The sequence below is a fragment of the Hydrogenophaga atypica genome (assembly GCF_042665215.1).
In the GTDB taxonomy this organism is placed as follows: Bacteria; Pseudomonadota; Gammaproteobacteria; order Burkholderiales; family Burkholderiaceae_C; genus Hydrogenophaga; species Hydrogenophaga defluvii_A.
In genome coordinates, this window is the sequence record NZ_JBHTCA010000008.1 from 54,999 (window position 1) to 109,471 (window position 54,473).

57 protein-coding genes (2 of these 57 cut by a window edge) are annotated in these 54,473 nt (G+C 66.0%); 25 read left to right on the forward strand and 32 right to left on the reverse strand.

Annotated elements, in window-relative coordinates; translation table 11 throughout:
• The 4 genes from ACFQPB_RS12755 to ACFQPB_RS12770 form a co-directional block, all read right to left on the reverse strand.
• A protein-coding gene (locus ACFQPB_RS12755) for an AAA family ATPase (RefSeq protein WP_382223815.1) crosses the window boundary here: on the reverse strand, positions 1 to 686 show its 5' portion. It extends 322 nt beyond the left edge of the window; 686 of the gene's 1,008 nt are visible here — the first part of the coding sequence; its start codon is at positions 684 to 686; its stop codon lies off the left edge, out of view.
• Positions 687 to 704: 18 nt separating this feature from the next.
• Positions 705 to 1,661 carry a S1C family serine protease gene (locus ACFQPB_RS12760; protein ID WP_382223818.1) on the reverse strand — a complete coding sequence of 319 codons (957 nt, stop codon included), beginning with the start codon at positions 1,659 to 1,661 and terminating at the stop codon, positions 705 to 707.
• Positions 1,662 to 1,805: 144 nt separating this feature from the next.
• Positions 1,806 to 2,798 carry a S49 family peptidase gene (locus ACFQPB_RS12765; protein WP_382201055.1) on the reverse strand — a complete coding sequence of 331 codons (993 nt, stop codon included), beginning with the start codon at positions 2,796 to 2,798 and terminating at the stop codon, positions 1,806 to 1,808.
• Positions 2,799 to 2,828: 30 nt separating this feature from the next.
• Complete coding sequence (locus ACFQPB_RS12770) at positions 2,829 to 3,221, reverse strand: Rieske (2Fe-2S) protein (protein ID WP_382201053.1); 393 nt, start codon at positions 3,219 to 3,221, stop codon at positions 2,829 to 2,831.
• A gap of 80 nt (positions 3,222 to 3,301) precedes the next feature.
• Between ACFQPB_RS12770 and ACFQPB_RS12775 the strand changes: the two genes are divergently transcribed.
• Together ACFQPB_RS12775 and bktB are read left to right on the forward strand one after the other, a co-directional pair.
• On the forward strand, positions 3,302 to 3,880 hold the full coding sequence (locus tag ACFQPB_RS12775; protein WP_382223821.1) for a histidine phosphatase family protein: 579 nt from the start codon (positions 3,302 to 3,304) through the stop codon (positions 3,878 to 3,880).
• A gap of 96 nt (positions 3,881 to 3,976) precedes the next feature.
• Complete coding sequence (bktB, locus tag ACFQPB_RS12780) at positions 3,977 to 5,161, forward strand: beta-ketothiolase BktB (RefSeq protein ID WP_382223824.1); 1,185 nt, start codon at positions 3,977 to 3,979, stop codon at positions 5,159 to 5,161.
• 30 nt (positions 5,162 to 5,191) lie between these two features.
• Here the strand turns inward: bktB and ACFQPB_RS12785 are convergent, their stop codons facing one another.
• Positions 5,192 to 5,641: an OsmC family protein gene (locus tag ACFQPB_RS12785; RefSeq protein WP_382201047.1), complete on the reverse strand. Its 450-nt coding sequence runs from the start codon at positions 5,639 to 5,641 to the stop codon at positions 5,192 to 5,194.
• Positions 5,642 to 5,923: 282 nt separating this feature from the next.
• On the opposite strand from ACFQPB_RS12785, the gene ilvA reads away from it, so the two are divergent.
• Positions 5,924 to 7,498: a threonine ammonia-lyase, biosynthetic gene (ilvA, locus tag ACFQPB_RS12790; protein WP_382223826.1), complete on the forward strand. Its 1,575-nt coding sequence runs from the start codon at positions 5,924 to 5,926 to the stop codon at positions 7,496 to 7,498.
• Here ilvA and ACFQPB_RS12795 read toward each other — a convergent pair.
• A complete protein-coding gene (locus tag ACFQPB_RS12795; RefSeq protein WP_382223829.1) occupies positions 7,488 to 8,030 on the reverse strand; it encodes a type II secretion system protein N in 543 nt (180 codons plus the stop codon). The two genes, ilvA and ACFQPB_RS12795, sit on opposite strands and share 11 nt — an antisense overlap.
• Positions 8,031 to 8,113: 83 nt before the next feature.
• Here ACFQPB_RS12795 and gspG point away from each other — a divergent pair, with 83 nt between their 5' ends.
• From gspG to ACFQPB_RS12860, 13 genes are read left to right on the forward strand one after another with little or no spacing between them, the layout of a single operon-like run.
• Positions 8,114 to 8,554, forward strand: a complete 441-nt coding sequence (gene gspG, locus ACFQPB_RS12800; protein ID WP_382223949.1) for a type II secretion system major pseudopilin GspG — start codon at positions 8,114 to 8,116, stop codon at positions 8,552 to 8,554.
• Between the two features lie 4 nt (positions 8,555 to 8,558).
• Positions 8,559 to 9,197 carry a prepilin-type N-terminal cleavage/methylation domain-containing protein gene (locus ACFQPB_RS12805; protein WP_382223831.1) on the forward strand — a complete coding sequence of 213 codons (639 nt, stop codon included), beginning with the start codon at positions 8,559 to 8,561 and terminating at the stop codon, positions 9,195 to 9,197.
• 5 nt (positions 9,198 to 9,202) lie between these two features.
• Positions 9,203 to 9,577, forward strand: coding sequence for a type II secretion system minor pseudopilin GspI (gene gspI / locus ACFQPB_RS12810; protein ID WP_382223834.1), 375 nt, complete (start codon positions 9,203 to 9,205; stop codon positions 9,575 to 9,577).
• A gap of 2 nt (positions 9,578 to 9,579) precedes the next feature.
• Positions 9,580 to 10,269, forward strand: a complete 690-nt coding sequence (locus tag ACFQPB_RS12815) for a PulJ/GspJ family protein (protein WP_382223836.1) — start codon at positions 9,580 to 9,582, stop codon at positions 10,267 to 10,269.
• Positions 10,266 to 11,291 carry a type II secretion system minor pseudopilin GspK gene (gene gspK, locus ACFQPB_RS12820; protein WP_382201035.1) on the forward strand — a complete coding sequence of 342 codons (1,026 nt, stop codon included), beginning with the start codon at positions 10,266 to 10,268 and terminating at the stop codon, positions 11,289 to 11,291. Before ACFQPB_RS12815 ends, gspK begins: the two co-directional genes overlap by 4 nt.
• 28 nt (positions 11,292 to 11,319) lie before the next feature.
• On the forward strand, positions 11,320 to 12,528 hold the full coding sequence (gene gspL / locus ACFQPB_RS12825; protein ID WP_382223839.1) for a type II secretion system protein GspL: 1,209 nt from the start codon (positions 11,320 to 11,322) through the stop codon (positions 12,526 to 12,528).
• Positions 12,528 to 13,055 carry a type II secretion system protein GspM gene (gene gspM, locus ACFQPB_RS12830; protein WP_382223842.1) on the forward strand — a complete coding sequence of 176 codons (528 nt, stop codon included), beginning with the start codon at positions 12,528 to 12,530 and terminating at the stop codon, positions 13,053 to 13,055. The genes gspL and gspM overlap by 1 nt, the downstream gene beginning before the upstream one ends.
• The gene (gspN, locus tag ACFQPB_RS12835; RefSeq protein ID WP_382223845.1) at positions 13,052 to 13,861 is read left to right on the forward strand and encodes a type II secretion system protein N; all 810 of its coding nucleotides are present in this window, start codon (positions 13,052 to 13,054) and stop codon (positions 13,859 to 13,861) included. Before gspM ends, gspN begins: the two co-directional genes overlap by 4 nt.
• Before the next feature lie 5 nt (positions 13,862 to 13,866).
• Positions 13,867 to 16,065 carry a type II secretion system secretin GspD gene (gspD, locus tag ACFQPB_RS12840; protein WP_382223848.1) on the forward strand — a complete coding sequence of 733 codons (2,199 nt, stop codon included), beginning with the start codon at positions 13,867 to 13,869 and terminating at the stop codon, positions 16,063 to 16,065.
• Positions 16,066 to 16,075: 10 nt separating this feature from the next.
• Entirely contained in the window at positions 16,076 to 17,479 is a 1,404-nt protein-coding gene (locus ACFQPB_RS12845; RefSeq protein WP_382223851.1) for a GspE/PulE family protein, read from the forward strand.
• Between the two features lie 13 nt (positions 17,480 to 17,492).
• Positions 17,493 to 18,716 (forward strand): type II secretion system inner membrane protein GspF, encoded by a 1,224-nt coding sequence (gene gspF, locus ACFQPB_RS12850; RefSeq protein WP_382223854.1) that lies wholly within the window; start codon positions 17,493 to 17,495, stop codon positions 18,714 to 18,716.
• Positions 18,717 to 18,724: 8 nt separating this feature from the next.
• Positions 18,725 to 19,621: a 5'-nucleotidase gene (locus ACFQPB_RS12855; protein WP_382201022.1), complete on the forward strand. Its 897-nt coding sequence runs from the start codon at positions 18,725 to 18,727 to the stop codon at positions 19,619 to 19,621.
• On the forward strand, positions 19,618 to 21,348 hold the full coding sequence (locus ACFQPB_RS12860; RefSeq protein ID WP_382223857.1) for an ABC transporter ATP-binding protein/permease: 1,731 nt from the start codon (positions 19,618 to 19,620) through the stop codon (positions 21,346 to 21,348). The genes ACFQPB_RS12855 and ACFQPB_RS12860 overlap by 4 nt, the downstream gene beginning before the upstream one ends.
• Before the next feature lie 27 nt (positions 21,349 to 21,375).
• Here the strand turns inward: ACFQPB_RS12860 and ACFQPB_RS12865 are convergent, their stop codons facing one another.
• A complete protein-coding gene (locus tag ACFQPB_RS12865) occupies positions 21,376 to 21,774 on the reverse strand; it encodes a hypothetical protein (protein WP_382223859.1) in 399 nt (132 codons plus the stop codon).
• Positions 21,764 to 23,404: a S8 family serine peptidase gene (locus tag ACFQPB_RS12870; protein ID WP_382223862.1), complete on the reverse strand. Its 1,641-nt coding sequence runs from the start codon at positions 23,402 to 23,404 to the stop codon at positions 21,764 to 21,766. The genes ACFQPB_RS12865 and ACFQPB_RS12870 overlap by 11 nt, the downstream gene beginning before the upstream one ends.
• Positions 23,405 to 23,531: 127 nt before the next feature.
• Between ACFQPB_RS12870 and ACFQPB_RS12875 the strand changes: the two genes are divergently transcribed.
• The 6 genes from ACFQPB_RS12875 to arsC all read left to right on the forward strand — a co-directional run bounded on the left by ACFQPB_RS12875 (position 23,532) and on the right by arsC (position 28,145).
• Positions 23,532 to 24,575, forward strand: a complete 1,044-nt coding sequence (locus tag ACFQPB_RS12875) for an ArsJ-associated glyceraldehyde-3-phosphate dehydrogenase (RefSeq protein WP_382223865.1) — start codon at positions 23,532 to 23,534, stop codon at positions 24,573 to 24,575.
• A gap of 13 nt (positions 24,576 to 24,588) precedes the next feature.
• On the forward strand, positions 24,589 to 25,809 hold the full coding sequence (gene arsJ, locus ACFQPB_RS12880) for an organoarsenical effux MFS transporter ArsJ (protein WP_382223868.1): 1,221 nt from the start codon (positions 24,589 to 24,591) through the stop codon (positions 25,807 to 25,809).
• Positions 25,806 to 26,132, forward strand: a complete 327-nt coding sequence (locus tag ACFQPB_RS12885; protein ID WP_382201012.1) for an ArsR/SmtB family transcription factor — start codon at positions 25,806 to 25,808, stop codon at positions 26,130 to 26,132. Before arsJ ends, ACFQPB_RS12885 begins: the two co-directional genes overlap by 4 nt.
• Positions 26,133 to 26,160: 28 nt before the next feature.
• On the forward strand, positions 26,161 to 26,661 hold the full coding sequence (locus ACFQPB_RS12890) for an arsenate reductase ArsC (RefSeq protein ID WP_382223871.1): 501 nt from the start codon (positions 26,161 to 26,163) through the stop codon (positions 26,659 to 26,661).
• Between the two features lie 97 nt (positions 26,662 to 26,758).
• Positions 26,759 to 27,763, forward strand: coding sequence for an ACR3 family arsenite efflux transporter (arsB, locus tag ACFQPB_RS12895; protein WP_382223874.1), 1,005 nt, complete (start codon positions 26,759 to 26,761; stop codon positions 27,761 to 27,763).
• 4 nt (positions 27,764 to 27,767) lie between these two features.
• On the forward strand, positions 27,768 to 28,145 hold the full coding sequence (arsC, locus tag ACFQPB_RS12900; protein WP_382223876.1) for an arsenate reductase (glutaredoxin): 378 nt from the start codon (positions 27,768 to 27,770) through the stop codon (positions 28,143 to 28,145).
• 56 nt (positions 28,146 to 28,201) lie between these two features.
• Here the strand turns inward: arsC and ACFQPB_RS12905 are convergent, their stop codons facing one another.
• The 14 genes from ACFQPB_RS12905 to flgB all read right to left on the reverse strand — a co-directional run bounded on the left by ACFQPB_RS12905 (position 28,202) and on the right by flgB (position 42,945).
• Complete coding sequence (locus ACFQPB_RS12905; protein ID WP_382223879.1) at positions 28,202 to 30,268, reverse strand: PhoX family protein; 2,067 nt, start codon at positions 30,266 to 30,268, stop codon at positions 28,202 to 28,204.
• A 96-nt stretch (positions 30,269 to 30,364) separates the two neighbouring features.
• The gene (gene queC, locus ACFQPB_RS12910) at positions 30,365 to 31,093 is read right to left on the reverse strand and encodes a 7-cyano-7-deazaguanine synthase QueC (RefSeq protein WP_382223952.1); all 729 of its coding nucleotides are present in this window, start codon (positions 31,091 to 31,093) and stop codon (positions 30,365 to 30,367) included.
• Positions 31,094 to 31,155: 62 nt separating this feature from the next.
• Positions 31,156 to 32,394 carry an HDOD domain-containing protein gene (locus ACFQPB_RS12915; protein WP_382223882.1) on the reverse strand — a complete coding sequence of 413 codons (1,239 nt, stop codon included), beginning with the start codon at positions 32,392 to 32,394 and terminating at the stop codon, positions 31,156 to 31,158.
• Between the two features lie 45 nt (positions 32,395 to 32,439).
• Positions 32,440 to 33,744, reverse strand: a complete 1,305-nt coding sequence (gene flgL / locus ACFQPB_RS12920; RefSeq protein ID WP_382223885.1) for a flagellar hook-associated protein FlgL — start codon at positions 33,742 to 33,744, stop codon at positions 32,440 to 32,442.
• A 20-nt stretch (positions 33,745 to 33,764) separates the two neighbouring features.
• The gene (gene flgK, locus ACFQPB_RS12925; protein ID WP_382223888.1) at positions 33,765 to 35,693 is read right to left on the reverse strand and encodes a flagellar hook-associated protein FlgK; all 1,929 of its coding nucleotides are present in this window, start codon (positions 35,691 to 35,693) and stop codon (positions 33,765 to 33,767) included.
• A 26-nt stretch (positions 35,694 to 35,719) separates the two neighbouring features.
• The gene (flgJ, locus tag ACFQPB_RS12930; RefSeq protein ID WP_382223890.1) at positions 35,720 to 36,610 is read right to left on the reverse strand and encodes a flagellar assembly peptidoglycan hydrolase FlgJ; all 891 of its coding nucleotides are present in this window, start codon (positions 36,608 to 36,610) and stop codon (positions 35,720 to 35,722) included.
• A complete protein-coding gene (locus ACFQPB_RS12935; RefSeq protein WP_382223892.1) occupies positions 36,610 to 37,731 on the reverse strand; it encodes a flagellar basal body P-ring protein FlgI in 1,122 nt (373 codons plus the stop codon). The genes flgJ and ACFQPB_RS12935 overlap by 1 nt, the downstream gene beginning before the upstream one ends.
• Before the next feature lie 69 nt (positions 37,732 to 37,800).
• Positions 37,801 to 38,514, reverse strand: coding sequence for a flagellar basal body L-ring protein FlgH (locus ACFQPB_RS12940; protein ID WP_382223895.1), 714 nt, complete (start codon positions 38,512 to 38,514; stop codon positions 37,801 to 37,803).
• Between the two features lie 23 nt (positions 38,515 to 38,537).
• Positions 38,538 to 39,323 carry a flagellar basal-body rod protein FlgG gene (gene flgG / locus ACFQPB_RS12945; RefSeq protein ID WP_382200991.1) on the reverse strand — a complete coding sequence of 262 codons (786 nt, stop codon included), beginning with the start codon at positions 39,321 to 39,323 and terminating at the stop codon, positions 38,538 to 38,540.
• 15 nt (positions 39,324 to 39,338) lie between these two features.
• Positions 39,339 to 40,079, reverse strand: coding sequence for a flagellar basal-body rod protein FlgF (gene flgF / locus ACFQPB_RS12950; RefSeq protein ID WP_382223897.1), 741 nt, complete (start codon positions 40,077 to 40,079; stop codon positions 39,339 to 39,341).
• Positions 40,080 to 40,116: 37 nt separating this feature from the next.
• On the reverse strand, positions 40,117 to 41,409 hold the full coding sequence (gene flgE / locus ACFQPB_RS12955; RefSeq protein ID WP_382223900.1) for a flagellar hook protein FlgE: 1,293 nt from the start codon (positions 41,407 to 41,409) through the stop codon (positions 40,117 to 40,119).
• Between the two features lie 21 nt (positions 41,410 to 41,430).
• Complete coding sequence (locus tag ACFQPB_RS12960; protein ID WP_382223903.1) at positions 41,431 to 42,090, reverse strand: flagellar hook assembly protein FlgD; 660 nt, start codon at positions 42,088 to 42,090, stop codon at positions 41,431 to 41,433.
• A gap of 14 nt (positions 42,091 to 42,104) precedes the next feature.
• On the reverse strand, positions 42,105 to 42,509 hold the full coding sequence (gene flgC / locus ACFQPB_RS12965) for a flagellar basal body rod protein FlgC (protein WP_382200986.1): 405 nt from the start codon (positions 42,507 to 42,509) through the stop codon (positions 42,105 to 42,107).
• A gap of 28 nt (positions 42,510 to 42,537) precedes the next feature.
• Entirely contained in the window at positions 42,538 to 42,945 is a 408-nt protein-coding gene (gene flgB / locus ACFQPB_RS12970) for a flagellar basal body rod protein FlgB (RefSeq protein ID WP_382200984.1), read from the reverse strand.
• 208 nt (positions 42,946 to 43,153) lie between these two features.
• Here flgB and flgA point away from each other — a divergent pair, with 208 nt between their 5' ends.
• From flgA to ACFQPB_RS12985, 3 genes are all read left to right on the forward strand, one after another.
• A complete protein-coding gene (gene flgA / locus ACFQPB_RS12975; protein WP_382223906.1) occupies positions 43,154 to 43,933 on the forward strand; it encodes a flagellar basal body P-ring formation chaperone FlgA in 780 nt (259 codons plus the stop codon).
• A gap of 91 nt (positions 43,934 to 44,024) precedes the next feature.
• Entirely contained in the window at positions 44,025 to 44,339 is a 315-nt protein-coding gene (flgM, locus tag ACFQPB_RS12980; protein ID WP_382223909.1) for a flagellar biosynthesis anti-sigma factor FlgM, read from the forward strand.
• 74 nt (positions 44,340 to 44,413) lie between these two features.
• The gene (locus ACFQPB_RS12985; protein WP_382200978.1) at positions 44,414 to 44,803 is read left to right on the forward strand and encodes a hypothetical protein; all 390 of its coding nucleotides are present in this window, start codon (positions 44,414 to 44,416) and stop codon (positions 44,801 to 44,803) included.
• Positions 44,804 to 44,817: 14 nt separating this feature from the next.
• On the opposite strand, the gene ACFQPB_RS12990 is transcribed toward ACFQPB_RS12985, so the two are convergent.
• The 10 genes from ACFQPB_RS12990 to flhC form a co-directional block, all read right to left on the reverse strand.
• On the reverse strand, positions 44,818 to 45,537 hold the full coding sequence (locus ACFQPB_RS12990) for an RNA polymerase sigma factor FliA (RefSeq protein ID WP_382200976.1): 720 nt from the start codon (positions 45,535 to 45,537) through the stop codon (positions 44,818 to 44,820).
• Positions 45,537 to 46,367 (reverse strand): hypothetical protein, encoded by an 831-nt coding sequence (locus ACFQPB_RS12995; protein ID WP_382223911.1) that lies wholly within the window; start codon positions 46,365 to 46,367, stop codon positions 45,537 to 45,539. Before ACFQPB_RS12995 ends, ACFQPB_RS12990 begins: the two co-directional genes overlap by 1 nt.
• Positions 46,360 to 47,829, reverse strand: coding sequence for a flagellar biosynthesis protein FlhF (gene flhF / locus ACFQPB_RS13000; RefSeq protein WP_382223913.1), 1,470 nt, complete (start codon positions 47,827 to 47,829; stop codon positions 46,360 to 46,362). The genes ACFQPB_RS12995 and flhF overlap by 8 nt, the downstream gene beginning before the upstream one ends.
• Before the next feature lie 50 nt (positions 47,830 to 47,879).
• Entirely contained in the window at positions 47,880 to 49,910 is a 2,031-nt protein-coding gene (flhA, locus tag ACFQPB_RS13005; RefSeq protein ID WP_382223955.1) for a flagellar biosynthesis protein FlhA, read from the reverse strand.
• A 59-nt stretch (positions 49,911 to 49,969) separates the two neighbouring features.
• On the reverse strand, positions 49,970 to 51,124 hold the full coding sequence (gene flhB, locus ACFQPB_RS13010; protein WP_382223915.1) for a flagellar biosynthesis protein FlhB: 1,155 nt from the start codon (positions 51,122 to 51,124) through the stop codon (positions 49,970 to 49,972).
• A 130-nt stretch (positions 51,125 to 51,254) separates the two neighbouring features.
• A complete protein-coding gene (locus ACFQPB_RS13015; RefSeq protein ID WP_382223918.1) occupies positions 51,255 to 51,899 on the reverse strand; it encodes a protein phosphatase CheZ in 645 nt (214 codons plus the stop codon).
• Positions 51,900 to 51,925: 26 nt separating this feature from the next.
• Complete coding sequence (gene cheY / locus ACFQPB_RS13020) at positions 51,926 to 52,312, reverse strand: chemotaxis response regulator CheY (protein ID WP_382200967.1); 387 nt, start codon at positions 52,310 to 52,312, stop codon at positions 51,926 to 51,928.
• Positions 52,313 to 52,368: 56 nt separating this feature from the next.
• Positions 52,369 to 53,394, reverse strand: coding sequence for a flagellar motor protein MotB (gene motB / locus ACFQPB_RS13025; RefSeq protein WP_382200965.1), 1,026 nt, complete (start codon positions 53,392 to 53,394; stop codon positions 52,369 to 52,371).
• Between the two features lie 65 nt (positions 53,395 to 53,459).
• Entirely contained in the window at positions 53,460 to 54,317 is an 858-nt protein-coding gene (motA, locus tag ACFQPB_RS13030) for a flagellar motor stator protein MotA (protein WP_382200964.1), read from the reverse strand.
• Positions 54,318 to 54,392: 75 nt separating this feature from the next.
• Positions 54,393 to 54,473, reverse strand: partial view of a flagellar transcriptional regulator FlhC gene (gene flhC, locus ACFQPB_RS13035; RefSeq protein WP_382223920.1) — the end only. Its footprint extends 450 nt past the window's final position; 81 of the gene's 531 nt are visible here — the last part of the coding sequence; its start codon lies off the right edge, out of view; its stop codon occupies positions 54,393 to 54,395.

A 54,473-nucleotide genomic window follows, 5' to 3' on the forward strand; every position in this document is an offset into this window, starting at 1 on the left:
TACTGCACCAGCGACGGATCGACATACACCTGCCGACATTGCGCTTGCAGCGCGGCCAACTGTTCTGTGCTGGCCACGGGTGCCACGTCGATGCGCGGGCCGGTCACGCGCTCGACGATGACGTACTCCTCCTCGTCGGTCGGGTAGTCCACCAACACCTTCATCATGAAGCGGTCCACCTGGGCCTCAGGCAGCGGGTAAGTGCCCTCGGTTTCGATGGGGTTCTGGGTGGCCATCACGAGGAAAGGCTCAGGCACCTTGTGCGACTCGCCCGCGATGGTGACCTGGCGCTCCTGCATCACCTCCAGCAACGCGCTCTGCACCTTGGCGGGCGCGCGGTTGATTTCGTCGGCCAGCAGCAGGTTGGCAAACACCGGGCCCAGCGTGGTGCTGAACTCGGCCGTTTTCTGGTTGTACATGCGCGTGCCCACCAGGTCGGCCGGCACGAGGTCGGGCGTGAACTGGATGCGTTTGAACTGCCCACGCACCGCCTGCGCCAGCGTCTTGACGGTCAGCGTTTTGGCCAGCCCCGGCACGCCTTCCACCAGCAAGTGGCCCTGGGCCAGCATGGCCACCATCACCCGCTCCAGAAAACGGTCCTGCCCGACCACCACGCGTTTGACTTCATAGAGGATGCGCTCCATCAACTGGGCGGTGGCGGGGTCTTGTTGGCGGACATCGCTCATGTGAGTTCCTTGTGTGGGTCAGAACGGGGGCAAGCCGGCGGCCGAAGCGGCGTTTTCGATAGGCACCGCAAAACCGATGCCCACAAAGGTGCGGGCCGAGGTGGGGTTGAGGATGGCGGTGACGATGCCCACCACTTCGCCGTCCATGGTGACCAGCGGCCCCCCCGAGTTGCCGGGGTTGGCAGCGGCATCAAACTGGATCAGGTTGGTCATGGTCTGCTTGCCTTCAGGCGAGCGGAAGGAGCGGCCCAGGCCCGATACCACGCCGGCCGACACCGAAGGCCCGATGCCAAAGGGAAAGCCCACCGCCACCACCTGATCACCCGGTTGCAGGTCGCCGGTGGAGCGCATGGTGGCGGCATACAGGTCATCGGGAATTTCGTGGGCCTGCAGCACGGCCAGGTCGTTTTCGGGCTGCGCGCCGGTCATGCTCGCGTCGGCCTCCAGCCCATCTGCAAAAGCCACGCGGATTTTTTTGGCGCCGCCCACCACATGCAGGTTGGTCAGGATCACGCCTTTGTCCACGATGACCACCCCGGTGCCTACGCCCATTTCCACCTCTTCACCGGTTTTGGGGTGTTTGCCATAGGCCATGACACGCACCACCGAACCCGCCACCGCTTCTTGCGCGCGGGCCGCAGCCGACGGCAGCACCTGGGTTTCCAGCGTTTTGAGCACCGCGGCATCGATGGTCTTCTGGGTGAGTGGCCTGCTGGCAGGCCCGGTGCGCCACAGGTTGAGCAGCAGCAACGTGGCCAACACGCCCATGCCCAACCAAAGGGCGGCGGGGTGGGCAGGCCAGCGCTGCCAGCGCGGTGCGGCGGCTGCAACCGTTGCCGTCGAAGGGGTGGCGGCAAGCGCCGTTGAGACCGGTGGTGTGTGTGGTGAGGACGCTGCAGCGCCCCCAACCGCGTCAGTCGTTGCCGGGGGCAAGGACGCGGGGCGCCGTGAGCTGTACAAGGGCCTGCGCTTCATGGCCGGCCCCCGCCCACCCGTGCTGTGCTCGAACCTGCCGCCATGCCCCACCTCGCTGCTGTGTTGCTACGAGGCCATTGTGGCAGCAGGTGGCGAATTTGTCAGAGCCTCGGCGGCGAAAACCCACCCGCGGTTGCGGGCCTCTCAACGCAGCGACAGCCCGCCGTGTTGCAAGGCCTTGACGGCGCCCTCCCCCACGGCCGCGCCAAACCGGCGCGCCAGGCGCGACGCCACGTTTTCGCGCTGGGTGTAGTCCACGATGTCTTCTGCCTTGACCACATCGCGGGCCACCTGGTCCAGGCTACCCAGACCGTCGGCCAGGCCCAGGGCCACCGCCTTCTCGCCGCTCCAGACCAGGCCACTGAACATCTCCGGGGTTTCCTTGAGGCGGTCACCACGCCCCTTGCGCACCACGGCAATGAACTGGTTGTGAATTTCGCTCAGCATGGACTGCGCGTAAGCACGCTGCACCTCGCTTTGGGGGCTGAAGGGGTCGAGAAAACCTTTGTTTTCACCCGCTGTGAGCAAGCGCCGCTCCACGCCCAGTTTGTCCATCAAACCGGTGAAGCCAAACCCGTCCATCAACACACCTATGCTGCCCACCAGGCTGGCCTTGTCCACGTAGATGTTGTCCGCTGCGGCGGCGATGTAATAGGCCGCCGAGGCGCAGGTTTCCTCCACCACCGCATACACCGGCTTGTTGTGCAAAGCCTTGAGGCGGTGGATTTCGTCGTTGATCATGCCGGCCTGCACCGGGCTGCCACCGGGCGAATTGATCAGCAGCACCACGCCCTGCGAGCCGCTGTCCTCGAAGGCCTGGCGCAAGGCCACCACCACCTGGTCAGCACCGGCTTCGGTGCCGTCCGCAATTTCACCCTGCACCTCGATCAAGGCCGTGTGCGGTGTGCTGACGCTGGTCGTGGTGGGCACTTGCGCGAACAACAGCCACGCCACCGTGCCCAGAAATCCCAGCCACAGCAGGCGCAGGGCCACCCGCCAGCGCCTCGCGGCACGTTGCTCCTTGAGCTGGGCCATCAACAGCCGCTCCAGCGCTGCGCGCTCCCAACCGGGGGTGGCGGACGTGGGGGTGGCCGGTGTGGCGGCGCTGGGGGCATCGGAAACGCGAAAGTCTTCCATGGGGCTGATAAAAAAAGTGGCGCCGCGCGCTCAGAACTGCACCGGCTTGAGGTGGTATTGTGACCGCCAGAACACAACACCGTCGCGCTCCTCGGTCTCGATTTTCATCAGACCACCCCGCCCCGGCCCGCCCACACACTGCCCGCTGTCGGGCCGAAACATGGCGCCATGGGCGGCGCACACGATGTAGTGGCCGGTGAGGTCAAAAAAACGGTCGGGCTGCCAGTCCATCTCCATGGCCACGTGGCTACAACGGTTGAGGTAGGCGTGCACTTGGCCGGCATACCGCACGGCAAAGGCGCGGCAGGTTTGGCCGGCGTAGTTCACATCAAACGAACACGCCAGCCCGCTGTTGACCAGCTCGCTGGCCTGGCACACAGGATGCCAGTCGTCTCCGGTGGGGTCGCTTTGGGGGGTCTGCATGTCCCTGCTTGGGCAACGGTTGGCCGCGTTCATCAGAATGGGAAGCTCCATTGTGTGCGAGTTGCCCCAGGACGCCGACGATGAACCCCGATTCCCCTGCACGCCGAACCCTGTTGCTGGCCGGCGCCACCCTGTTGTGTGTGCCACAGGCACGCTCCCAAGCTGGCCTGGTGGCTTTCTGGCACGCGGCCAAACAGACCAGCACGGTGATTTTGATGCGCCATGCCCAGACCGAGCCCGGTGTGGGCGACCCGCCGGGCTTCCGGCTGGACCAGTGCAGCAGCCAGCGCAACCTCAGCGACGCCGGCCGGGCCCAGGCGGCCCGCGTGAAAGTGGCTTTTGCCGATCAGGGCATCACACCGGCTGAGGTGCGCAGCAGCGCCTGGTGCCGCTGCCTTGACACCGCACGCCTGGCATTTGGCCCAGCCACCATTTGGCCGGCCATCAACTCCACCTTCCAGGGCCAGGGCGACCCCGAACAGAGCAAAACTCAGGTGCTGGCCGCCGCGCGCGCCTGGCGCGGTCCCGGCCCGCTGGTGCTGGTGACCCACCAGGTCAACATCAGCCACATCACCGGGGCGTTCACCGCCATGGGCGAAATGCTCGCAACCCGCCACGTCGACGGCCGGCTGCAGGTGCTGGCCCGCTGGCTGGTCTGAACCCGCGTCAGGCTGGCATCAGCCCCAGGGCTAAGATGTTGGGTTGAGCCCACGCCACACGTGCGGGGCCGCCCATCCATTTCGCAGGAGTTTCACATGAGCCGAGAAGTTGTTGTTGTCAGCGCAGTGCGCACCGCCATTGGCACCTTTGGTGGCAGCCTCAAGGACATCCCCCCCACCGAGCTGGGCGCCACCGTGGTGCGCGAATCGCTGGCCCGCGCGGGCGTAGATGGAAAAGACGTCGGCCACGTGGTGTTCGGCCACGTCGTCAACACCGAGCCCAAGGACATGTACCTCTCGCGTGTGGCCGCCATCAACGGCGGTGTGGGCGAAGGCACGCCGGCCTTCAACGTCAACCGCCTGTGCGGCTCGGGCCTGCAGGCCATCGTCAACGCCAGCCAGAGCATCCTGCTGGGCGACTGCGACATCGCCATCGGCGGCGGCGCCGAGAACATGAGCCGTGCGCCCTTTGCCAGCCTGAACATGCGCTGGGGCTCGCGCATGGGCGACACCAAGATGGTGGACATGATGATCGGCGCCCTGCACGACCCTTTCCACAACATCCACATGGGTGTGACGGCCGAGAACGTGGCCGCCAAATATGGCATCACCCGCGAGATGCAGGACGCGCTGGCGGTGGAAAGCCACAACCGCGCCCAGCGCGCCACCGAAGCCGGTTACTTCAAAGACCAGATCGTGCCCATCATGCTCAAAAGCAAGAAGGGCGAGGTGGCCTGGGCCACCGACGAACACTTCCGCCCCGACTGCACGCTGGCCGACATGACCAAGTTGAAACCGGTGTTCGTGAAAGAAAACGGCACGGTAACGGCTGGCAACGCCTCGGGCATCAACGACGCGGCCGCTGCCGTGGTGCTGATGGACGCTGCTGCCGCCAAGGCGCGCGGCGCCAAGCCGCTGGCCCGCTTGGTGGGTTATGCCCACACCGGCCTGGACCCCAAGATCATGGGCGTGGGCCCGATCTCGGCCACGCAGGCGGTGCTCAAGCGCACCGGTCTGAGCGTGAACGACCTGGACGTGATCGAAGCCAACGAAGCCTTTGCCGCCCAGGCCTGCGCCGTGACCAAGGAACTGGGCCTGGACCCGGCCAAGGTCAACCCCAACGGCTCGGGCATCTCGCTGGGCCACCCCATTGGCGCCACCGGCGCGCTGATCACCGTCAAGGCGCTGCACGAGCTGCAACGCATCAACGGCCGCTACGCGCTGGTGACGATGTGCATCGGCGGTGGTCAGGGCATTGCCGCGATTTTTGAGCGGGTGTGACCCCCACCCAGCCGCAGATGCGGTTGGGTGTTACGCCTCCACCACCTCAAACGAGGTGGTAATCTCTGCCGTTTTGCCCAGCATGATGCTGGCCGAGCAGTACTTGTCGTGGCTCATGGCAATGGCGCGCTCCACGGCAGCAGCGGGGATGCCTTTGCCGGTCACGGTGAAGTGCATGTTGATCCGGGTGAACACCTTGGGATCGACCTCGGCACGCTCGCTGGTCAGTTGCACGCTGCAACCGCGCACGTCGTGGCGCCCACGCTTGAGGATGAGCACCACGTCGTAGGCGGTGCAGCCACCCGTGCCGGCCAGCAGCAGTTCCATGGGGCGGGCGGCCAGGTTGGCACCGCCGTTCTCAGGCTTGGCCGCGTCGGGCGCGCCGTCCATGTTGATGATGTGGCCCGTGCCGGTTTCGGCCACAAAGCCCATGTGCGAGCGGGTGCCGCTGTGGCCAGTCCAGGTGACGGTGCAATCCATTGGGGAGCCTTCTCTAAAATATTCGGGTAAACCCGCAAATTTCTGTTGCGACGCAACATTATTTCGATATACTGGCGGCATTGTATGCAAGGCTCCGGTGCTCACCGAACCAAGCACACACCTGCTGCCAGTCAGCAGGCTCCAGTTGTCTCCTCTGCCCTCAACGGGGTGGATTCAAACCCGGACCGAAACGTCCGGGTTTTTTTTCGCCTGTGCACAGCAGGGCGCCACCAAGCGGTTTCGTATGATGACGGGTTACCCCGTTGCCTGAAACCGCCCGCCATGCCCGCCAAGAAGCCCCCCGTCACCAGTCCCGTCACCCAGTTCACACCGGCCGACTACCTGACCCGCATCCTGAACGCCAAGGTCTACGACGTGGCCAAGGAATCGGCGCTGGAGCCGGCGAAGAACCTGAGCCGGCGCCTGCACAACAAGGTGCTGCTCAAGCGCGAGGACCAGCAGCCGGTGTTCAGCTTCAAGCTGCGGGGTGCCTACAACAAGATGGCCCACCTTTCGGCCGATCAGCTCAAACGCGGCGTCATTTGCGCCTCGGCGGGCAACCACGCACAGGGGGTGGCACTGAGCGCCCACAAGCTGGGCGCGCGCGCGGTCATCGTCATGCCCACCACCACTCCCCAGGTCAAGGTCGATGCGGTCAAGGCGCTGGGTGGCGAGGTGGTCCTGTTCGGCGACAGCTATTCCGACGCCTACGGCCACTCGGTCAAGCTGGAAAAGGACCAGGGCCTGACCTTTGTCCATCCCTTTGACGACCCGGACGTGATCGCAGGCCAAGGCACGGTGGCCATGGAAATTCTGCGCCAGCACCAGGGCCCGCTGGACGCGGTGTTTGTCGCCATCGGCGGTGGTGGCCTCATCAGCGGCGTGGCCAACTACATCAAGGCGGTGCGCCCCGAGGTGAAGGTGATTGGCGTGCAGATGAACGACTCGGACGCCATGATGCGCTCGGTCGAGTCGGGCCAGCGCGTGACCTTGCCCGACGTGGGCCTGTTCTCCGACGGCACGGCCGTCAAGCTGGTGGGCGAGGAAACCTTCCGCGTGGCCCGCTCGCTGGTGGACGAGTTCGTCACGGTGGACACCGATGCCGTGTGCGCGGCCATCAAGGACATCTTTGTCGACACGCGCAGCATCGTCGAGCCCTCGGGCGCGCTGGCGGTGGCAGCCATCAAACAGTATGTGGCCACAAATAAGACCAAGGGCGAGACCTACGCCGCCATTTTGTGTGGTGCCAACATGAACTTCGACCGCCTGCGCTTCGTCGCCGAGCGCGCCGAGGTGGGCGAAGAGCGCGAAGCCCTGTTTGCCGTCACCATCCCCGAGGAGCGCGGCAGCTTCCGCCGCTTTTGTGAGCTGATCGGCACCCTGCCCGGCGGGCCACGCAACGTCACCGAATTCAACTACCGCATCAGCGACAGCCAGCAGGCCCACGTGTTTGTGGGCCTGACCACCCACACCAAAGGCGAAAGCGCCAAGATCACGGCCAACTTCGGCAAACACGGCTTTGCCACGCTGGACCTGACCCACGACGAACTGGCCAAGGAACACGTGCGCCACATGGTAGGCGGGCATTCACCCCTGGCCCAGGAGGAACGCCTGCTGCGCTTCGTGTTCCCGGAGCGGCCGGGTGCGCTGCTCAAATTCCTCAGCCTGATGCGCCCAGGTTGGAACATCAGCCTGTTCCACTACCGCAACCAGGGCGCCGACTACGGGCGCATCCTGGTGGGCCTGCAGGTGCCTGCCAAAGACGACAAGGCCTTCGCCAAATTCCTCGACACCCTGGGCTACCCCTATGTGGAGGAAACGCTGAATCCGGTTTACCGGCTCTTCCTCAAGGCCTGATCACACCTGCCCCGATGACCTTGGCGGCGACGGTGGGCGTCGCCTCGATGGCTGGCAGCGCCAAACGCGTTCGCCCAGCATCGTCCCCCACCTCGGCATGGCGTGCGCCCAGAGACAGCAGACGCACACCCTCCACCACCACACCACCCCGTCGGACGGGTTTGGCGGGCTGCCCATCCACCGAAATCAGCGCCGCACCCAGACCGTCTCGGCCGGCCACCACACCCAGCAGCCGCAGGCGAGCGCTCAGCCCCGCCACGGGCGCACGGGCAGCTGGCACGTCGCTCGCGGCACGCGCACCCAATGCCGCGGCCACCCGGCCGGTGTCGATGTTCAGCGCGGCGGTTGGCGGTGGTGGCAGTGGCCGGCTGGGCGCTTCGCCCCACCAGCGCAAGCCCCAGTACCCTGCCGACATGGCCAGCGCCCCCCACACCAGCGCTGTGCCCAACACCGGTGGCCAGGCACGCACGCGCGCCGAAGTGGCGCCTGAAGCCGGGGCGGGAGCAAGAGGGCGGTGTCGCGCGAAGGTCATGGACGACGATTATCATTGACCACAGCCCGCTGCCAACGCGGGACACCACCGCCACTTTGCACCGGGAGACCCGTTTGACTGCCATGCCTCGCCGCCACCTGCCCGACACCTTGCGCGCGCTGCGCGGATTCACCCTGATCGAGCTCATGGTGGTGCTGGTGATCATTGGTGTGCTGGCGGCCCTCATCGTCCCCAACGTGCTCGACCGCACGGACGATGCCCGCAGCACGGCAGCGCGCACCGACGTCAACAACCTGACGCAGGCACTCAAGCTTTACAAGCTCGACAACCAGCGGTTCCCCAGCACCGAGCAGGGATTGAACGCCCTCACCGCGCGCCCCAGCACCGCCCCGGTGCCGCCCAACTGGCGACGCTACCTCGACAAACTGCCCACCGACCCCTGGGGCCGCCCTTACCAGTACCTCAACCCGGGCCTGCACGGTGAGGTAGATGTGCTATCCCTGGGCGCCGATGGCCAGCCCGGCGGTGAAGGCAAGGATGCGGATATCGGCAGTTGGCAGTGAGGGCATGAGGCCCCCACACGCCGCCGCTGCGCGGGTCGTTGCCCCCCGAGGGGGCTGTTTCGCCTTGGGGCGGCCCGGCGGCGAAACCTGGCCCCCACACTCCGCCGCTGCGCGGGTCGTTGCCCCCCGAGGGGGCTGTTTCGCCTTGGGGCGGCCCGGCGGCGAAACCTGGCCCCCACACGCCACCGCTGCGCGGGGCTTCACGCTGCTGGAACTGATGGTGGTGGTGGCCCTGGCCGCCATGATGGCGGCAGGCCTGACCTTCAGTCTGCGCGACAGCCGCCTGCAGCAACTGGAACGTGAAGGATTGCGCTTGGCCAGCTTGCTCGATGCCGCGCGCGCGCAGGCCCGCACCAGCGGCACGCCCATCGTCTGGCGCGCCACTGCGCAGGGCTTTGAGTTCATCGGCGCCAGCCCACGGCGCGATGCCAGCGAATCGCTCACCGAGCCGCGTGCCTGGCTGGTGCCTGGCACGGCGGTGCAGGTCATTGAGCCAGCAGGCAACTTGCGCGAGCTGGTGCTGGGGCCGGAACCCCTGGGCCCGCCACAGCGTCTGTCGCTCACACTGGCAGATCAACGGCTGGAACTGGCCAGCAACGGGCTGCGCGCCTTCGCGCCCACCGGTGGTCTGGCCGCCCCCTGAACCGAATGCACACCCGAAACGCCCGGGGCTTCACCCTTGTCGAGATCATGGTCGCGTTGACCGTGGTCGCGCTGACCTTGAGCGCAGGCATACAAGCCGCCGGCGCGCTCACGCGCCAGGCGCAACGCCAGTCCGACCAGTGGCTGGCGCAGTTGTGTGCCGAAAACGAATTGGCCAGGCTGCGACTGTCGTCCGAATGGCCGGGCATTGGCGAGTCTGAGCGCTCTTGTGAACAGGGTGGGCGTGCGCTGCGCGTGCGCTTAGGGATTCAGGCCACGCCCAACCCCAACTTCCGCCGCGTCGAAGCACGGGTGGACGACCCAGGCGACGCAGCGCGCCCGGTGCTGCTGAACCTGACCACCGTGCTGGGGCGCTACTGAACATGAAGCGCAGCCCTCACGTCAGATGCCCACATGGCTTCACCCTGGTGGAGCTGCTGGTGGCCATTGCCGTGATGGCGGTGCTCAGCCTCATGAGCTGGCGGGCCATCGACGGCATGTACCGCACCCAGACCATCACCCGCGAACGCACCGACAGCCTGACCGAACTGCAGGGCGCGCTGGGCCAGTGGGTCGCCGATCTGGACGCGGTGGTGCCACAACCCGGCTTCGCCGCCATCGATTTCGATGGCCTGGTGTTGCGCCTGGTCCGTCGCGACGTGATGGACACGCCACTGCAAAGCCCGGGCCTGCGTGTGGTGGCCTGGACGCGCCAGAACACCACCGGCCTGTGGACGCGCTGGCAGTCGGCGCCCCTGCGCACCCAGGCCGAGCTGCTGGGCGCCTGGCAAAACGCCACCCAGTGGGCCCAGGCCACGCGCAGCGACGCCGTGCCGGGCGAAGTGCGGCTGATGCCCGTGGTGTCGTGGGAGCTGTTCTACTACCGCAACAACGCTTGGGCCAACCCGCTGTCGGCCAGCGGCGCACCCACAACGGGAGCGGCGGGCGCGGGCGATGCCTCGCCGCTGCCCGACGGTGTGCGCCTGGTGCTGCAGTTGCCCCCCAACGCCGCCATGCCGGGGCGGCTGCAGCGCGACTGGGCCCGTGCCACGGTGACGAGGCGACGCTCATGACCCCCGGTGTGCGCGCACCGCAACGCCAGCGCGGCGCCGCGCTGCTGCTGGCCATGCTGACGGTGGCCCTGGTGGCCACGTTGAGTGCGGCGGCGCTGTGGCAACAATGGCGGGCGCTGGCGGTGGAAAGCGCCGAACGCCAACGTGTGCAGGCCAGCTGGATCTTGGCCGGGGCCCTGGACTGGGCCCGGCTCATCCTGCGCGAAGACGGGATCAACAACAACCAACGCCCCGCTGACCACCTGGGCGAGCCGTGGGCCCTGCCACTGGCCGAGGCACGCCTGTCCAGCTTTCTGGCAGCGGATCGTGACCAGAGTGCCGACAGCACCCTGGAGGCCTTTCTGTCGGGCGAGATATTTGATCTGCAAGGCCGCCTGAACCTGCGCAACCTGGTGAAGGAGACCGATGGCAAGCAGGTGGTGTCCGAGGTGGACAGCCTGGCCTTTGCCCGCCTGTTCCAGCAACTCGGGCTGCCCGAGGCCGAACTGGCACGCGTGGAACAAAACCTGCTGGCCGCCAGCGCCGCCCAAACCACCGGCACACCCGCGCCCGGTGTGCCCTTGCTGCCGCAGCGGTGGTCACAGGTGGGCTGGCTGGGCCTGTCGCTGCGCAGCGCAATGGCCCTGGCACCACACGCCACCTGGCTGCCCCAGCGCACCCCACTCAATCTCAACACCGCCACCGCCGAGGCCTTGCACGCGGCCCTGCCCGATGCCGACATGGCCCTGGCCCGCAACCTGGTGGAACAACGCAAAAGCGCCCATTTCACCAGCCGCGAGAACCTGCGCCAGCGGTTCCCCGCCGTCAGCGCTGCCGTGCTGCAAAGCGAACATTTCGACACACAAAGCCGGTTTTTTGAGGTCCACGGGCGCCTGCGGCTGGACGACACCCTGATCGAAGAGGTCTCACTGATCGAACGCCGGCCCGGTGGCCCGACCAGCATCGAACTCACGCCGCTGTGGCGCGAGCGCCGTGCGGCCACGGTGCCGCCCCCGACCGGTCACAGCGCGTCCCTACAATGAGCCTCGAACCGAAAGCCGAGAACCGCCTGTGCTCCTTCTGACCCCCAGCGCCACCACCGATGCCCCCGGCCCTGCCACCGAGTGGTTGTGGGCGCGGACGACCGATGGCCAGCGCGTTGATGCCCACGGCAGCGCGCCTGCCAGCCGTCTGCCCGCCGACGGTGAAATGGTGTTGCTGCTGCCACCACAACTGCTGTCGTGGCACCAGGTGGCCGTGCCCAAGGTCGCCCCCTCGCGCCTGCGCGCCGTGCTTGACGGCCTGCTTGAAGACCGCCTGCTCGACGACGCTGGCCAACTGCACTTTGCGCTGGCACCCGGCGCCAAACCCGGCCAGACGCTGTGGGTGGCGGCGCTGCGGGCCGATTGGCTGCGCGCTGCCCTGGCCGCCCTGAAAACGGCCGGCCACGCCGTGGCGCGTGTGGCGCCGCTGCTGTGGCCACAGCCAGAACCCACACAACGCGCCTTCGAGCGCGGTGGCCAGGTCTGGCTGGCCGCCGCCGGCCCCTTGGGCGTGGTCTGCGCCCCCTGCCCACCCGACTCAGCCCCCACGCCTTGGGCCACCCTGCTCGACCGCGTGGCCGACAGCCCCAACGACCCAGCGCCCACCTGCATCAGCGAACCCGCCAGCGCTGCCCTGGCCGAACAGGTGCTGCAACGCCCCCCCGACATCGTGGGCACGGCCGAACAATTGGTTCGCGCAGCGCAGGGCCCGTGGGATCTGGCGCAGTTCGAATTCAGCCAATCGGCGCAGGCCAGGCGCGGCCACTGGTTGCGCGACACCGCGCGCACCCTGCTCCACGCACCGGCGTGGCGACCGGTGCGCTGGGGCCTGGCGGCCTTGGTGCTGCTGCAGATTGCCGCGCTCAACATCACGGCTTGGCGCAGCCAGCAGGCGCTGGCCGCCAAACAGGCGCAGATCCGACAAACCCTCACAGAACGGTTTCCGCAGATCACGCTGGTGCTGGACGCACCGGTGCAGATGCGCCGGGCCGTGGCCGATCTGCGGCAATCCAGTGGCGAAGCCTCGCCGCGCGATCTGGAGGCCCTGCTGCAAGACCTGGCACCGGCATCCGCTCAGTGGGACACGCTGGAATACGGCCTTGGCCAGGTCACGTTGTCGGGTTTCCGTGTGGCGCCCCAGGCCGACAGCAACTGGAAAGACCGCTTCGAAGCCGCTGGCTGGAACGTGCAACTTGCTGGCGAGCCGCCGGTGCTGACCCTGAAAGCCCGCCCCTGATGCGCACCGTCTCCTCCACACACATGGCCGCGATCAGCCGAATTTTTCAAGGCCTGCAACCACGGGAACGTGTGGCCGTGGGACTGGCCATCGGCACCGTTGTGGCCTACCTGCTGTGGGCGCTCGCGCTGGCACCGGCGTGGCGCCACCTGCAAGCCGCGCCCGCACGCCATCAGGCAGCCGATGCCCAACTGGCCGAAGTCACGGCCCTGGCGCAAGAAGCCCAAAGCTTGTCGGCGCAACGTGGCGCCCAAACCGTGTCGCGCACCGACGCGGTCCGCGCCATCGAATTGGCCACACAACAGACGCTTGGCGCCACCGCTCGTTTGAACGTGAGCGGCGACCGTGTCACGGTGCAGCTCACCGCCGCCACGCCCGACACCTTGGCGCGATGGCTGTCCCAGGCCCGCCTCAATGCGCGGCTGATGCCCACTGAAACCCGGCTGCAGCGCAGCGGCGAAGGCGCAGCGCTGCGTTTGAGCGGTACCGTGGTGTTGGCCGGCCCCGCCCTGGGCGGGGCGCCATGAGGGCAAGCCGCGCCCCGGCGGCACCTGCGGCCCCGTGGCGCGTGGCCGTGGTGGCCACGCTGCTCGGTGGGCTGCTGTCGCTCCTGTTGTTTGCACCGACGCGTTGGCTGGGCTGGGCGCTGGGCGCCGCCAGCGGTGGGCGGATCGAACTGACCCAACCCCAGGGCACCCTGTGGCAGGGCCAAGCCAACTTGTTGCTGACCGGTGGCCCTGGCAGCCGCGACATGGCGGCCCTGCCAGACGGTGTGCGCTGGCGGTTGAGCCCCACCTGGGCAGCCGGTCCGGCGTTGCGCCTGAACCTGCAGCTGCCTTGTTGTGCACCTGGCGGTCTGCAGGCGACGCTGCGTCCGCTGGCAGGCGGTTTCGAGCTGGCCCTGTCGCCACAACAAAGCCGCTGGCCCACGGCGCTATTGGCAGGGCTGGGTACGCCCTGGAACACGCTGCAGCTGCAGGGACACTTGCGGCTGGACAGCCCAGGGCTTAAGGCGCGGTGGGTGCAAGGCCGCCTGCAGCTCGACGGCCGCTTGCAGGTGGACGCGCTGGACATCAGCTCGCGCCTGTCCACCCTGGCCCCGCTGGGCAGCTACCGGCTGACGCTGACCGCCCCTGCTGGCCAAGACCCGCAACTTGACCTGGCCACGCTGGCCGGTGCCTTGCAGCTGAGCGGCACCGGCCAGTGGGTGGGCGGACGCCTGCGCTTCAACGGCGAGGCCCAGGCCAGCGAAGCCCACGAAGCCGCCCTCTCCAATCTGTTGAACATTGTGGGCAGACGCAGCGGTCGCCGCTCGCTGATTGCCCTAGGATAAAAGCCATGTCTGGAATGCCGCACCCCTTCTCGCCCCGTCCCCTGCGGGTGGCCCTGCTGGCCGCGCTGCCCCTGCTGGCGGTGGCACAAACGCCGCTGCCCGTGGTGCCTGCACCCGCTGTGGCTGCGCGCCCGGGTGGGCCGATCACGCTCAATTTTGTCAACGCTGACATCGAAGCCGTGGCCCGCACCATGGCCACCCTGACCGGGCGCAACGTGGTGGTGGACCCGCGCGTCAAGGGCAACATGACGTTGTCCTCCGAAACCGCCGTCAGCCCCACCCAGGCCTTCAACCAGTTCACGGCCGCACTGCGGCTGCAGGGTTTTGCGATGGTGGAGGCGCAGGGCCTGTACAAGGTGGTGCCCGAGGCCGAGGCCAAGTTGCAGAGTTCCGCTGTCTCGGTGGCCAACGAGGGCGCGCGCGCGCCGGCCGGCAACCAGATCGTGACGCAGATCTTTCGCCTCAACCACGAGTCGGCCAACAACCTGGTGGCGGTGCTGCGTCCGCTGATCAGCCCCAACAACACCATCAACGTCAACCCCGGCACCAATGCGCTGGTGATCACCGACTACGCCGACAACCTGCAGCGCATCGGCCGCATCGTGGCCGCACTGGATGTGTCCAACGCCAGCGACGTCGAGGTGATCCCGCTGCGCCATGCGCTGGCCGCCGACCTGGCCCCCATGGTCCTCAAGCTGATCGAAAGTGGCCCCAGCGGCACACCCACTGCGGCGGCGGCTGGCCAGGGCCAGACCGACAGCAGCTTTCGCACCACCTTGTTGGCCGAACCGCGCAGCAACGCCCTGGTGCTGCGTGCGGCCAACCCGGCGCGTGTGGCCCTGGTGCGGTCGCTGGTCGACAAACTGGACCAGCCCAGTTCGGGCAACGCCAGCGGCAACATCCATGTGGTCTACCTGAAAAACGCCGACGCCGTGCAACTGGCGGCCACCCTGCGGGCGGCGCTGGCGGCCGATGGCAGCACCACAGCCGCCAGCAGCACCGCTGCGGGCAGCGTGACCAGCAACGGCGCCCCACGCTCCCCAGGCATCCTGGGTGCTGGCAGCACCGCCGCCACCGCACCCGTCAGTGCCAACGCGGGCCCCAGCACCGGTGGCCAGATCCAGGCCGACCCCACCACCAATTCGCTCATCATCACCGCGCCCGAACCGCAGTACCGCCAGCTGCGCGCGGTGATCGACAAGCTGGACACGCGCCGCGCTCAGGTCTATGTGGAAAGCCTGATCGTGGAGGTGAGTGCCGAGAAGGCGGCCGAGTTTGGCATCCAGTGGCAAAGCCTGGTGGGGCGCGCCGGCAATGGTGTCATCGGCGCCATTGGCACCAACTTTGGCGCGGCAGGCAACATCCTGAGCCTGGCGGCCCAGGGCGGCAGCGGCACCATCACCAACCTGCCACAGACCGGCATGAACATCGCCCTGGTGCCACGCATCAACGGCACCTATTACCTGGGCGCCCTGGCGCGTTTTCTGGAAACCGAGGGCGATGCGAACGTGTTGTCCACCCCCAACCTGCTGACGCTGGACAACGAAGAGGCCAAGATCGTGATCGGCCAGAACGTGCCCTTCGTCACGGGCCAGTACACCAACAACAACTCGGGCGGCAACGGCGCGGTCAACCCCTTCCAGACCATCGAGCGCAAGGACGTGGGCCTGACCCTGCGCGTGCGCCCGCAAATCGGCGAGGACGGCACGGTCAAGATGACGCTGTTCCAGGAAGTCAGCAGTGTGGTGGAAACCAGCATCAGCTCCGCCGCCGGCCCCACCACCAACAAACGCTCCATCGAATCCACCGTGGTGGTGGACGACGGCGCCATCATTGCCTTGGGCGGTCTGCTGCAAGACAGCTACGACGGCAAGGTGGACAAGGTGCCTGGCCTGGGCGATGTGCCCATCTTCGGCAACCTGTTCAAAAACGACAGGCGCACCCGCAAAAAGAGCAACCTGATGGTCTTCCTGCGGCCCGTGGTGATGCGCGACGGCCGCCAGGCCGATTCGCTGACCCAAGACCGCTACGACATGCTGCGCGCCTCGCAGCAGGTGGTACAGCCCAAACCCAGCAGCATCCTCAGCGTGAACGAGGCCCCGGTGTTGCCCACGCAGATGCCGGCGCCCAACCGCGCCCTGATCGACAACCCGATCAAGCGCGCCCCGGCACAAACCGCCACGCCGGTCAGCGGCGAACAGTGACGAGGGCGTTGTGAAACACCCCCTCCCCTACGCGTTTGCGCGCGAACACCAGTTGCTGCTGGAGGACGACGGCCAGCACCCGGTGCTGTTGCACCGCATGCCCCTGCCCGCCCACACGAACGCGCTCAGCGCCTTGTCCGAGGTGCAACGCCGTCACGGCCCGCTGGCTTTGCAGCCCCTGGACGCCACCACCCTGGCCCAGCGCATCAGCGCCGCCTACGCCCAGGGCGAATCGAGCGCCGCCGCCGTCATCAGCGAGGTGCAAGACGACGCCGACTTGGCCCGCATGATGCAAGAGCTGCCGGCCATCGAAGACCTGCTGGAGACCGCCGACGACGCGCCCATCATCCGCATGCTCAACGCCTTGCTCACGCAGGCTGCGCGCGATGGCGCCAGCGATATCCACATCGAGCCCTACGAGCGCCACTCCAGCGTGCGCTTCCGGGTGGATGGCACGCTGCGCGAGGTGGTGCAGCCCAACCGGGCGCTGCATGCTGCGCTGATCTCGCGCCTCAAAATCATGGCCGAGCTGGACATCGCCGAAAAACGCCTGCCACAAGACGGCCGCATCAGCCTGCGCCTGGGCACCCGCGCCATCGACGTGCGTGTGTCCACCCTGCCCAGCGCCCACGGCGAGCGCGCGGTGCTGCGTTTGCTGGACAAATCGGAAAGCAAACTCAGCCTCGAATCGGTGGGCATGCAAGGCGACGTGTTGAAGCGTTTTGAGCACCTGATCGCCCAACCCCACGGCATCATCCTGGTCACCGGCCCCACCGGCTCGGGCAAAACCACCACGTTGTACGCCGGGGTGCAGCGGCTGGATGCGTCCCGCAGCAACATCATGACGGTGGAAGACCCCATCGAATACGAGCTGGCCGGCGTGGGCCAGACCCAGGTCAACGCCAAGATCGACCTCACCTTCGCCAAAGCCTTGCGCGCCATCCTGCGGCAAGACCCGGACGTGATCATGATCGGCGAGATCCGCGACTTTGAAACCGCGCAGATCGCCATCCAGGCCTCGCTCACCGGCCACCTGGTGCTGGCCACCCTGCACACCAACGACGCCGCCAGCGCCGTCACCCGCCTGACCGACATGGGCGTGGAGCCCTTCCTGCTGTCGTCTTCGCTGCTGGGTGTGCTGGCCCAGCGTCTGGTGCGAAAGACCTGCACCGTCTGTGCGGGGAAAGGCTGCGAGGCCTGCGGCCACACCGGCTACGCGGGCCGCACCGGCGTGTTCGAACTGCTGGTGGCCGACGAGCACCTGCGCGCCCTCATCCACCGGCAGGCGGCCGAAGCCGAACTGCGCGACGCCGCCCTGGCCACCGGCATGGTGCTGATGCGCGACGACGGCGAACGCTTGGTGCAAAGCGGCATGACCACCCGCGAAGAGCTGGTGCGCGTGACGCGCGATTGAACCCAAAGCGTCCATGCCCGCCTACACCTTCGAAGCCATCGACGCCGACGGCAAGGCACAGAAAGGCCTGCTCGACGCCGACACCGTGCGCGCAGCACGCAGCGCCCTGCGTACGCGGGGCCTGGTGCCGCTCAAGGTGGAGCCGACCATGGCCGACGCCAATGCGGTGGATGCACCCGCCACCGGCTGGTGGACACAGCGCGTGTTCAGCAGCACCGGTCTGGCGGTGTGGACGCGGCAGCTGGCCGGCCTGGTGGCAGCCGATTTACCGCTGGAGCGCGCACTGGCGGCCCTGGCGGACGAAGCCGACACCGAACGCCAGCAGCGGCTGGTGGCCACACTGCGCGCCGAGGTCAACGCCGGCTCGGCCTTCGCGCGGGCGCTGGGCCAGCACACGCGCGAGTTCTCGGCCACCTACACGGCGGTGGTGGCGGCCGGCGAACAAAGTGGCCAACTGGGCACGGTGCTCGAACGCCTCGCCGACGATCTGGAATCGCGCGAGGCCTTGCGCAACAAACTCATTGGCGCGGCGCTGTACCCCGCCATCGTCAGCGCGGTGGCGGTGCTCATCGTGCTGTTTCTGCTGGCCTACGTGGTGCCGCAGGTGGCGGCGGTGTTTTCCGGTAGCCAGCGCGCCCTGCCCCTGCTCACGCGCGTCATGTTGGGCATCAGTGCGGTGGTGCGCGAATACGGCTGGCTGCTGGCCTTGATCGCTGCGTCGGCCGTGGGTGGCGTGTGGTGGGCACGCCGCCAACCCGCCCTGCGCGAACGGCTGGACGCGGCCTGGCTGCGCCTGCCGCTGATCGGACGGCTGGCGCGCAGCTACAACGCCGCGCGGTTTGCCGCCACGCTGGCGATGCTGGCCGGTGCCGGCGTGCCGATTCTGAAAGCCTTGCAGACGGCCGCCGAAACCCTGGGCAACCGGGCCATGCGGGCCGACGCGCTCGATGCACTGGTGCTGGTGCGCGAAGGTGCGCCACTCGCTTCGGCCATCGGCGGAAAAAAACGCTTCCCCGGCCTGGTGGCCATGTTTGCGCGCCTGGGCGAACAAACCGGCCAGCTGCCCGTGATGCTGGAGCGCGCGGCCAAACAGCTGGGCGAAGAGGTGCAGCGCCGCGCCATGCAGTTCGCCACCCTGCTGGAGCCCCTGCTGATCGTTGGCATGGGCATGGTCGTCATGCTCATCGTGCTGGCGGTGCTCATGCCCATCATCGAGTTGAATCAGTTGGTGAAATAGGAGACCCCATGGGCGCAACCCTCGACGGCAAGCTGGTGGTGGCGATTTCCTCGCGTGCCCTGTTCGACTTCGAAGAAGAGAACGAGGTCTTCGAACAGACCGACGACCGCGCTTACATGAAGCTGCAGCTCGAACGCGTGGAGCAACCCGCGCGACCGGGTGTGGCCTTCTCCATGGTGCGCAAGCTGCTGAGCTTCAACGACGTGGGCGCCCAGCGGGTGGAGGTGGTCATCCTCTCTCGCAACGACCCGGTGTCGGGCATGCGTGTGTTCCGCTCGGCCCAACACTATGGCCTGCCCATTGAGCGGGGCAGCTTCACGCGCGGCCAGCCGCCTTGGCGCTACCTGCGCCCGCTCAAGGCCAACCTGTTTCTCTCGGCACACCTGAGCGATGTGCGTGCCGCGCTGGACGCCGGTGTGCCCGCCGCGCAGGTGTACCCGCGCTCGGTGCACGCGGGCGACACCCACCCGCATGAAGTGCGCATCGCGTTCGACGGCGATGCGGTGCTGTTCTCCGATGAAGCCGAGCGTGTCTACCAGGCACAGGGCTTGGGCGCTTTTCAGCGGCACGAGGCCAGCAAGGCCTCCCAGCCCCTGCCCGGTGGCCCCTTCAAGCCCCTGCTGGAAGCCTTGCACCGCCTGCAGCAGGAGGGCACGCCCCACATGCGCATCCGCACCGCGCTGGTGACCGCCCGCAGCGCCCCCGCACACGAGCGCGCCATCCGCACCCTGATGGACTGGAACATCGAGGTGGACGAGGCCATGTTCCTGGGTGGGCTGGACAAGGGCGAATTCCTGCGCGAGTTCGAGCCCGATTTCTTCTTTGACGACCAGACCGGTCACATCGAGTCGGCCGCGCGCCACGTGCCCGCCGGCCATGTGGCCAGCGGCATTTCCAACCCATGACCACCCTGTCCAAACGCCAGGCCTTCCGCCAATTTGCGGGCCAGGCCCTGCGCCTGACCCTGCCCTATTTCCAGTCCGATCAGAAATGGAAAGCGCGCGGCCTGCTCGCGGCCATCGTGGCGCTCAACCTCGCCTCGGTTTATATGCTGGTGCTGATCAACGACTGGAACCGGCTGTTCTACGACGCGTTGCAAAACAAGGATCAGGCGGTGTTCTGGCGCGAACTGGGCCGCTTCACCTACCTGGCCTTCGGCCTCATCGTCATCGCGGTCTACAAGTTCTACCTCACGCAACTGCTGGAGGTGCGTTGGCGCACGTGGCTGACCGGCCACTACCTCGACCGCTGGCTGTGGCACCGCGCCTTCTACCAGCTGGAACTGATGCGCTACGCCCAGGGCGCCGACAGCCCACCCGACAACCCCGACCAGCGCATACAGGAAGACCTCAACCTGTTCACCAGCTACACCGTGTCGCTCAGCATGGGCCTGCTCAACGCGGTGGTCACACTGGTGAGTTTTGTGGGCATCCTGTGGGGCCTGTCGGGCGCCTTCGCATTTGACTTCAACGGCGCGTCCTTTGAAATCCCGGGTTTCATGGTCTGGATGGCGGTGGTGTATTGCCTCATCGGCAGCGTGCTGAGCCACTACATCGGCCGCCCGCTGATTGGCCTGAACTTCGAGCAGCAGCGCCGCGAGGCCGACTTCCGTCACCACATGGTGCGGGTGCGCGAGTACAGCGAGTCCATCGCACTCGACCAAGGCGGCCCCGTGGAACGCCGCCACCTCGGACAGCGTTTTGGCGACGTGCTGAGCAACTACCTGTCGCTCATCCGCGCCCAGAAGCGCCTGACCTGGTTCACCGTCGGTTTTGGGCAAGCGGCGGTGGTGTTTCCCTTCATCGTGGCGGCGCCGCGTTTTTTCAGCGGCGCCCTCCAGCTGGGTGAACTGACGCAGATCGTCGGCGCCTTTGGCCGGGTGCAGGATTCCTTGTCCTGGTTTGTGGACAACTACGACAGCCTGGCCAGCTGGCGCGCCACCACCGACCGTTTGACCAGTTTCGAGCAGAGCCTGACGCAACTGACCGACGACGCGGCCGAGACAATGGTTGGCGCCACCCAGGGCGAGGGTTTTGCCACCGATGGCCTGGACATCTTGCTCCCTCACGGCGCAGAGCTGTTGAACGGATTGCGCTGGTCGGCCGGACCGGGTGAAAGTGTGCTGGTCACAGGCCCCTCGGGCAGCGGCAAATCGACCTTGTTCCGGGTGATCGCAGGCATCTGGCCCTGGGCACGCGGCGCGGTGCAGCGGCCTGCCGATTTTGAGCAGCGCGCCATGTTCCTGCCGCAGCGCCCCTATTTCCCCCACGGCAGCCTGCGCGAGGCCCTGGCCTACCCTGGCCAGGCCAGCGACTACAGCGACGACGCGCTGAAACAAGCGCTGACCGATGCCTTGCTGCCCCAGCTGGTCGCGCGCCTGGACGAACACAACACCTGGGGTCTGAAGCTGTCGGGCGGCGAACAGCAGCGGCTGGCCATCGCGCGGGCCTTGCTCAAACGCCCACGCTGGCTGTTTGCGGACGAAGCCACCAGCGCGCTCGACCAGGCTGCCGAAAAAACGGTGTACGAGCGCCTGCGCGCCATGGCGGCGTCAGAAAACGGCGCCTTGATCTCGATTGCCCACAGCCCGAGCGTGGCGGGTTTTCACGACCGCCACTGGCCGATTCGTTGACGGGTTGAAGGCAACAAGGGCCTTTTGTCAGCGAGGGCGAAGGCTGGCGCGCCAGTTGGGCGCCACCTGCACCGGCGCCTGGATCAGCTCGGGCAGATCGGCCAGGCGGTGGGTGAGCAACAGCGCCTCACCGCCGGGCGGCGTGGCCAGCTCATAGGCGCCGGCCACCGCCAACGGCCGGGGGCTGAGTCCCTTGCCCACCAAGGCCGCCTGCAGGGCCGCTGCCTGGGCCACAGGCGCCACCACCACCACCCCACCTGCGGCCTGGGCCGCGCCTTGGGTATCGGTGCTGGTCTGCCAGTTTTGGCCGTCAAACCACTGCACGGGCGTTGCCTTTTGTGCGTGTGCGCAACCCGCAGCCATCACCAGCGACGCAGACAACACCCAACCCCCGAGCCGACGGGCCCACGTGTGTTCAGTGACCATACAACACCACCTCCCATGAAAGGACACGGCCTGTGTCCAGCGCTTGTTCATCGCTCACCTGCAGCGTCCAGTTGCCACGCGCGGCTTCGCCCATGTGGCGCACGCTGCCAAAGCTGAACCCGCTGAGCAACGAAGCGCAAATCGACTCCCGGCAGTTGTGTGGCACGCTGAGTTCGCTGACCCGCCCTGCCGGACTGCGCAACGAAACCCGCAAATCGCCCGTGTAGGTGTGGTCGCTGACCAGGCGCAATGTGACTTGTTCCACCACATTGAGCGAGCAGCTACCGGCATTCCAGGTCAAGGTCTGCGGGGAAAGGCTGTCGTCCGCCAGCACCGCGCCACCGGGCAGGCTGCCGGAAACGCAGGTGCGCTCAGCGCCCAGCGTGTTGAATCCACGCGCCATGTCCACCGCCGCCGTGGCGTTGACGCGACCAAACCCCACCTGCGACTGAAAACCATGGCCGTTCATGGCAGAAGGCACGGCCGCTGGCTGTCCCGCGCCCAGGCTGGCGCTTTGTGCGGTGGCCGCCAGGATCCAGCGCACGTCGCGCCAGCTCAGGTTCGGGTTGGCTTGCAGCATCAGGGCCACCACACCGGCCACCATGGGCGTGCTGGCCGAGGTGCCGTCAAAAAAGGCGGTGTGATCGGCACCCGTGATGGAGGAGGCGTCGGCGTAGCCGCGTGGCCCAGCAATGTCGGTGGTGAGCACGCCCGCCGTGCTTTGGAAACGCCCCACCACGTTGCCCGAAGGCGCGGCCACCAGCACGTTGGCACCCCGTTCGGTGTAGCTGGTGGGACGGTTGTGGTCGTCCACCGCGCCCACCGCCAGCACCGCGCGGAAGTTGGCATAGCCGTCGCGGTTGGCGTCGTCGCCACTGGCCCCCCCGTTGCCGGAAGCGATCAGGTACACGGTGCCCAGGCCACCCCGGCCTTGTGCCACCCCTTGCAACACGGCTTGCTGCCACAGGGGCGAGGCGCGGTAGAACGAGCCGGTGCCGCCGCTGGCGGGATCGGGCGGGCCCCAGCTGTTGTTGACCACAGCCGCCCCACCCTGCCAGGCACGCGCCATGGCATCGGCCATGTTCACATCGGTGGACTGGATCAGGGGGTTGAAGGCCATCAGCTGCGCACGCGGTGCCACGCCACGCCCACCGTAAGCATTGTTGTCACGCGCCAGCAAGATGCCCGCCACCGCCGTGCCATGGGCGTCGTCCGGGCCGCCCACGTTGTCGTCAAAGGCCTGGCCGCTGGCGGCTGGCGATGGGCTGGGGTCGGCACTGCCGGTGGCGTAGTTGTGGCTCAGGCCCGCCAAGAGGTTGGGCACCAGGTCGGGGTGGCCGATCTGCACCGCACCGTCCACCACCGCCACTTTGATGCCGTTGCCACGCTCGCCCAGGCTGCCCAGGCTCAGATCGCTGCCGGGGGTGCCGCCACTTTGGCCCGTGTTGAACAGGTGCCACTGCTGCGCCAGCAAAGGGTCGGCCCCGCTGGGCTCGGTTGGAACAGGCTCGGTGGGGGTGGGGGTGGCCGGGTCGGTGCTGGCCGAATCGCTGCCACCACCACAGGCGCCCAAGGCGGCGGCCAGCGCACACAGCGACAGCCGGACAGACAGCTTGGAAAGAGAACTCATGCAAGCATTATCACCAGCCGCAGGCCCACACACGGCACTCGCACACCTTGCGGGCCGTGTCACGGAACCGTCACGTTGCCCCGCTATATTTCAATGATTCTTTAATTGTTGAAACAGGAGCGCACACATGAAAGTGGGCATCAACGGCATGGGCCGCATCGGGCGCCTGGCGCTGCGCGCTGCCTTGGGTGCGGCCGAGCGCCCGAGCGACGATCCGCGGGTGGGCAACCGGCTGGAGGTGGTGCACCTCAACGAGATCAAAGGTGGCGCCGCAACCACGGCGCATTTGCTGGCGTTTGACTCGGTGCAGGGCAAATGGCGGGCCAACATCCGGTCAGAAGGCGACGAAACCATCTGCATAGACGACCAACGGCTGTCCTTCAGCGCACACGCCACAGCAGCCGAGGTGCAGTGGGGCGACCTGGGCGTGGATGTGGTGCTGGAATGCACCGGCAAGTTCCTCACACCCGACACCCTGCAAGGCCACCTGGACCGGGGCGCCAAACGGGTCATCGTGGCCGCACCCGTCAAGGTGGGCGGCGTGCTCAACATCGTGGTCGGTGTCAACCACACGCTGTACAACCCGGCACAGCACGCCATCGTCACGGCCGCGTCCTGCACCACCAACTGCCTGGCGCCGGTGGTGAAGGTGGTGCACGAGCACATTGGCATCAAACACGGCCAAATCACCACCATCCACAACCCCACCAACACCAATCTGGTGGTGGATGCGCCGCACAAAGACCTGCGCCGCGCCCGCAGCGCCATGGAAAGCCTGGCGCCCACCACCACGGGCAGCGCCACGGCGATTGCGCTCATCTACCCGGAGTTGAAGGGCAAGCTCAACGGCCACGCGGTGCGCGCGCCGGTGCTCAATGCATCGCTGACCGACTGCGTGTTTGAACTGCAACGCGACACCACCGCAGACGAAGTGAATGCGCTGTTCAAACAGGCGTCGCAAACCTACCTGGCCGGCATCCTGGGCTTTGAAGAGCGCCCACTGGTCAGTGCCGACTACGCCCGCGACACGCGTTCGTCCATCGTGGATGCGCCGTCCACCATGGTGACCGACGGCACACTGCTCAAGGTCTACGCCTGGTACGACAACGAGATGGGCTACGCCTGCCGCATGGTGGACCTGGCCTGCCACATGCAACAGGTCGGCGTGTGAGGGGCATCTGAACATGCAACACGCTGCGCGCAACTACACAGTCGTCACCGCCGCCTACTGGGGGTTCACCCTCACCGATGGCGCGCTGCGCATGCTGGTGCTGTTGCACTTCTACCGCCTGGGCTACTCGCCGTTCACGCTGGCGTTTCTGTTTCTGCTGTACGAGGCGGCGGGCATCCTGGCCAATCTGATCGGCGGCTGGCTGGCCACACGTTATGGCATCACCCGCATGTTGACCGTGGGCCTGACGACCCAGATCCTGGGCTTCACGGTGTTGTCGCTGCTCAACCCCGCCTGGACCGCGGCCATGTCGGTGGCCTGGGTGGTGCTGGCGCAGGGCATTTGTGGCGTGGCCAAAGACCTGACCAAAACCGCGAGCAAGTCGGCCATCAAGGTGACACAAGCGGCGGCCAAAGAACAGGACAACAGCCAGCTCTTCAAGTGGGTGGCGTGGTTCACCGGCAGCAAGAACGCCATGAAGGGCGTGGGCTTTTTCCTGGGCGGACTGCTGCTGCAGGCGCTGGGCTTTCAGCAGGCGCTGTGGGCCATGGCGGCCTTGCTGGCCGTCGTGCTGCTGGGCGTGGTCACGTCGCTGCCCACGATGATGGGCAAAAGCAAAGCCTCCCAAAGCGCCAAGGAACTGTTTGCCAAGAACGCCGGCATCAACGGCCTGGCCGCCGCGCGCGTGGTGCTGTTTGGCGCCCGCGACGTGTGGTTTGTGGTGGGTGTGCCAGTGTTTTTGTACGCACAGGGCTGGACCTTCACCATGGTGGGCGGCTTTCTGGCGGCGTGGACGATTGGCTATGGCCTGGTGCAGGCACTGGCGCCGACCATCGTTAGGCGCAGCGCCGACGGCCTGAGCACCGAGGTGCCCGCTGCGCGCCTGTGGTCGGCCTTGCTGGCCGTGGTGCCCATGGGCATTGCTGCTGCTGTGGCGCTGGACGTGCCCCACCTGCAATGGGTGGTGGTGGGTGGCCTGGGCCTGTTTGGGGTGGCGTTTGCGGTCAACTCGTCCGTGCACTCGTACCTGGTGCTGGCTTACGCCGGCTCCGAAAAGGCGGCCGAGGACGTGGGTTTCTATTACGCCGCCAACGCGCTGGGCCGCTTTCTGGGCACCTTACTCTCGGGCCTGCTGTACCAGTGGGGCGGGCTGTTGTACGCGCTGATCGGATCGGCCGCCATGCTGGTGCTGTGCTGGCTGTTCACCCTGTACCTGCCGGAGACCCAAACATGAACGAACACGACGCCGTGAAGGCCCTGGGCGCCCTGGCACAAGAGACCCGTTTGAAGCTGTTCCGCCTGCTGGTGGTGGCCGGTCAAGACGGGCTCACACCGGGCCACATGGCCGACACCCTGGGGGTGGCGCCCACGGCCCTGTCGTTCCACCTCAAGGAACTCAGCCACGCGGGTTTGGTGCGGTCCGAGCGCGAGGGCCGACACCTCATCTACCGGGCCGAGTTCAGCGCCATGGACGCGCTCCTGGCGTTTTTGACCGCCGAGTGCTGCCAGGGCCAACCGTGCCTGAGCGTGGCCGCGCCGGCTTGCGCTCAATGCTGAGTTTTTGATCCACCACCAGGACATCGTCATGCCTCCACGCACCTACAACGTTCTCTTTTTGTGCACCGGCAATTCGGCCCGCAGCATCATGGCCGAGGCCGTGCTCAACCAACTGGGCGGCGGCATCTTCCGTGGCCACAGCGCCGGCAGCCACCCAGCGGGCGTCATCAACCCCTACGCGCTGGACCTGCTGGAGCGCAACCGTTTCCGCACCGACGGGTTGCGCAGCAAAAACTGGGAAGAATTTGCCCAGCCCGGCGCGCCCGTGATGGACTTTGTGCTGACGGTGTGCGACAAGGCCGCTGGGGAGGTGTGCCCGGTGTGGCCCGGCCAACCCATGTCGGCGCACTGGGGGGTGGAAGATCCGGTCCAAGTCGAAGGCAGTGAAGAAGACAAGCAACGCGCCTTCACCTCGGTGTTCATCACCCTGCGCACCCGCGTGGCGCTGCTGGTGAACCTGCCCATCGAAAAACTGGACAAGCTGTCGCTGCAAAACGAGCTGCACAGCATCGCCAAACAACGCGGCTGAGCGGTCAGCCACCACCACGTGGGCCAGGCCTTGACAGGCTTGGCCTTGTGCATTTCAGGCGGGCTTCAAACGGGTCCGCACATCGAAGGGTTGTTTCATGGGATTGTTCGAGCGTTTTTTGACCGTGTGGGTGGCGTTGGGCATCGCCGCTGGTGTGGGCCTGGGTCTGTGGCTGCCCGGCCTGTTCGAGGCGGTGGCGGCACTGGAATACGCGCAGGTCAACCTGGTGGTGGCCGTGTTCATCTGGGTGATGATTTACCCCATGATGATTCAGATCGACTGGCACGCGGTCAAAAACGTGGGCAAGCGCCCACAGGGCCTGCTGCTCACGCTGGTGGTCAACTGGCTCATCAAGCCCTTCACCATGGCGGCCCTGGGCGTGCTGTTCTTCCAGCACATCTTCGCGCCTTGGGTGGACCCACAATCGGCCAGCGAATACATCGCCGGCATGATTTTGCTGGGTGTGGCACCGTGCACCGCCATGGTGTTCGTGTGGAGTCAGCTGGTCAAAGGCGACGCCAACTACACGCTGGTGCAGGTGTCGGTCAACGACCTCATCATGGTGTTTGCATTTGCGCCCATTGCCGCCTTCTTGCTGGGCGTGACCGACGTGACCGTGCCGTGGGAAACCCTGGTGCTGAGCACGGTGTTGTATGTGGTGCTGCCACTGGCTGCCGGCATGCTGACCCGGCACCTGCTGCTCATGCGCTCGCAACAGGCGCTGACGTCGTATGTGGCCGCACTCAAGCCTTGGTCGGTGGTGGGATTGATTGCGACCGTGGTGCTGCTGTTTGGCTTTCAGGCCAAAACCATCGTGGCGCAACCCGGCGTGATTGCGCTGATTGCAGTGCCGCTCATCTTGCAGAGTTACGGCATCTTTTTTATTGCCTGGTGGGGCGCCAAGCTGCTCAAGCTGCCCCATGAGGTGGCCGGGCCTGCCTGCCTGATTGGCACCTCCAACTTCTTCGAGCTGGCGGTGGCCGTCGCCATCTCCTTGTTCGGCCTCAACTCTGGCGCAGCGCTCGCCACGGTGGTGGGCGTGTTGGTCGAGGTGCCGGTGATGCTGTCGCTGGTGGCGATCGTGAACGCGCGCCGACAATAGGCGCATGAGCCACATCACGATTTACCACAACCCCAAGTGCGGCACCTCGCGCAACACGCTGGCGCTGATCCGCGACAACGGCTTCGAGCCACAGGTCATCGAGTACCTGAAAACACCGCCCACCCGTGCGGAACTGATGGCGCTGCTGCACGACATGGGGCTGGGCGTGCGCGACATCCTGCGCGAAAAAGAAGCGGTCTACAGCGAACTGGGTCTGGCCAATTCGGCCTGGAGCGATGACCAGCTGCTCGACGCCCTGGAACAACACCCCATACTGATGCAGCGCCCCATCGTGCGCTCGGCAATGGGTGTGCGGCTGTGCCGCCCTGCTGAGCGGGTCTTGGACATCCTGCCGCCCACACAAAAGCCGGCCAACACCTGAAGCGTCGGCCGGCTGGTCTCAAGCCGGCGCCCTGTGGGCGCCGGATGGACGGGTGATCAGGTACCGATCACCCCACCGTCGTTCTTGCGGATCACCACGGTGGCCGAGCGCGGCCGGCCTGCGCTGGCGCCATCGGGCCACTTGGAGAAAGCCGTGGGGTTGTTCGCAATGAAGGCGTCCATGCCGCTGTAGGGCGCGAAGCTGGTGGGGCGGTTGGGGTGGCTGCCCACTTCACCCGGGTGCTGGATGTTGATGAACATGGTCTTGCCATCGGGCGTCCAGCACACGCCTGTCACCTCACAACCATCTGGGCCCACCAGGAAACGGGTGATGGCCTTGGTGTTGATGTCGGCCACCAGCATCTGGTTGTTGCCCTGGCCCACGTAGTCGCCGGTGTTGTTGAAGCTGCCGTCGGTTTGAATCCACAGGCGGCCTTCGGGGTCCACCTGGATGCCGTCGGGCGAGTTGAAGGTGTTGGCGGCGGTGATGTTGGCCGATCCCTTCTTGGCGCCTTCCAGCGCCGGGTTGCCGGCGATCACAAAAATGTCCCAGGTGAAGGTGGTGGCGGCGGCGTCGGCACCGGCCTCGTTCCAGCGGATCACATGGCCCCAGTTGTTGACGGCGCGCGGGTTGGCTTCGTCGACCGCCGGGCGGGCGCTGCCGGCCGTGGTGCTGCCGTCGGCCTTGTTGCTGCTGGGCGTGTCGTTGCTGCCGCGGCGGTTGTTGTTGGTGCAAGCCACAAACACCTCGCCGGCCTTGGTCCGGTTGGCGGCCACCCACTCAGGGCGGTCCATCATGGTGGCGCCCACGCGGTCGGCCGCCTGGCGGGCCTTGATCAGCACCTCGGCCTGGTTGGCAAAGCCGTTTTCAGGCGTCAGACCGTTCTGACCCCAGACCAGCGGCAGCCACACGCCGCTGCCCTGGTTGTCACCGGTCACGGTGCCGGCGTCGAAGCGGGCCACGTACAGCGTGCCGCTGTCGAGCAGGTTGGCGCCGCTGGCCTTGTTGGCCGGGTTGTAAACGCCGTCGCTGACGAACTTATAGAGGTATTCGTTGCGCTCGTCGTCGCCCGAATACACCACCGCGCGGTTGTTTTTGGACAGCACACACTCGGCGTTCTCATGCTTGAAACGGCCCAGGGCGGTGCGTTTTTTGGGCTTGCTGGTGGGCGTGTAGGGGTCGATTTCCACGATCCAGCCGTGGCGGTGTGGCTCGTTGGGGTTGGCCACGAGGTCAAAGCGGGGATCGCCCTTGTGCCAGCCATAGGCAAAACCGGCGGCGCTCAGGCCATAGCGGTTTTGCAGGGTGCTGGGCACGAACGTGCTGTCGTCGGTGCCGAAGTAGCCGTTGAAGTTTTCTTCGCAGGTGATGTAGGTGCCCCAGGGTGTCTGGCCGGCGCCGCAGTTGTTGAGCGTGCCCAGCGCCTCGGTGCCGGTGCTGTCGGCAGCGGTCTTGAGCAAGTCGTGGCCAGCGGCCGGACCGCTGAGGGTAATGGGTGTGTAGCCGGTGATGCGGCGGTTGTAGCTGGAGTTCTTGACGTAGCTCCACTTGCCATCGCTGCCCTTGCGCACCTCGATGACCGACACGCCGTGACCCGCCAGCATCTTCTTGGTGTTGGCTGCCACCTCGGGGTGGTACCAGTCTTCGCTGCCGGTGACGGCAAAGAAGTACTCGGGGTTGATGTACTCGTGGTTCATCGCCAGCAGGCCGCTGGTCTCGTTGATGGGGAAGAAGTTGATGCCGTCGTGGTTGTCACCGGATTGCACTTCCTGCGCTTCCCAGCTTTGCGAGGCGTCGGTGGCAAATTCGGGTGCGCCGGCCACGCAGGGGTCGCCCCAGCGGTACAGGATGTCGGCGGTGTAGCCCTCGGGCACCACCACGCTGCTGCCACTGCTGGTGGTCACCGCCTTGAAGCCGATGGTGCCGGGTGCCGGCGCATCGCTGCCACCGCCACAGGCCGCCAGGGCACTGCCAAAAATGCCGATCAGGCCCAGGCTGGCGCCCGATTTCAGGAAGTTGCGACGCGCCGGGTTGCGCGCGATTTCGCGTTCGATCAGCTGGTGCAAATGGGCGTTGGACGAAACGTTGGACGCGCCGTCGTCGTCGCGGATGAAATCGGACATCGGGAAAACTCCAGGTAGGGGTATGTCAAGACGGGGTCTGAGCCCCGACCGACACACTGTGCCGACCGCCGATGTAAGGACCGTGACGACTGTGTGTCAGTGCGATGACGGTGGTTGAAAACCGGCCCAACCCCGCGCGCGCAGCTCGCAAGCCGGGCAATGCCCGCAGCCGTAGCCCCAGGCCTGGCGGTGCGTGCGGTCGCCCAGGTAGCAGGTGTGGGTGTGCTCCACGATCAGGTCCACCAGCGCCTGACCACCACCCGCCACGCCACTCTGCTGGCCCAGTGTGTGCGCCAGCGCCCAGGTCTCGGCCTTGTCGATCCACATCAGCGGCGTCTCGATCAGCAGGCGCCGGTCCATGCCAAGCGAAAGCGCGATCTGCATGGCCTTCATGGTGTCGTCGCGGCAGTCGGGGTAGCCCGAAAAATCGGTTTCACACACACCGGTGACCAGCACCTGCAGCCCGCGCCGGTAGGCCAACGCCGCCGCCAGGGTCAGAAACAGCAGGTTGCGGCCCGGCACAAAAGTGTTGGGCAGGCCACTGGCTTCCATCTCGAACGCCATGTCGCGCGTGAGCGAGGTTTCGCTGACCTGGCCCAGCACGCCGACGTCGAGCAGGTGGTCGTCGCCCAGGCGGTCGCGCCAGGGCGCAAACTGATCACGCAGTTGCGCCAGCACCACCAGCCGAGCATCCAGTTCAACGCGATGGCGCTGACCATAGTCAAAGCCCAGGGTTTCAACGTGCCCGTACCGTTGCAGGGCGTGGGCGAGGCAGGTGGTGGAGTCTTGGCCGCCCGAGAACAGGACCAGGGCGCGGGTGTGGATGGCAGTCATGCCCCGATTTTCACACCCGGCAACGGGTTTCAGACCCCGCTTCAAACCGCGTGTCAGACCGGGTTGTGCCGCACATGGCACAACATGCGTATCAAGGCCCGGTTGACGTCATCCACGCGGAAATCGTGGGTGCGACAAATCAACGGCAGATCGCCCATGGCATGGAGGTCTTCCATGTGGCGCGCCACGTCGAGGTAACTGACGTAAGGGCCATGGTGGTTGAGCAGCGCATCCGTCACGCGCGCCGACAAGGGAATGCGCGCCAGCGCGTCCGCCAAAGGCTCCTGCAACAAACCATCAATGCGTGAGAACAAGCCGGTGAGGTGAATTTCGGCACGCAGGTCGTGTTCGGGGCCGGCGTCCATCAGGTGGTCCATGAGCTGGGCGCGCAAGACCATGGCATGGCGCACCGGGCGCAGGGCCGGCTCCAGGCTGGCGGCCAGCAGCTGTTCATTGAGCCACTGGCGCATGTTGCTGTGCCCCAGCAGCATGAGGGCGTGGCGCACCGAGTCCACCTCGCGGCTGGTGCCAAAGGCCACCGAGTTGACCATGCGCAGCATGCGGTAGGTCAGCACCGGATCGAGGTAAATGCGGTTCTCAACCTCGTCCATGGACAGGTCTTGCTCGAACGCACGCAGCACATGCAACACCACATTGCGGTCGCAGGCGATGGACTGGTGGCGGTGCTGGTGCAGCACGTCGTCCACCGGCCAGTCACAAATGCCCCAGGCGCGGCGGTCATCCAGGCAATGGGCCGCCAGTGCGCTGCTGCCGATGTTCTGGTAAATGTGGCCGGCCAGCACCGGACTGCGTGCCTGGGGCGCCGCTGCCAGTTGGCCACGGTCGGCCACCGAACGCAGCGCCAGCGCCACGTCTTCGGGCCACAGGTCCAGCAAGTGCATGGGCAGGCTTCGCCCGGCCGCGGCCACGCCCTGCGCGGCGCGGGCCAAGGGCCCACACTGCACCAGCTGGTGCCCCATGCGCTGGGCAAACAGCACGTGCTGACGCAACTCATCGGTGGCAAATTCGCCCTCGTCTGGCAGTTCCAGCCAGAGGCCTTCCTGCGGCGAGACGGCCAGCGCCTGCAGCAGCAAAGGCCGGTCTGTGAATGAGACCAGCAAAGGCGGTGTGTGCGGCTGTCGTTCGTCCGACAACAACTGCAGCAGGTGGGCGGCATCGACCACTTCGGGGTGCAAGGCACGCACACGCAGACGCACGGCCACCAACTGGCGCTGCGCGCCCCAGATGGGCTGGTAAGCCAGCCCGAGGTGATCGAGGATGTTCAGAGACATGGCAGTGGACGCCCACCGCAGTGCACAGGCGGCGGGCTGGTGGTTTTACGCAATGTACTGGAACAGCGACAGCTTTTGAACCTGACCGTAAGACTGCAGTGCGGCCTGCAGGCCCAGCTGCAGGTTCTGGAAATCGGAGATGCCCTGAACCATGTCGAGGTCTTCCTGATCGGACTTTTCCTTCTGATGGAACAAGGCCTTGTCGGCAAACACCTCGCCCATGGAGTCGGCGCGGTTGAGCCACTCGCCCACGCGGCCCCGCGTGTCCAGGATGCGGTCATTGCCGTTGTCCATCTCCACCAGCACACGGTCCAGTTCCTGGGTGATGTTGGCTTTCTGGTTGGTGCCGTTGTAGCGCAAGGCGTCGATGGCGCGCTGGAAGGTGGCAAACAGGTCGGTGGGCTGGTCCACCGGGGTGAGCCGCACCACGTCGTTGGGCACCGGGTCGGTGGGCAGCTGAGGCACCGACGGGTCACCGATGCCCATGGGGTCGCCCGTGAGGGTGAGTTGTATGCCGTCGAACTCGATGGTGGTGCCTGGCTGGTAGGTCTGCGGACCAGGCAGGGAGGGCACAGGCTCGGTGGAAGGCGGCGCGGTGATCTCGCGCAAGATCTCGAAAGTGGGCGCCTCGCGTGTGCCGCCCATGGTGATGCGGTAGCCGCCATAACCCGCGCCGGTGTCCAGGCCCACGGCCAGGCCTGCGTCCACCACCACCCCCTGGTCTGCCCGCACAAAACCCTGGTTTGCGTTGTCCAGCGACACCGTGAAGTTGCCATTGCCGGGCGCCACCCGCATCCACACCGCGTTGCCGTCCACCGCCTGCGGCAGGCCGGTTTCGGTGGCGGCGTATTGGCCGATCTGGCCTTCGTACTGCACGCCGGTCGGCACGCCATACATGTCAAGAAACGGCTTGGCCGCGCCGCCCAGACCGCCGAACAAGGTCATGCCGGCGGTGTCGGTGCGGTTGGCCACGGCCAGCATCTGTTCGCGCAGGCCTTCGAGCTGGCGTGCCAGGTCTTCGCGGCTGCTCTGTGTGAGCACCGGGTTGCCGCCCTGCACCACCAGTTCGCGCGCGCGCACCATCAGGTCGTTGGCCTCACCCAGCCCCGCCTCCACCAATGTGAGCGACGATTTGGATGCCTCCAGCGCGGTCTGGTCGGCCTGCACGCGGGCCAACCGATTCTGCGCGCGCTCGGCCAGCGTGGCGGCCACCGCGTCGTCGCTGGCGCGGTTGACGCGTTTGCCCGATGACAGCTGCTCCTGCGCCTGCGCCAGTTCGCTCTGGCGCCGGTTGATGTTTTGTATCGTGCGGTCAAAGGTGTTGGCGGTGGCCACGCGGTAGATGCTCATGGTGTTTGCCTCGCGAAGTGTCAGCCGAAGCTCTGGATCAGGGTGTCGAAGGTGCCCTGTGCCACCTGCAAGAACTTGGCCGAGGCCTGGTAGGCCTGCTGGAATTGCAACAGGCGCGCCGCCTCTTCGTCAAGGTTGACGCCGGTGCGGTTGGCCAGGGCGGTGGCGGCGTTGGTGGCGGCCGTGGTGGCAAATTCGGCCGCCATGCGGCCAGACTGCACCTTGTTGGCCAGGGTGGAGAACACCGGGATGTAGCCATCGCCCAGGGTCACACCACCAAAACTCGCGACATCACGCAGGCCGAGGATGGCGCGTGCGTTGCCAAAGTTTTGCGCGGCGTCGGCCACCGTGGCGGGACTGATGTTGAAGGTATCGCCAGCGGTGGGCACGCCGCGCAACACCAGTTCAAAGCCATTGGCCACGATGGGCTGACCGGGCTGGAAGTTGACGAAGGGGCCAGCATCCACCGAGTACTGCCCCAGGTTGTTGAAGGTGATGGTGCTGCCGGCCCACAGCGGCGGCGGGGTGCCGACGGCACTGAGGTTTTCCACCTGCAGGCTGCCCGCATTGGTGGCCGGCACATCCACACGCACCGAGCTGGCGGCAGCCACGTCCTGGGGCGCCGAAATGGCCACGCCTATGTTGCGCGCGGCGTCCGCGTAGGGTTGAAGCAAAAACCGGTCGCCAGCGGCAGGGGCCGGTCCGGTGCCCAGTCCAATGCTCAGCCCGTCAATGGCGATGGGCGGCGCGCCTGTGAACGTGATCGTCTCGTTGGTGGACTTGCGCACCACGGTACCGTCGGTGGCCGAGGTGAAACGGATCTCGTAGTCCGAAGGCTGCAACGCGTTGAAGTCGCTGATGGTGGCCACCAGGCTGTTGGGCGGTGCGGCACCGATGGGCTTGACACCGATTTGCACGGCACCGGCCGGGCTACCGTAGCTGTAGATCGATTCGGGCGTGTCGGCGCCCTCGATCTGGTAAAAATTCTGCCCCGGGTCGCCGTCGGCATCCAGGCCCAGGCGGTGCTGCGCGTTGACCTGTTCCGACAGGGACAGCGCCAGGCGCCCCAGCATGTTGTAGCTCTCGGGCAGGTCTTCGTTCACGAAGCGCACCAAGCCTCTGAGCGAGCCACCGCCGAGGAAGTCGGCGTTGATTTCAGCCGCCTGACCGGCTTGGTAGATCTTGATGTCGATCTTGTCGCCATCCACCGGGTTGCGCTCGGCCGCCATGGGGCTCACCCGTGTGCCCAGCACCAGCGGCTGGCTGCCCCCCACAAACACCGTCAGCGAACCATCGGCCGCCGGCACGGTGGAGGTCTGCACATACTGGTTGAGCTCGCTCACCAGTTGGTCGCGCTGATCCAGCAGGTCGTTGGGCGAGCGCCCGGTGCCCTGCGACTGCACGATGGCCTGGTTCACCTGGGCAATTTGTTCGGCCAAGCTGTTGATGCTTTTCACCGCTTCCTGCACCTGCAGGGTGGAAGACAAGCGGGTTTCGTCCAAGCTGGCGGTCACGTCGCGCAGGCGGGCCGTGAGCTCTTCTGCCCGGGCAATCACCACCGTGCGTGCGGTGGTGTCGGTGGGCGATGTGGCCACGGCACTCCAGGCGTTGAGCGCGTTGTTGAGTGTCACGCCCAGGCTGGTTTCACCCAACGGAAACAGCGATTCGAGCTGCTTGAGGCGCGCATAACGCGCCTCATCACCAGCAGCCACCGAACGCGTGATCTGAGCCTCGCGTGTGAGGTAGCTGTCATAGGCGCGCGATACGCCCTCGATTTCCACACCTTTGCCAAAGTAGCCATTGCCCAGGAACTGCCCACCCGAGGTGCCCAGCAGGATGTTTTGCCGGCTGTAACCATCGGTGTTGACGTTGGCGATGTTGTGGCCAATGACCTGCATGGCCGCCAGGTTGGTGGTCAGGGCGCGGCTGGCGATGTTGAGGCTGCTCATGGCGGTCTTTCAGTGCGGGCCAGCGCTCAGGCCTGCGCCCGCTGCAGGTTGAGCGCGGTGTTGATGGCGCGGCTGAGCTTGCTCGCGTACTGCGGGTCGGTCGCGTAGCCGGCGCGCTGCAGGCCAGCTGCAAACGACTGTGCCGACTGCAGGTTGTCCATCACCTGCGCGTAGCGCGGGCTGTTGCCGATCAGCTTGGCGTAGTCGCGGAAGGCGTCCTGGTAGCTGTCGTAGGCGCGGAACTTGGCCTTCACCTTCTGCGCCTGGCCGTTGATGTATTCGGTGGTGGTGATCTCGGCCACCTTGCCGGTCCAGCCCTTGCCGGCCTTGATGCCGAACACGTTGAAGGAGTTGCTGCCGTCGGCTTGTTTGATCTCGCTGCGGCCCCAGCCGGTTTCGTGCCCGGCCTGGCCCAGCATGTAGCTCGCGGGTATGCCCACTTCCTGCGCCACCTGCTGGGCGGCGCCGCTGAGGCGCGCCACAAACTGCTGCTGGCGGCTGCCCACCGCGCCACTGACGCTGTCGGCGGCGCGGTCCACCGTGCTCCGCACGGCTTGGCCCACGGCGGCGGCCGCCCCGGTCACCTTATCGATGGCCGGCGCGATCTTCTGCGACAACTGGCGCTCGATCATCTCGCTCAACCCGCCCGGCAGCCCGGTCATCTGGGTGGCGTACTGCTGGTCCAGCAGGTCCGTGCCGAGGTTGCCCTGTTCGTTGTCCAGCAGGCCCGACTTCATGGTGGCCTCGCGCATGGTCTTGAGCAGCTCGCGCATGAACAGCGCCTCGAACTGCTTGGCCGTTTCCTTGAGCGCCGCTTTTTCGTCCTTGCCAGCCAGCGCCTTGAGGTCGTTGAGCGAATTGCCATCGGCCGCCAGACTGCGCTGCAGGCCCAGTGAGACCGTTGAGGACGTGTTCATCAGATCACCTCCAGCTCCGCATTGAGTGCGCCTGCGGCTTTGATGGCTTGCAAAATCGCGACCAGATCTTGTGGTGTGGCACCGAGCGCGTTGAGCGCCTTGACCACGTCGGTCAACTGCGGCGAAGCGTCAATCTTGATGAGCGAGCCCTTGTCCTGGCTGATCTGGATGCTGGCCTGTTCGGTCACCACCGTCTGCCCGCCCGTGGACAGCGGGTTGGGCTGGCTCACCTGGGGCGTGGAACTGATGCTCACCGACAGGTTGCCGTGGGCCACCGCGCAGGCACCCAGCGACACCGCCTGGTTGACCACGATGGAGCCGGTGCGCGCATTGACCACCACCTTGGCCGCGGGTGTGCTGCCTTGCAGAGGCAGCTCCTCGATGTCGGCCAGAAAGGACACCCGCTCGTCGGCGTCGGCCGGGGCGCGCACGCGCACACGGCGGCCGTCCAGCGCACGCGCGGTGCCCGCGCCTTTGGCCTGGTTGATGGCCTGCGCCACCTGGCGCGCGGTCTGGAAGTCGGCTGCGTTCAACCCCAGGTCCAGCGTCTCACCCTGGGCCAAGGGGGTGGGCACGGCCCGTTCCACCTGGCCACCGCCGGGAATGCGCCCCGCACTCAGGTGGTTGATGGTGACGCTGCTCCCACCGGCCGAAGCCCCTGCCCCGCCCACCAGCAGGTTGCCTTGTGCAAGCGCGTAAATCTGGCCGTCTACCCCCTTGAGCGGGGTGGTGATGAGCGTGCCGCCGCGCAGCGACTTGGCGTTGCCCACCGACGACACGGTGATGTCAATCGCCTGCCCGGGCTGGGCAAACGCCGGCAGTTGCGCCGTGACAAGCACGGCGGCCACGTTTTTGGGCTGCAGGCGCTGCCCCGGTGGCAGGCTGACGCCCATTTGTTGCAGGTAGTTGGCCAGGCTCTGGGTGGTGTAGGGCATCTGGGTGCTCTGGTCACCCGTGCCATCCAGGCCGACGACCAGACCGTAGCCGGTGAGCTGGTTGCTGCGCACGCCCTGCACGGCTGCCACTTCCTTGATGCGCAATGCCTGTGCCGGCAGGGCCATCAGGGCGCCCAGCACGAAGGCCAGGCAAGGCAGAAGGCGAATGGGGCGAATGAGTTTCATGGGGACCTTTCCCTGAGGTGGGTTGCCATTGGTGTGGCGCCAACCCCATGAAACCGATTGTCGAAAAACTTAAAAGGGCAGAAGCGTTAAAAAGAAGCGGGAAAGCCAGCCAAATGTCTGCGCATCGAACTGAGCGCCACGCCCACGCGACTCGACCCGCGTGTTCGCGATCTGGGTGGACTGCACCGTGTTGCCCGGCGCGATGGTGCGCGGGTCCACGGTGCCCGAAAACCGCAGCACGTCCACGTTCTGGTTGACGCCAATCTGCTTTTCGCCCACCACCACCAGGTGGCCGTTGGGCAGCACCTCCACCACGGTGGCGGTGATGGCGCCGGTGAAGGTGTTGGCGGTGTCGGTGCTGCCGTCACCCGAGAAGGTGTTGTTGGTGCTGGCCCCTGCGCTGAGTTTGTCGAGCAGCGGGGTTTTGAGGAAAGGAAAGGCGCTGACGCTGCCTTCGAGGCCCGATGCGCGGTTGGCGGTGGAAGACGACTTCTGGCTGGCCGTCACCCGCTCGGTGATCTGGATGGTCAGGCTGTCGCCCACCAGGCGGGCACGCGGGTCTTCAAATCCGGGCCGGTACTGGGCCGATGCGAACAGGCTGCCGCTGGGGATGGCTTCGACCGTGCCGGCGCGCGGCGCCTGTGGCCAGCGAATAGGCTCGGCCTTGACCACTTCGACATCGGGAATTTGGGACAAGGTGCTGCAACCCGTGCTCAGCAGCAGCACGCCGGCAGCGCCCAACGCAGCACCGAAGCGGCCGGCGAATGGAAAAACGGTTTTCATGGCAAACGCTCCGCAACAGGCGATCAGAGCTGGGCCAGGCGTTGCAGCATCTGGTCCGAGGTCTGGATGGCTTTGGAATTCATTTCATAGGCGCGCTGGGTCTGGATCATGTTGACCAGCTCCTGCACCACACTCACGTTGGACTGTTCGAGGTAGCCCTGCATCACCGGGCCCAGGCCTTCGCTGTCGGGTGCGCCGGTGGTGGCGTTGCCCGAGGCAAGGGTTTCACTGAACATGTTCTGCCCGCGCGGCTCCAGACCGGCCGGGTTGACGAAGGTGGCCAGCTCCAGCGTTCCCACGGGCTGGGGCTGGGGGTTGTTGCCCACGGTGGCGGTGACCGTGCCATCGGCCGCGATGGTCACCGCGCGGGTGGCCGGGTCCTGGATGGTGACGCCCGGCAACACGCGGTAGCCGCTGTTGGTGACCAGCTCGCCTTGTGCGCTGAGCTTGAAACTGCCGTCGCGGGTGTAGGCGGTGGAACCGTCGGGCAACTCCACCTGGAAAAAGCCGTTGCCATTGATGGCCACGTCCAGGTTGTTGCCGGTCTGCTGCAAGCTGCCCTGGGTGTAGGAGCGGGCTGTGGCCACGGTGCGCACACCCAGGCCCAGTTGCAAGCCGGTGGGCAGGTTGGATTGGTCGGAGCTGTTGGCCCCCACCTGGCGCAGGTTCTGGTAGATCAGGTCTTCGAACACCGCGTTGCCGCGCTTGAAGCCCGAGGTGGCCACGTTGGCCAGGTTGTGCGAGATCACGTCCAGCTGGGTTTGCTGGGCCTGCATGCCGGTCTTGGCGATTTGCAGCGAATTGATCATGGTGTTCCTCCGTTATCAGCCGTTCAGGCCAAGAAGCTGCGCAGCGGTCTGGTCGTTCTTTTCAGCCGTTTGCAGCAGGCGCATCTGCTGCTCGAACTGGCGCGCCACGGCGATCATGCCGACCATGGCCTCGATGGCGTTGACGTTGGAGCCTTCGAGCATGCCGTCCTTGAGCCGGGCTTCGGGGTCGGACGGCAACGGCGCCCCGTCGGCGGCGCGGTACAGGCCGTCGTTGCCCCGTTTGATGCGCACGTCGTCGGTGGGCGTGACCAGCTTCATTCGGCCCAGCAATTGCGAGGGTTCGTTGCCCACCTGGGCCGACACCGAGCCGTCGGACGCAATCGCCACCCGGCTGTTTTCGGGAATGGCAATGGGCGCGCCGCCCTCGTCCAGCATGGGCAGGCCGGTGGCACTGGTGAGCGTGCCGTCCACCGCCACCTGCAGGTTGCCCCCCCGCGTGTAGGCCTCCAGGCCATCCAGCCCCTGCACCGCAAAGTAGGCGTTGCCCACAGCCGCCACATCGAGGTTGCGCCCGGTGGAGTTCATGGAACCCGGCGTTTCGAGGTGGCCGGCCGTGGCCTCCAACGCCATCACGCGGGTGCTGGCGCCAGCGCCCTGCAAAGGCACCGAGCGGTAGGTGGACAACTCGGCACGGAAGCCGTTGGTGGAGACGTTGGCCAGGTTGTTGGCGATGGCCTGCTGGCGGTTCACCAGCGCGGTGGCGCCGGTCATCGCGGTGTAGATCATGCGGTCCATGGCAAGCCTCCTGTGGCGTCGGTGCTTTGCTCGGCGATCAGCGCAGGTTGACCAGGGTGGACAACACCTGGTCCTGCGTCTTGATGGTCTGGGCATTGGCCTGGTAGCTGCGCTGGGCGGTGATCATGTTGACCAGCTCGGCGGTGATGTCCACGTTGGACTCCTCCAGCGCACCTTGGCGCACGGTGCCAAAACCCGGGTCGCGCGGGGCGCTGGTCACCGGGTCGCCCGACTCCAGCGTGCGCAGCCAGTAGCCACCGCTTTGGGGCTGCAGGCCCTGCAGGTTGCGGAAAGTGCTCAACGCGACCTGGCCACTCAGCACCGATTCGCCGTTGGAGTAGCGCGCCAGCAACTCGCCGTTTTCTTCGATGGTCAGGCCGGTCAGCTCACCCGGCGCATAGCCGTCCTGCTCCAGTTGGTAGACCGAGAACCGGGTGCCGAACTGCGTCAGCTCCTCCAGGTTCAGCGTCACTTCAAACGTGTCCAGCACCGCCGGTGTGGGCGGTGGCCCCGGGGTGGCCGGCGTAATCGGCGGCAGCGACGTGGTGGGCACGTCGATGACCGCCAGCGAGGCGAGCGACGCCGGATCGATGTTGCCCTGGGAGTCAAACTGGATGGTGCCCAGCTCGACCGGGTCGTTGCCGCCCGCCTTTGCGTACACATCCCACTCGTTGAGGTCGCTTTTGACGAAGTACAGGTTCACCGGCACAGCGATGCCTTGTGTGTCGTACACCACCACCGAGGTGCCGTAGGTTTCGAGTGGCGGCTCAAACGTGGGCATGGTGGCGGGAGCCACCGGCGGCGTCTCGATAGCAACCTCCGCGCGGGCATCCAGGTTCAGGCCGGCGACGATGCTGGTGGTCAGCTGCGCAGGCAGGCCCTTGGCGGTGGGCAACTGCAATGGCGTGGGCAAGGCGCCGCGCAACACGGTGCCGGTGGCGGGGTCCACCTGGAAGCCATTGAGCTGGGCGCCCGAATTGGTCACCAGAAACCCTTCTTTGTCCAGCTTGAAGGCGCCCGAGCGGGTGTAGGCCACGTCGCCGTTGGTCTGGGTCACGTTGAAGAAGCCGTTGCCGTTGATGGCCAGGTCCAGGTCGTTGCCGGTGATGGAAATGTTGCCCTGCGTGAACAGCTGCGACACCGCCGCCACCTCCACCCCGATGCCGCCGGCCGTGCCGCCGCTGGCACCGATGGACGCCGCATACAGCTCGGCAAATTCGGCGCGGCCGGCCTTCATGCCGGTGGTGTTGGCGTTGGCGATGTTGTGGCCGATGACGTCCAGGTTGCGGCTGGCGGCGTTCAGGCCCGAGAGTCCGGTGTTGAAGCTCATGGGGGTTCTCCGGGGTAAAAATTATTGGAAGGCGAGCACATCGCTGTAGGCAAAGGCCACGCCGTCTTCGGTGCGCAGGCGGATGGCGCCGTCCACCATGCCCACCGACGCCACGCGCAACAGCGACAAGGGGCTGGCGCTCACCGCCTCGCCACCGGCGGTGGCCTTGATGCGGAAGCCGGACACGGTGGCGCGGTCGGTGTTGCCCGCGTTCCACTCGAAGGTGTGCTGCCCCGCCTCCAGGGCGCCCATGTCCACGGTGGCGATGACGCTGCCGCTGGTGTTGAGAATTTCAACCTGCACGTTGTCGGCGGCCTCGGTCAGCAACAGGCCGGCTTGCGCCACACCTTCGTCGTTGTAGGCCAGCTGGCTGCCGTTGACCACCGCTTGTTTGCCGATCAGTGAGGTGCTCTGCAGCGCCTGCAAGCTGTTGAACTGGCTGTTCATGCCACTGAGCGTGGCGTTGAGCTGCTGGATGCCGCTGACGGTGTTGATCTGCGCCATCTGCGAGGTCAGCTCCGCGTTGTCCATGGGGTTGAGCGGGTCCTGGTTGGCCAGCTGCGCCACCATCAGCTTGAGAAAACGGTCTTGCGCGGCCTGTGGGTCGCTGTTGGACGCTTGCGTGCCACCGGCCGCGTTGAAGCTCTCAATCTGGGTGTTGCTCAGGGGTGCCATGAACATGAGGAATCTCCTGGTTACTGACCCATCTGCAACGTCTTGAGCAGCAGGTTCTTGGCGGTGTTCATCACCTCGACGTTGTTCTGGTACGAACGTGAGGCCGAGATCATGTTGACCATCTCCTCCACCGGGTTGACGTTGGAATGTGTCACGTAGCCTTCGGCATCGGCGCTGGGGTGTTGCGGCTGAAACACCTTGCGGTTGGGCACATCGCTCTCGTACACGTTCTGCACCTTCACGCCTTGCGCCGCCTGCGAGCCCATGGGCACGGTCTCGAACACCACCTGGCGCGCTTTGTAGGCCTGGCCGTCGGGGCCGGCCACCGCGTCGGCGTTGGCCAGGTTGCTGGCCACCACGTTGAGCCGCTGCGCCTGCGAGCTGATGGCGCTGCCGGTGACGTTGAAGATGTTGAACATGGACATGGCGTGTCTCCTTCAGGCTGGCCCGCGATCACTGGCCCTGGATGGCGCTGAGCATGGTTTTCACATGCCCATTGATGAAGCGCAACGTGGACTCGTAGCGGATCGCGTTGTCGGTGAAGTTGGCGCGCTCGCGGTCCATGTCCACGGAGTTCTTGTCCAGCGACGGCTGGGTCTGCACGGTGTAGGCCATGCGCTGGTCGGTGCCGGTCTCGCTGGTGGTCAGACGCAGGTGGCGTGCGTCGGTCGCGACCGGGTCGGTGCCATGGCGTATGCCGGCGTTGGCGTTCTGCAGCGCCTGGGCAAAATTGAAGTCGCGCGCCACAAAGCCCGGCGTGTCGGCGTTGGCGATGTTGCTGGCGATCACCTGCTGGCGGTGGGCACGCAGCACCAGGGCGTTGGACAAACCGTCCAGCCGTTGGGTGAATTGCTCGAACATGCAGACCTCGCAGGTTGGTGTGACAGGAGCCCAGGCCAAACCGGGGCGTGGACGAATTATGAAAATCTTGAGGGTGACCCATGCGCGGAAAAGCCGGGTTTAGGGGGCGCATTTCAGCGCCTTGCGGCGCGCCGGGCAGCGCTACATTGAAAGCCCCCGCGTACCGCCCTGAGCCCACCAACCTGCCCACCGACCTGATTCCACCGCCATGACCTGCCGCCCCGCCCCATCACACGCTGCGCCCAGCCTGCGCTGGCTGCGCAGGGGTGTGTTGTGTGTCAGCGGTTGGGTCGGTTTGCTGGGCCTGGGCGCGGGTCTGGCCCACGCCAGCTCACCCGCGCCCGACGTGACACCCCAGTTGCTTCAGCAGGCCACCGAATGGGCGCAAAAGCACCTCAGTCCCGATGACGCGCCCGAGGGCGATCTGCCCTTGCGGCCCGAAATTGTGCTGGGCCAGCTCGACAGCCGGCTCAAACTCGCCCCCTGCGCCCGTGTGGAACCCTACCTCCCACGGGGCGCCCGGCTCTGGGGCCGCAGCCGCATAGGCCTGCGTTGCCTGGAGGGGCCCAGGTTGTGGAACGTGTTTCTGCCCATCACCGTCAAGGTGTGGGGCCCCGCCTGGGTGGTGCAGCGCGCGGTGGCGCCCGGCGCCCTGTTGAAAGAAGGCGATGTGGCACCGGGCGAGGTGGACTGGGCCGAGCACCCCGCGCCGGTCCTGGTTCGCCAGGCCGACTGGTTGGGTGTCACGGCAGCGCGTGGTCTCATGCCAGGCCAGGTGATGCGCCAGAACATGGTGCGCCCAGTGCAGGTGTTCAAGGCGGGCACCGAGGTCAAGGTGCATGTCCATCAGGCCGGTTTTCAGCTCAGCGCCACCGGCCGGGCCATGGGCCACGGTTTCCTGGGGAAGCCCGTCCGTGTCAAAATGCCGGGCGGCCGGGTGGTGTCGGGCCGGGTTCGGCGTGACAACGTGGTCAGCGTGGACATGTGAACCGCCACTTTTTTTCAAAAATAGGGGTAAAGTTCCCTTCAACTCGGTCGATACATCTCCCAAGACGCCCACTTTGGGCCTGGAGAGCGCCATGAAAATCAACAACCTGCCAGACAAGCCAGCCGGTGCCGCCACAGGGGCAGGTAAGCCTGCGGACAGGTTGCCCGCGGCCAACACCCAGCGCAACGAAGCCGCTGGCGATGCCGGTGTGACCGTGTCGCTGTCGGCCACCAGCCAAACGATTTCCGCCAGTGTGGCGCGTGCCGGTGGCGATGTGTTCAATGCCCAGAAAGTGCAAGCCATCAAGTCGGCCATCGAAAACGGCACCTTCACCATCAACTCCGAAGCCATTGCCGACAAATTGTTGTCCAACGCCCGCGACATGCTGGGTGTGGCGGCAAAATAAGGCCCTCATCGCCTGAGAGCCCACGCTGGGCCCACCCCGTGGGCGGATGAGCTGACACCGCTGAACCGCCCACCATGTCATCCCCCTCCTCTCTCCCTGGTCCCGACGAGGTGTTGCGCTACGTTGAGCAACAGCTCGACCGCGTGGACGCCGCCCTGCGCAACGACCAGCCCGACCAACTGACGACGGAAGTTGAAGCGCTCGGTCGTGGCATCGCCTTGTTCCAGCAGGTTTTTCACCAAATGAAAGACGGCGCGGCGTCGGAATGGCAGCCCAAGCTGAGTGCCGCCAACGGCCGGCTGCAGGCATTGCAACAGCAGCTGATGGCGCGCAGTGCCGCCGTCAACCGGGCCCTGGGGACACTGTTTCCGGCCGAACAAGGCAACGCCTACGCCCGCCTGGGCGGGAAAAGTGGCATGGGGGGTTTGCCCCGCGTCAGCAACCACACCTCTTTCAAGGCGTAGCCGCCGCAGCGGGTTCAGTGTTCGCGCAGCTTGGCGCGCAACCGGGCGATCGACTGGCTGTGCAGCTGGCACACGCGTGACTCGGTCACGCCCAGCACAGCGGCAATTTCCTTCAGGTTCATGTCGTGCTCGTAGTACATGCTCATCACATGCTGCTCACGTTCGGGCAACTTGTTGATGGCCTCCACGAGCGAGCGGCGCATGCGCTGGTCGCCCAGCACGGCAGACGGATCGTCTTCGGCGTCGGCGGGCAGGAAACGGTCGAGAAAATGGTCCTCGTCCTCGCCCCGTCCCCCCATGTCCTCCAGGTAGACCAGTTGTGTGCCACGCACACGGGCCAGGGTTTGCTGGTAGTCGGCCAGGCTCATGTCCATTTCCTGGGCAATTTCGGTTTCTTTGGGTGGGCGACCCAGGCGTTGTTCCAGCCGGTGCACCGCCAGTTCGATGTCTTTTTGCAGCTTGCGCGAGCCACGCGACATCCAGTCGCCCTCGCGCAGTTCGTCGAGCATGGCGCCACGTATGCGCTGGCTGGCAAAGGTCTCGAACTGCACGCCCTGCGATGGTTCGAACCGGGACAAGGCCTCGGTCAGCCCGATCATGCCGACCTGGATGAGGTCGTCCACCTCCACACTGGCCGGCAGCTTGGCGATCATGTGGTGGGCGAGCCGATGCACCAGCGGGCTGTACTTTCGCAGCTGGTCATCGCGCTCAAGCGTGCCTTTGGCGGTGTACATCAACATCTCCGAGAATCCGGTTCGGCGGCCACCTCGGCCGGTTGGCGCAGGTCGCTCGCCACCACATCCGAGGTCACCGTCAGCGCGCTGTCCAGCACCTTGAACCACCACGGTTCGGGCACCCGGGCAGCCGGTGTGTCGCGGCTTTCATCATACGCCACTGGCCAGATTTGCAAATCCGCCCCGAGGTGGGTGCGGGCACACTGCGCCAGCGCCGCCACAGGCGCTTCCAACGCGTCCAGACCTCGGCCGCCGGCCGTGTGGCCCCGGGGTGCCATGGGCACCAGCACAGGCGACAGTTCCCCGGCCTGCAACAAGACCTTGGCCGCGTTGTAGGCCTCCACCAAGGTGCGCGGCTGGGCATCCAGCGGCACCAGGGGCCGCGCCCCGGTGGCTTGAAGCAACACGGCCAGCACCTCCACCGGCGCGGTCAGGAGCACAAACACGCCCTGGGGTAACGCCTGAACCAGGCGCGCCAGGGTGGCGCTGCCAGGTCGGCCGTGGGCCTGGTTGCCCAACTGCAGCAGGCCCAGCCGACCCGGCATGATGTGCACGCCAGAAACCGCGTCTTCGGTCCAGTCGCCCGGCCAGGGCACAGGTGCGCCGGGCGTGGCCTCCAGTAGGGCACGCAGGCCGGAACCGGCGGATTCGGTGGCCATGCCGTCCAGCACCAACACCTGCTCGCCCTGGCGGGCGAGCCGGCGCGCCAGCAGCCACAGCAACTGGTGCGCCACACCGCCATGGGCCGTGGCGGGCACCACCAGCAAGCGGGTGGGCGGAGCAGGCGCGAAGGCGTGCAGCCCGTGCGCCTGATCGAATGCGTCAAACATGCCAGGCATCCAGCGTCACGGGGTTGGTCACGGGTTGCGAGAAAAACAGGCCCAACTCGCTGGACTGGGGGTCGTAGGCCGACTTGGCCGTGGTGCCCATGGACAGCCGCACCAGGGCTGCGGCATCGGGGCGCTGCCAGTCTTCGGGCACACGCTGGCCGGTGCAAACACCACGCAACATGGCCTGGTGGCGGATCAGGGTGTCCAGGGCCGGACCCAGCTTGGGCGCTTCGTCCAGTTTGGACAGAATCACACCGTACAGATCGGCGTTCTTGTAGGCGTTGAACACGTCGTCCAGCGTGTCGCCATGGCTGCCGGCATTGAGCACCAGCAACTTCTTGACCTTGGGGCTGGCCAGCAGCTCCAGCATGTCGGCGATGCGCGGATCGTTCTGGCTCAGGCCAGCGGTGTCGATGATGACCATGCGCTTGTTGGACAGCAGATTGAGCAGGTCCTGCAGCGCAGCGGCGTCGTGCGCCAGGTGGGCCACCACACCCAACATGCGGCCGTAGCTGCGCAGCTGTTCGTAGCCGGCCACGCGGTAGGTGTCCAGGGTGATCAGGCCCACGCTGTTGGCGCCATAAGCCTTGACGCACTGCGCGGCCAGCTTGGCGGCGGTGGTGGTTTTGCCCACGCCGGTGGCGCCCATCAGGGCGTACACGCCACCTTCGTCGCACAGGCTGGAGCTGGCGTCGGCCGTCTTGAGGTTGCGGGTCAAAACCTCCTGCGTCCACTTGAAGGCATCGGCTGCGCTCAGCTCGGGCGGCATGCGCTCCAACACCGCACGCGCCACCGCTGGCGAGTAGCCAGAGCGGATCAGCTTGAGCATGAGGTTGGACTGAATGGGGTTCTGGCGCGAGTTGCCCAACCAGGACAGCGTGTTGAAACGCTCCTCGATCATGTCTTTGAGGGCGTTGAGCTCGCCGGTCAGGCGTGCTTCCACCGCGCTGGGGGCGCCCGTGCCCGCCTGTGCGCTGCGGCTTGCCGCTTGCTGCGGGCGGTTGTGGTCGGGGGTGGGCATCACGCTGCGCGGCTGAACCACCGCCTCGCGCTGGCGGGGCTGCGCCGCAACCGGCGCTTGTACGCTCTGGCCCAGGGCCTCGCGGCGTTTGCGCAGCATGCGTTCACGCACATAGTCTTGGAAGGACAGCGTGCTCATGGCCAGGGTTTCGGTGTCCTGCTCAACACTGCTTTGGCTATTGCCCAGCACGGGGCGTTGCAGCTCGGCACGTTCTTGCAGGCTGCGACGCCCGCCCACCGCCGGTGTCTCGCTCACCGCTTGCGGGCGGGGCGTCAGGCGCTGGGCGGCAATCTGGTCGAGGTTTTCCTCGGCCGTGGCCACCACCTCAAAACCGCCGCCGGTGGAGCGGCTGGACAGGATGACCGCCGAGTCACCAAACACGCTGCGCGCTTTGGCCATGGCCTCACGGGACGTGGGGGCGAGGAATCGTTGGACGTTCATGGGGTGACCTCCGTGCTGGGCACTGCGGGGAAAAAAAACAAATCGGTTTATCAAGATGCCACCTCGCCCAGGATCGGGCCGATGCGGATCAGGTGGGTGTCAGGGATCTCGCTGTGCGCCAGCACCTGCAGCCGGGGTGCCGCGCGGCGCAGCAGGCGGGCCATGGCGGAGCGGATGGCGTCAGGCACCAGCAGGCAGGCGGGCACGCCCTGCTCTTCCTGCTGGTTGGCCACCTGGGCGGCCGAGCGGGTGAGCATGTCGGCCACACCCGGGTCGAGTGCGGACTGTGCGCCGCCGCCCAGGGCCTGGGTCAGCAGGCGCTCCAGGCCGGGTTCGATGGCAATCACTTCGAGCTCTTTGGTGGGGCCGTAGATCTGCTGCACGATGGCAGGCGACAGCGCGGTGCGCACACGGCGGGCCAGCTCGGCCGGGTCGGTGGTCAGCGGCGCGTGCTCGGCCAGCGATTCGATGATGGTGCGGATGTCGCGAATGTGGACACCCTCTTCCAGCAGCAGTTGCAGCACCTTCTGGAACACGCCGATGGGCACCAGTTTCGGCACCACTTCGTCGATCAGTTTGGGGGCAAGCTTGGCCACGTGTTCCACCAGTTCCTGGGTCTCTGTGCGGCTCAGCAGCTTCGCGGCCTGCACTTGCATCAAGTGTGACAAATGGGTGGCCAGTACGGTCTCAGAATCAACCACGGTATAGCCGGCCATTTGGGCGTTTTCACGCTGGCGGTCGTCGATCCAGTGCGCAGGCAGGCCAAAGGCCGGGTCGGTGGTGGGGGTGCCAATCAACGGCGTTTTGGTGCCGCCCGGGTTGATGGCCAGGAACTGGCCGGGCATGATTTCGCCCTCACCCACCACCACGCCGCGCAGCGTGATGCGGTAGGCGCTGGGGCGCAACTCCAGGTTGTCGCGCACGTGCACCGGCGGCGGCAGAAAGCCCACGTCTTGCGCAAACTTTTTGCGCACGCCCTTGATGCGCGCCAGCAAGTCGCCCGAGCGGTTCTTGTCCACCATGGGAATCAGGCGGTAGCCCAGCTCCAGGCCCAGCAGGTCCACGGGCATCAGGTCGTTCCAGCTGGCTTCGGTGTCGGCCGGGGCGGCAGCGGCGTCAGTGGCCGGCGCGGGTTCAGGCTTGGGCTTGCGGGCCTCGTAGGTGAGCCAGGCGGCGATGCCACCGATGAGCAAGGCAAAACCCAGGAACACCACATGTGGCATGCCCGGCACCACGCCCAGCAAGCCGATCACCGCGGCGGTCACACCCAGGATGCGTGGCGAGGCGAACATCTGGCTCGCGATCTGCACGCCCAGGTCTTCGTCCTTGCCCACCCGCGACACCACCATGGCCGCGGCTACCGAGATCAGCAACCCGGGCACCTGGGCCACCAGCGCGTCGCCCACCGCCAGCGTGATGTAGGAGTTGGCGGCCTCGCCTGCGCTCAGGCCGTGCTGCAACATGCCAATGGCGAAGCCACCAATGATGTTGATGAACAAAATCAGGATGCCGGCCACAGCGTCACCACGCACGAACTTGCTGGCACCATCCATGGAGCCGAAGAAGTCGGCTTCTTCGCCCACCTCGGCGCGGCGCTTCTTGGCCTCTTTTTCGTCGATCAGACCTGCGTTGAGGTCAGCGTCGATGGCCATCTGTTTGCCGGGCATGGCATCCAGGGTGAAACGGGCACCGACTTCGGCGATGCGCTCGGAACCCTTGGTGATCACCACAAAGTTGATGACCACCAGGATGGCAAACACGATCAGACCAACCGCGAAGTTGCCGCCGATCAGCACATTGCCAAAGGCCTCGATCACGTGGCCAGCGGCGTCGGTGCCGGTGTGGCCCTCCATCAGCACCACACGGGTGGAGGCGACGTTGAGCGACAGGCGCAGCAGCGTGGTGAGCAGCAGCACAGTGGGGAACACCGCGAAGTCCAGTGCCCGCTTCATGTAAGACGCCACCATCATCACCGACAACGCCAGCGCGATGTTGAGGGTGAAGAACGCGTCCAGCATCCATGCCGGCAACGGCAGCACCATCATGGACAGCACCACCATCACCAGCACAGGCGCACCCATGGCGCCACGCAGCCCGTGATCGGGACCGAGCCAGGTGTTCAAGCGTTGTGTCAGGGCGTTCATGCCGCTGTCTCCTCAAGGTGGCGAACGTGGTGGGGATCAAGCTCGGGCGGCACGCTGGGCGTGGGCACGGCGGGCATGGGGCCTTGGCCGCGCAGGGCAGCGCGCAGCTGGTACACATAGGCGAGCACCTGCGCCACGGCGGTGAACAGGGCCGAGGGGATTTCCTGATCGATCTCGGTGTGGGCGTACAAGGCACGCGCCAGCATGGGAGACTCCAGCACCGGCACCTGGGACTCGCGCGCCACGTCGCGAATGCGCAGCGCGATCAGGTCGGCACCCTTGGCGATCACGCGCGGCGCGGTCATGGTGGCGTCGTCGTACTTGAGCGCGACAGCGTAGTGGGTGGGGTTCATCACCACCAGATCGGCGGCGGGCACGCGACCGATGCTGTTGCGCTGAGCCATTTCGCGCTGAATCTGGCGACGCTTGCCTTTGACGTGGGGGTCGCCGTCGTTCTCTTTGTGCTCTTGTTTGACTTCCTGCATGGACATGCGCAGGCGGTGTTTGTGCAGGTGCTGCTGCAAGGGCACGTCGATGAGGGCCACCAGCGCCACCACCGCCAGCAGGGTGGCGATGCCCACGGTCATCCACTGGCCAAGCTGGGCCATCGACGACTCCAGGGGGCGCAGCAACAGGGTGCCGAACTCGAACACGTGCGACTGGATGAACAAACCACCCAGGGTGAGCAGCACCGCGGTGTAAGCCACCAGCTTGAGCACTTCGAAAAACTGCTGGCGCGAGAACAGGCGGCCAAAACCACTGATCAATCCGATCTTGGACAGCTCTGGCATCAGCGACTTGGTGCTGTAGGCAAACGAGCCAGTGGCCACCGCAGCCAGCACCACGGCCACCAGCAACACGCCGCCCAGAGGCAGGAAAAACAGCAAGCCCTCGACGGTGGTGTCGCTCAACACGCGCTGCAGGTGCTGGGGGTGGTCCAGGGTGGCGCGGGTGAAACGGAACTGCGACTGCATGGCCAAGCGAAGTCGGTCATAACCCCAAGGCGCCAGCAGAGACAGCAGCAACATGCCGCCGCCCAACACCACCAGGTGGATGAGATCGCGAGAACGTGGGACCTGACCGTCCTCGCGCGCCTTTCTGAGGCGTTGCTCGGAGGCGGGTAAGTTGCGGTCCTGTGTTGACGAGTCCATGTGCGATCCAGCGGGGGCCTGGATCGCATTGTCTGGCGCAGCGTCAGTTTCTAAAGGGCGAAAAGGGGCGAGGAAATGGGCCTTATTCCATTCGCCCCGCTGGCCACAACCAGCGGGTGAGCGTGACCGCTCAGAACCCCAGGCTGGCCAGCAGGTCGTCCACCTGCGACTGGTCCGTCACGACGTCGGTGCGGCCATCGGCATCGACCACCGGACCCGACAAGGCGGGCAAGGTCTTGGTGGCGGTTTGGGTTTGGTGGGCCTGGGCTTGCTCGGCCACCTCCGGTGGCGCGGTGGCCAGCAACATCTGCAGCAGCTGGTCCTCGATGGTGGCCGCCAGGGACACCACTTTCTTGATGACCTGGCCGGTGAGGTCGTGGAAATCCTGCGCCATCATGATTTCGGTCAGATGGTGATCGGACTTCTCGCTGCTGGCCTGGATGCTGTCGGCCATCTGCGCCAACTCCGGCATGGCCGCGTTCAACCCAGGCACACGCCGGATGGCGGTGGCCAGTTCGCGGCTCATGTCACTGACTTTGCCCTGCTCGGCCTTGGCTTCGTCCACATGGTTGAGCACCTTTTCGGCCGCCTCGCCCGTGAGGCGGGCGATGTACTGCAGCCGGCTCTGGGCATCGGGCAGCTCCTCGGCCGTGCCCTTGAGCTTGTCGGCGTATCCGAGCTCGTTCAACGCATCGTGCAACTGGCGCGTGATCGCACCGAGCCGATGGTAGACCTCGGAGACTTTGCCTTCCTCGCCTGTTTGAGGGTTGTCCATGCGCAGCGTCCTGTTGAAACCGACTGTTAGGACCAGCCCATTTTCTTGAAAATGTTGGCCAGCTTGTCTTCGAGCGTCGCCTTGGTGAAAGGCTTGACGATGTACCCTGCGGCGCCCCCCTGAGCGGCCATCACGATGTCTTCCTTGCGGGCCTCGGCGGTCACCATCAGCACCGGCAGGTGTTTGAGTTTTTCGTCGCCCTTGATTTCGTTGAGCAGCTGGAAGCCGTTCATGTTGGGCATGTTGATGTCGCTGACGACAAAATCGAACTTGCCATTGCGCAGCTTTTGCAGCGCGGCAACCCCGTCTTCCGCCTCGTCGGCGTCCGCGTGGCCGATTTCCTTCAACAGGTTGCGCACGATGCGGCGCATGGTTGAAAAATCGTCCACGATCAAAAATTTCAGTTCAGGCATAAAGTGCTCCGAAGGAACAGGGTGCCAAGTGTAAGGCTTGCAAAGTTGTTTACCTTTCAGCGAGCAGGCGCGGTTGCAGGTGGGGCGGGCACGGGCGCCGGTTGAGACACCCGCGACGCCAGATCAGGCACAAATGCGGGGCGGTTGGCGGCCGCGCCTGGGGCGGGCGTTGGCACCACGGGCAAAGCGCCTGGTCCAGCGGCGGGGTTGTTGAAACTCTGGCGGATGCGCTCCTCGGCCTCACGCGTCATGACGGTGATGCTGATGCGGCGGTTGATCGGGCCGGTGGGGTTGTCCAGGTCCAGCGGGTCACTGGCGGCCATGCCTTGCAGGCGCAACAGCTTGTTGTCTGGCATGCCGCCGGCCACCAGCTCACGGCGCGAGGCGTTGGCGCGGTCAGCCGACAGCTCCCAGTTGCTGTAGCCCCGGTCGCCGCTGCCATAGGGCGTGGCATCGGTGTGGCCAGACAGGGTGACCACGTTCTCGATGTCGCCCAAAGCGGCCCCGATCTCGCGCAGGATGTCGCGCATGTAGGGTTTGACCAGGGCGCTGCCCACATCAAACATCGGCCGGTTCTGTTCGTCCACGATCTGGATCTGCAAGCCGTCGGTGACCTTGTCGATGCGGATCTGACTCTGGAACTCAGCCAGCTTGGGGTTTTGCGTGATCAACGTCGTCATTTTCTGCTTCAGCGCTTCGATGCGGACGTTGTCTTTGCGAATCTCGTCCATGCGGGCCAGCTGTGCCCCCATGGTGGTTTTGGCCCGTTCGGCATCACCGCCATCCACCTGGCCCGAGTTTTTGCTCAGGTCACGGCCGCCGCCGGGCAAGATGCTGTCGCTGTTGCCGGTGCCGTCGCCACCCATGAGCGTGACTTTGAGGGGCGATTGGAAGTACTCGGCAATGCCATTGAGATCGCCCTTGGCGGTGGAGCCCAGCAGCCACATCAGCAGGAAGAAGGCCATCATGGCCGTCACGAAGTCGGCATATGCGATCTTCCACGCGCCGCCGTGGGCCGAATGGCCCGCCTTCTTGACGCGCTTGACGATGATGGGTTGAAGCTGTTTGCCCTGCCCGGCCATGTGCTTGGTTTCCTGCTAATGGGCGATGCGCCGGCTCACCCTCCGCCAGCCGACACGCGCCATGCTTACTTCTTCTTGACGTGCGATTCCAACTCGTTGAAGGTGGGCCGCTCGGTGCTGAACAAAACTTTACGCCCAAACTCAATGGCTGTCATGGGCGCATATCCTTGCATGCTGGCCAACAGCGTTGTTTTTATGCACTGCAACTCCTTGGCATTCTCCTCCCCTTTGGCCTCCAGCAAACCGGCAAAAGGCTCGGCCACCGCATAAGCCAGAAAAATGCCCAGAAAGGTGCCCACCAGTGCCGAGCCGATCATCCCCCCCAGCACCGCAGGCGGTTGCCCCACGGAACCCATGGTGTTGATCACGCCCAGCACCGCCGCCACAATGCCGAAGGCCGGCAAGGCGCCGGCCAGCCGGTTGAGCGCCGCAATGGGCGCGTGGTGTTCCTGGTGGTGGGTTTCGATCTCGTTGTCCATCAAGGCCTCGATCTCGTGCGCGTTCAGGTTGCCCGAGACCATCATGCGCAGGTAGTCGGTGATGAATTCCACCACATGGTGGTCGTGCCCGACGTTGGGGTACTTCTGGAACAGCGGCGAGTTGTGCGGCTCTTCCACATCCTTCTCGATCGCCATCAGGCCTTCTTTGCGCGCCTTCTGAAGGATGTCGTACATCATCGCCAGCAGCTCCAGGTAACGCTCCTTGGTGTACTTGGAGCCCTTGAAGGCGGTGGGCATCATTTTCAAGGTGGCTTTGAGCACCTTGGGCGGGTTGTTCACCACAAAGGCGCCCAGGGCCCCGCCCAGAATCGTGACCGTCTCAAAAGGCAGCGCCTTGAGGATCACCCCGATGTTGCCGCCGTGCAGGATGTACACCCCGAAGATGCACCCGATCGCAACAACATAACCAATGATGACAAACATACGGCGCGGCCCTGAACGTTATTTCAAACCATTCTATCGGCCGTATGTAAGCAAAATTGACAAATCCGAGCGCGTTCAGTGCAATTTCAGCCCCGCCCGGCCCTTGCCGGCACGCGCCGGCGGGTTGCACAGCCCACACTGAAAGTGCCGGGCGTT

What these genes read in the sequence shown, in the direction of transcription:
- flgG (WP_382200991.1), bottom strand. Translation starts at nt 39,323, where the DNA reads ATGATCAATTCGCTGCAAATCGCCAAGACCGGCATGCAGGCCCAGCAA.
- gspN (WP_382223845.1), top strand. Translation starts at nt 13,052, where the DNA reads ATGAGGGCAAGCCGCGCCCCGGCGGCACCTGCGGCCCCGTGGCGCGTG.
- ACFQPB_RS12870 (WP_382223862.1), bottom strand. Translation starts at nt 23,404, where the DNA reads ATGAGTTCTCTTTCCAAGCTGTCTGTCCGGCTGTCGCTGTGTGCGCTG.
- ACFQPB_RS12855 (WP_382201022.1), top strand. Translation starts at nt 18,725, where the DNA reads ATGGGCGCAACCCTCGACGGCAAGCTGGTGGTGGCGATTTCCTCGCGT.
- ACFQPB_RS12915 (WP_382223882.1), bottom strand. Translation starts at nt 32,394, where the DNA reads ATGTCTCTGAACATCCTCGATCACCTCGGGCTGGCTTACCAGCCCATC.
- motA (WP_382200964.1), bottom strand. Translation starts at nt 54,317, where the DNA reads ATGTTTGTCATCATTGGTTATGTTGTTGCGATCGGGTGCATCTTCGGG.
- flgM (WP_382223909.1), top strand. Translation starts at nt 44,025, where the DNA reads ATGAAAATCAACAACCTGCCAGACAAGCCAGCCGGTGCCGCCACAGGG.
- ACFQPB_RS12890 (WP_382223871.1), top strand. Translation starts at nt 26,161, where the DNA reads ATGCCTCCACGCACCTACAACGTTCTCTTTTTGTGCACCGGCAATTCG.
- gspF (WP_382223854.1), top strand. Translation starts at nt 17,493, where the DNA reads ATGCCCGCCTACACCTTCGAAGCCATCGACGCCGACGGCAAGGCACAG.
- gspD (WP_382223848.1), top strand. Translation starts at nt 13,867, where the DNA reads ATGTCTGGAATGCCGCACCCCTTCTCGCCCCGTCCCCTGCGGGTGGCC.
- ACFQPB_RS12985 (WP_382200978.1), top strand. Translation starts at nt 44,414, where the DNA reads ATGTCATCCCCCTCCTCTCTCCCTGGTCCCGACGAGGTGTTGCGCTAC.
- ACFQPB_RS12905 (WP_382223879.1), bottom strand. Translation starts at nt 30,268, where the DNA reads ATGTCCGATTTCATCCGCGACGACGACGGCGCGTCCAACGTTTCGTCC.
- flhB (WP_382223915.1), bottom strand. Translation starts at nt 51,124, where the DNA reads ATGGACTCGTCAACACAGGACCGCAACTTACCCGCCTCCGAGCAACGC.
- flhA (WP_382223955.1), bottom strand. Translation starts at nt 49,910, where the DNA reads ATGGGTGCGCCTGTGCTGGTGATGGTGGTGCTGTCCATGATGGTGCTG.
- ACFQPB_RS12815 (WP_382223836.1), top strand. Translation starts at nt 9,580, where the DNA reads ATGAAGCGCAGCCCTCACGTCAGATGCCCACATGGCTTCACCCTGGTG.
- ACFQPB_RS12885 (WP_382201012.1), top strand. Translation starts at nt 25,806, where the DNA reads ATGAACGAACACGACGCCGTGAAGGCCCTGGGCGCCCTGGCACAAGAG.
- ACFQPB_RS12765 (WP_382201055.1), bottom strand. Translation starts at nt 2,798, where the DNA reads ATGGAAGACTTTCGCGTTTCCGATGCCCCCAGCGCCGCCACACCGGCC.
- flgL (WP_382223885.1), bottom strand. Translation starts at nt 33,744, where the DNA reads ATGAGCATCTACCGCGTGGCCACCGCCAACACCTTTGACCGCACGATA.
- ACFQPB_RS12805 (WP_382223831.1), top strand. Translation starts at nt 8,559, where the DNA reads ATGAGGCCCCCACACGCCGCCGCTGCGCGGGTCGTTGCCCCCCGAGGG.
- bktB (WP_382223824.1), top strand. Translation starts at nt 3,977, where the DNA reads ATGAGCCGAGAAGTTGTTGTTGTCAGCGCAGTGCGCACCGCCATTGGC.
- ACFQPB_RS13015 (WP_382223918.1), bottom strand. Translation starts at nt 51,899, where the DNA reads ATGGACAACCCTCAAACAGGCGAGGAAGGCAAAGTCTCCGAGGTCTAC.
- gspM (WP_382223842.1), top strand. Translation starts at nt 12,528, where the DNA reads ATGCGCACCGTCTCCTCCACACACATGGCCGCGATCAGCCGAATTTTT.
- gspI (WP_382223834.1), top strand. Translation starts at nt 9,203, where the DNA reads ATGCACACCCGAAACGCCCGGGGCTTCACCCTTGTCGAGATCATGGTC.
- gspK (WP_382201035.1), top strand. Translation starts at nt 10,266, where the DNA reads ATGACCCCCGGTGTGCGCGCACCGCAACGCCAGCGCGGCGCCGCGCTG.
- flhF (WP_382223913.1), bottom strand. Translation starts at nt 47,829, where the DNA reads ATGAACGTCCAACGATTCCTCGCCCCCACGTCCCGTGAGGCCATGGCC.
- cheY (WP_382200967.1), bottom strand. Translation starts at nt 52,312, where the DNA reads ATGCCTGAACTGAAATTTTTGATCGTGGACGATTTTTCAACCATGCGC.
- arsC (WP_382223876.1), top strand. Translation starts at nt 27,768, where the DNA reads ATGAGCCACATCACGATTTACCACAACCCCAAGTGCGGCACCTCGCGC.
- ACFQPB_RS12760 (WP_382223818.1), bottom strand. Translation starts at nt 1,661, where the DNA reads ATGAAGCGCAGGCCCTTGTACAGCTCACGGCGCCCCGCGTCCTTGCCC.
- gspG (WP_382223949.1), top strand. Translation starts at nt 8,114, where the DNA reads ATGCCTCGCCGCCACCTGCCCGACACCTTGCGCGCGCTGCGCGGATTC.
- ACFQPB_RS12995 (WP_382223911.1), bottom strand. Translation starts at nt 46,367, where the DNA reads ATGTTTGACGCATTCGATCAGGCGCACGGGCTGCACGCCTTCGCGCCT.
- flgB (WP_382200984.1), bottom strand. Translation starts at nt 42,945, where the DNA reads ATGTTCGAGCAATTCACCCAACGGCTGGACGGTTTGTCCAACGCCCTG.
- arsJ (WP_382223868.1), top strand. Translation starts at nt 24,589, where the DNA reads ATGCAACACGCTGCGCGCAACTACACAGTCGTCACCGCCGCCTACTGG.
- ACFQPB_RS12860 (WP_382223857.1), top strand. Translation starts at nt 19,618, where the DNA reads ATGACCACCCTGTCCAAACGCCAGGCCTTCCGCCAATTTGCGGGCCAG.
- ACFQPB_RS12770 (WP_382201053.1), bottom strand. Translation starts at nt 3,221, where the DNA reads ATGCAGACCCCCCAAAGCGACCCCACCGGAGACGACTGGCATCCTGTG.
- ilvA (WP_382223826.1), top strand. Translation starts at nt 5,924, where the DNA reads ATGCCCGCCAAGAAGCCCCCCGTCACCAGTCCCGTCACCCAGTTCACA.
- ACFQPB_RS12875 (WP_382223865.1), top strand. Translation starts at nt 23,532, where the DNA reads ATGAAAGTGGGCATCAACGGCATGGGCCGCATCGGGCGCCTGGCGCTG.
- ACFQPB_RS12940 (WP_382223895.1), bottom strand. Translation starts at nt 38,514, where the DNA reads ATGAAAACCGTTTTTCCATTCGCCGGCCGCTTCGGTGCTGCGTTGGGC.
- flgA (WP_382223906.1), top strand. Translation starts at nt 43,154, where the DNA reads ATGACCTGCCGCCCCGCCCCATCACACGCTGCGCCCAGCCTGCGCTGG.
- ACFQPB_RS12960 (WP_382223903.1), bottom strand. Translation starts at nt 42,090, where the DNA reads ATGTTCATGGCACCCCTGAGCAACACCCAGATTGAGAGCTTCAACGCG.
- motB (WP_382200965.1), bottom strand. Translation starts at nt 53,394, where the DNA reads ATGGCCGGGCAGGGCAAACAGCTTCAACCCATCATCGTCAAGCGCGTC.
- ACFQPB_RS12795 (WP_382223829.1), bottom strand. Translation starts at nt 8,030, where the DNA reads ATGACCTTCGCGCGACACCGCCCTCTTGCTCCCGCCCCGGCTTCAGGC.
- arsB (WP_382223874.1), top strand. Translation starts at nt 26,759, where the DNA reads ATGGGATTGTTCGAGCGTTTTTTGACCGTGTGGGTGGCGTTGGGCATC.
- ACFQPB_RS12990 (WP_382200976.1), bottom strand. Translation starts at nt 45,537, where the DNA reads ATGTACACCGCCAAAGGCACGCTTGAGCGCGATGACCAGCTGCGAAAG.
- ACFQPB_RS12865 (WP_382223859.1), bottom strand. Translation starts at nt 21,774, where the DNA reads ATGGTCACTGAACACACGTGGGCCCGTCGGCTCGGGGGTTGGGTGTTG.
- ACFQPB_RS12775 (WP_382223821.1), top strand. Translation starts at nt 3,302, where the DNA reads ATGAACCCCGATTCCCCTGCACGCCGAACCCTGTTGCTGGCCGGCGCC.
- flgE (WP_382223900.1), bottom strand. Translation starts at nt 41,409, where the DNA reads ATGAGCTTCAACACCGGACTCTCGGGCCTGAACGCCGCCAGCCGCAAC.
- flgK (WP_382223888.1), bottom strand. Translation starts at nt 35,693, where the DNA reads ATGAGCAGCCTCAACATCGCCAGCCGCGCCCTGACCACCAACCTGGCG.
- ACFQPB_RS12935 (WP_382223892.1), bottom strand. Translation starts at nt 37,731, where the DNA reads ATGAAACTCATTCGCCCCATTCGCCTTCTGCCTTGCCTGGCCTTCGTG.
- ACFQPB_RS12785 (WP_382201047.1), bottom strand. Translation starts at nt 5,641, where the DNA reads ATGGATTGCACCGTCACCTGGACTGGCCACAGCGGCACCCGCTCGCAC.
- flgF (WP_382223897.1), bottom strand. Translation starts at nt 40,079, where the DNA reads ATGGACCGCATGATCTACACCGCGATGACCGGCGCCACCGCGCTGGTG.
- flgJ (WP_382223890.1), bottom strand. Translation starts at nt 36,610, where the DNA reads ATGAACACGTCCTCAACGGTCTCACTGGGCCTGCAGCGCAGTCTGGCG.
- flgC (WP_382200986.1), bottom strand. Translation starts at nt 42,509, where the DNA reads ATGTCCATGTTCAACATCTTCAACGTCACCGGCAGCGCCATCAGCTCG.